Here is a 50819-nt window from a genome sequence, read left to right as displayed (position 1 = left end):
CGTCCTTTTTGGACGGGCGGGACGCCCATCCCACAATAACAATTAAAATTGTAAGTTATTTAATTCGCGATCCTTACGACAAACCAACGGGTAACTCAAACGAGCGACACTCACATGAGTGACACTCTAAAAAGTGACTGTGCATCCACAAATCCCACCAGTTATACCTGAAATATCAAACACCAAAACTTAAATGTTGAGAGGAACCACATTATGTACACCGAAGAAAGAAGCTTGAACAATGAAACTATGGCTCTCGTCGCCGATACTACTGCTCAATCAACTCTGGCATTTGCTGAAACCACGGGAGTAAACAAACCGACTTTGCAAAGGGGTTCAACAGGTCAAGCTGTCAAGGAACTACAACAGCTTCTATTTCATTGGGGTTATTATTTCGGGTCGATTGACGGTATTTTCGGCGTCCAAGTTTACAACGGGGTCATAGGCTATCAACACCGCGTCTTTTTAAAAGAAGATGGGATTGTCGGCCCTCTCACTTGGGAAGCACTATACTCTGGTGCACCTGTGAATATGCCGATCGTCATGAAGGGCAGTTCTGGTAATGCTGTTAAAATTGTTCAGAATGTCTTGAAAATCAATGGATACTATTTCGGATTCATTGACGGATTATTCGGGCCGATGACAGATGTAGCAGTGCGACAATTGCAACTGAGCATGGCTTTACCGCAAGATGGAATTGTCGGCTACAGAACTTGGCACGCCCTCAGCAAGTTACCGCACTAATGACTGGTTGGATTAATATCAATTCCGGTTGTACGAGCGAAATGACTGTTGACTGTTGACTCGATTTTATTATTCTGATGCAACCGGAAACGATATCACTTTCAGTAATCGCAAAAAATCTGTAGATCAATTAGGGATTTAGGCTTTGCCTAAGTCCCTAATTCTCGTTAAGGGTAAGGCAGCGCGCGGGAAGGGCGATTGATTCCCTGCGGGATAGCTTCGCTTCACGCAAATTCTGTTACCGTTCCAGGCGATGAAAAATATTCTCGACTTTTCCGTGTTTATTTGTTACTATATCTTAGGAAATTGGGAGTCACAATCCGGTTTATTTCCCTTCAGCTTTAATTGTAAATAGTTGCACTCAGAAAATTATTATTCCGATACTTAGCTAACAAGACTTAGGCATGGAGGGCTTATTCCCGGTTTCTACAAAAAATTCCAGGTTGAGTAACGAGAAATCTAGGAATCAACCGGGTTTTTAAGCCAAGCGCACGCCAGTCCCGAACTAGCCTTTGATGAACTTTTCTAATTTTTGAGCCATCTTCTCGACAATTCCCTCTGAAGTATCTGTCGCCGATGCTTCAGCTTCAATACGCTTGACCACATCCTCTGAAAGATTCAGCAACCGCACTAACTTTTGATAAGCTGCGGCTTCTTCAGCGTTAATTTTTGGTTCGTCGGGAGTGCGAGAACTAGATGAAATCACTTCATAGCCGAGTTGCAAGACTAATTCCTTTTCATCTTGAGTTTCTAGTTGGCCGATCAACTCGTCAAGGGGGATATTTTGCATGATGTAATCGCGCAGTTCTTGTTGCATTTGTTGTCCGTCGGTATCTGGGGCAAACAAACGACAAAAGCGATCGAGCATTAAATTAACTTCTTCTGTGGCGAGTTCGCCGTCAGCCCAGGCCATAGAAGCAACAATCCTGAGCAGATTCATCTGGCGGGGCGTAATTGATGGAGGAGGTGGGGTTTGCATAATCAAAATGGGTAATTGGTAATATTAACTCCGGTGCAACCGGAATTATTGTTGACTGTTTACTGTTGACTGTTTACTGTTAACTGTCAGTCGAAAAACTGAATGATAGTTGAGTATTGACTGGTGATTCAATTTTACCAGGAGGATGCTAGCAGAATTGGGAATTGGGAATTGAGCTTGATTTCTTCTGGTCTTTTCTTTCCCGTTCACCTTCTTTTATGTCACAATTTCGATAGAGGAACTCCCAGCCATCCAGTAAAGTTTTGTTTCTGAATAGCGGTGGGCTGTTCCACCGGCACGATCGAGTAACGCATCGGGCGCGGCGGGGCGAGAGTAACAGGACAAGTCCGCAGTTCGTCTTGGTGAAAAACTGTCACCGAGACGATATCCCCAGGCTTGAAATCTTTTAGTCTCTCGCCCGCTTGTTCTGAATTTACCCGAAAACCTTCGATCGCCAGCAACTCGTCTCCAGCATCAATTCCGGCTAATTGTGCCGGAGATCCTACTTCGACAAATTTAACCATTTCCCGGCCGTTTTCCGTTCCCAACGTCCAACCGATGCGAGGTGTTTCGCTAGTTTCACCTGCGGTGAGTTCAAGCCCGAAAGGTTCCAGATACTTGTTGTAAGGCAACTCTTCTGTGCCGTCTATATAGCGCGCAAAAAAGTCGCTCAAATCGATGCCGGCGACCGACTCGATCGCACTTTGCAACTCTTCGGGAGTAAAGCCTATTTCTGCTGGCAGCGAAGGAGAATTTAACTGTCCGTTTGAGGTCAAATGCGCCGATTTGCCGTCTGTTCCCGACTTCAGGTCAAAATCGCCGTTTTGGGCCGAATTAGCATTGCCAAACTTCTGCCACATCAAACGCATCACATCGTCGAGCGATCGCTCATTGCCGTGTTTGGCGCGAATCAACAAATCGAGCAAAAACGAAACAACTTCCCCTTTCAAATAATAGGAAATCTGCGAGTTGTCGCTGTTAGAATCCCGGCGATAAAGTTTAATCCAAGCATCCCAGCTCGACTCGCTCACAGGCTGTACACTCCGCCCCGGAGTCGTCTGCAAGCGAGTAATTTCCTTAGCCATACCTTGGAAAAAACCTTTCACGCTGTAGAGACCTGAGCGAAAAGGAATCACCAAATCGTAATAACTTGTAGTGCCTTCAGAGAACCATAAAGAAGGAGTATAATTCTCTTTTTCGTAGTCAAATACTTCGAGAGCTTTCGGTCGAATGCGCTTGACATTCCACAGGTGAAAAAACTCGTGAGCTACCAACTGAATAAAGCGTTCATACTTTTCCTTAGCCCGAAAACCAAAACGCGGATAGTTGAGAGTGCAACTCTCCTTGTGTTCCAAACCGCCAAAACCAGAGCCGGACAAATGTAGGAAAAACACATAGCGTTCGTAAGGCAAACCGCCGAACATTTTTGCCTCAACTTCGATCACTTTTTGGATGTCTCGAATCGTGCGATCGGGTTCTAAATTGCCTTTTCCCCAAACAACTAGCTGGTGGGGTTTTCCCATCACTTCAAACTCGTACACTTCGTGACAGCCAATCTCAAAAGGACTATCGACAAGGGTATCAAAATCCGCAGCAGCGAAAGTAAGATTTTGGCCAGAAACAGGCGGCAAAGTAGTAACGGTGCGCCATTCCGGCTGCGGCGGCACAACGGTTACGGTGTAGCAGTTGCTCTCAAAACCGGGCAAGAAAAAGCACAAAGCCGCCGGATTGAAATAACCGTGAGTCGAGTCTAAATGATTGGTTCGCACTGTCAGTTCGTTGGCAAAAATGCGGTAGCGAACCGTGATATCTGACACCGAATCGGTCTCGATTTGCCAGTGATTTTTGCTGAGCTTGCGCCAAGGTAAAGCTCGATCGCCCGATAGCGAGCTAAAATCTTGCAGGTGGCGGGCGTACTCTCGAACCAAGTAAGAACCGGGAGTCCAGACAGGCATTTTTAAATCCAGAACCGACTCCGACCAACCTTGCACGCGCAAAGTTACTTCAAAGAGATGGGATTCAGGATTGGGCATCGCCACCGAATATTGAATTGTCGGTGCTGTTAGTTGCCCCTCACGGTTGCCGGCAGCGGACGAGGTATCCAAAGAAGTAACATCAGTCATTGACTTGCCAAATTAATCAAGTGCTTGAGGTTGAGCAAATGGATAGTTTGGTGGTCTGGATCGATATTGATCCAACCTTTACTATCGAGTTTTTCCATAATTTTGCTGGTTTCATCTAGGGTGATATCTGTGACATCAGCTAAGTCTTCATAAGGAATATTGAAGATATCTTTGCCCTCAGCAGTTTTCTGACCGTAGTTTTCTGCCAGCTCGACTAAAGTATTTGCTAGTTTAACCGCAGGCTGGCGGTTTCGGAGTTGATAGCGGAGATTGGTTTGGCGGAGTCGCCGCACCATCAGTTGCAGCATCCGGTGGTGCAATTGCGGGTCTTTAAACAGGGTTTGGATAAATCGCTGAGCTGTGACGCTCAGAAGTCGCACGGGCGATAGAGCAAGTACGTCATTCGATCGGGGAGATTCGTCCAGAATTGCCATTTCGCCGAAGAAGGCACCCCGTCCTAAAATAGCCATTGATACAGCTCGATCGTTTGACAAGCGGCGGACTTTTACCCAGCCAGACACGACAAAGTAAATCGCGTTGCCCCAAGAATCCTCCATCACCACAGCTCGGCCCGGGGGATACTCATGCTTGACGGCATTTGATAGCAGCCCTCCCAAGGTTTCTGGGTTAGCACCCTTAAATAGAGGGAATAGCTCACTGAAAGCTTCTGTCTTCATCAAAAAAATGGGTAGAAACCCCGTCCTTCTAGGACGGCTTTATATTGTCTTTTTTTGATTACTACCGCCTTGGGACTGGTTGGCGGGAGTGTGCTTTTGTGTTGCACTTTCAGCGGGACAATTACCGCTCAAACTTCCCAGCCCTGTACGCATAGTGTTTTGCTCTTTCGAGCCTCCCTTTCGGGGTGATGTTAGCCTGCGCCTTGGTTTAGTGAGCTTGTTGGGCCCAAAGCACTGCCCCAGTGACATTAGGGCTGTTTAACCTTCAGCGACAGAGCCCAAAACTGGCTTCGCATTCAAGGAGTGTCGTGACTCAAAAAACGTAGTCAGTTAAGACGCAAGGCCCGTCAGAATCGCTTGTCAGATTACTCTTCCAAGCCTCACGCCGTCGGGGCTGAGGTTCCTGACGCAAACTCGCGGAGGTGGAAAATATGATTAGGCGACACCCAACAGCTAGGGAAAGATCGATGTTTGGGAACACAAACAATCCGTTGCTCCTTTAATTGATCATAAGGGTGGACAGGCCCGGTTCACGTAAAATTGGCAGATTCTTTAATCTTAAACGGGTTTACAAGCCTGCCACTGCCTTTTGAACTTTACCCAACAGAGGTTCTATGTATTCCGGCCAGCCGATCGCGATTGACTGCGTGTGGGCCAGAGTTTCCGGCTCGATCGCATCTTTACTCCACCTCAGCGGTTGACCTTGCAAGTCGCAACAAACCAATCCGGCTGCTTTTGCTAAAGCCAAAGGGCCGGCGGTATCCCACACTTTAACTCTGCCGTTGAGATACAGGTACAAACCAGCTCGACCGAAGATAACTTCCATAACTTTTAAGCCAAAGCTGCCCAGCGAGTAAAATTCTGCGCCGGGGATGCTTTGGGCGATCGCCAGGGCGTAGTTTTTCTGGTCTTTGTCTCCGAGAATAATTTTACAATTTTCCGCTGTCGGAGCCGGGGGTTTGCATAGGGCGATCGGCTGTGGCGCTTCGGTTCCGACACTTTGGAACAATCCCCAATCTTTGCCGCCAAAATACATTTGGTCAAAAGCCGGGGCGTAGAGCCAGCCGGCCACCGGGTTCCCTTCCAGCAGCAGCCCCACCATGGAAGCGTAGTGCAGTTTTCCCCGAATAAATTCTTCAGTCCCGTCGAGGGGATCGATGCACCAGAGGCGCTGGTAATTGGCGCAGTAAGCTGTTCTGGAGGCGACGTTTTCCTCGGTGATCCTGCCGTCTTCAGGAAACAAAGCGCTAAATGCTGCCGATAGTTGTCGGTCTAGGTATTGATCGATACTCGTCACGTAGTCGTTGGGCCCTTTCTCGGAAACTTCAAAAGGTTCGGCTGCTAGCTTGTAAGCTTCTTGACCGCACTCGCGCAGGGTGTAGCGAATTTTTTGGTCTTGCTCTGGAGAAATATACATGAGGTTAAACATAAATTCTTTAGCTAACTTCAGCATAAAAGCTTAAGTCCTTGGAATCGATCGGCGCGTGTCATTCGATTTTAGATTTTAGATTTTAGATTTTGGATTGACTTGCGCGAGATCAATTCGGGGGCTTGAGGATTTGAGATTTTCGATTTTGGATTGATTTGCGCGAGATAAATCACGTGGCGGTACCATCTAGAAATTCTTGGTCACTGTTTTTGATTCGTACAGGATTTGGGCGCGGGTGTCGATAAACCCGGTTTCCTAACCGTCAGCGCGGTTGCGATACAAGCCCCAGACAGGATCGATCTGATGTGCTGCACCATTGTCAATAATCCTTTTACGAACAGGCTTTCCGGCCTGTTCCACAAGAAATTTATCTTTTGTAGAACGGGCCCCAGAGCCCGTTCTTGAGAATGGTGCAAGATGTGAGATTGATGGAACTCAAAAAAATTTACACATGAGGGAGAACCCCCCAGATTTATCTAAAATCTAAAATCTAAAATCGACTGATCGATCGCACTAGCACTTTCAACAGCAGAGGATAGAATCTTCTGAGGTTAGATAATTTGTCCCAGCCCCAGGATAATTATAAGGAGAATACTTTGAAATACCATTTGGCATTAGGTCGCAAAATAGACCTAGATGGAATTGACCGCGATGCACAACTAGGCAAATGTCCTCGCCACGTCCTGCGAGCCCTCAGAGACAGCTTAAATGCCACCGTCCACGCCCCGGATGGCGAAGCGATATCGTTGAGCGACAAGCTGCGATCGAAAATTTCTTCTAAACCCGAACATTGGGCCGCCGCGCGCAAATTGTCCGAGCAAGTCAGCAGCGACGACGTGATATTTTGTAACGGCGAGGACATTGGGATTCCAGTGGCGGCGGTGTGTGGCCAATTGCCAAATCGCCCGAAAATTGTTGTACATTTCCACAATATCGATCGGCTGCGCGGCCGCGTCGCCCTGAAACTATTTGGTTTGGCTGACAAAATTGACGTGTTCATGGCTTGCGCCAGCCCTCAAACTGACTTCCTCCGCAGTTATTTAGCTTTACCTGAATCCCGGATTTTAGTGCATCTAGACCAGACAGACACTAAGTTTTTCACACCCGGCCCCGTTTCTGGCGATAAAAAGCGGCAAACGATTGTTAGCGTCGGGTTAGAAAAGCGCGACTACCGACTCCTAGCAGCAGCAACTGCTGACTTAGATGTTGACGTAAAAATTAGCGGTTTTTCTAAAGATGCCAAAGCTTTATCGCAAGCTTTCCCCGATACTATGCCAGAAAATATGTCCCGCAAGTTCTACGAATGGCCGGATTTAGTGCAGCTTTATCGCGATGCAGACGTAATTGCAGTTTGTTTGGCGGAAAATAAATATGCTGCTGGAGTGCAGGGTTTACTAGAAGCAATGGCCTGCAAGCGGCCGGTCGTCATTACTCGGACTCAAGGTATGGTCGATTATTTAGCCACCCCGGATATTGCCAAAGTGGTAGATGTGGGAGATGCAGCAGGTTTGCGCGAGGCGATCGTCCATTTGCTAAAAAATCCTCAAGAAGCTGAATCTCAAGCGCAGCGGGGGTACGAAATGGTTGTGAACCAGCACAGCAGCGAACCTTATGTCGATGTTTTAGCCCAGAAGCTGCGATCGCTTTAAACTCGTAATATCAGCAACGGGATCTCCGGCCCGTTCCACAAAACAGAAACTTTGTTGTGGAACAGACCGGAGATCCCGTTGATTAAAAACTGGTAAAACAAGACGGAAAGCCTGTTGATTAAAAATCACGACTCGCGTCCACTCGCCCACTTATCCCGCCATTTCACAGTCCCTTCCGAAACTAAAACCCAGCGGCGACAAACCAGATTTTCTCGCAGCGGCGACAGTCCTTCCCGTAGCAGCGCATACTTATAAGAAATCAACTTCCCCGCACTTTCATTAAAAGGAATTTCCCCAAACCAAGTATTAGTATTGATATACTCCAAGGGGTAGCCCTTACTAATATCCCAATTCCCCAACTCAGGACAATCTCCAATCACCACAATTCTTTCCCCAGGCTGAGTTCTAACGCTGTTAAGCTGCGCCCGCACAATAGTTTTCGCCTTAACTCGTTCTCCGACGCGACTAAAAATCATTACTTCCCGCGAACCCAACTCTAAATTATACAGCATCCCGTCTTTAACTTCAAACTTGCGGCGCGATAAAACCTCCGTATGCTCTCCATCAGGCAACTCAGTATCCACCTCTTTAAGTGTCACAGAATTGCCACGATTCATCGCTACAAACACCACAGAATCGCGATAGCGGCGCACGTAACAATAAACATCAGGAGTTAGATACTTTTGCCACTGACTCCCCATCGAAATAGCTGGATTCAGCCGTCGCAATCCCGACAGCAAACGCACATCTCGGTAAATCGGCGCATCATTATCCCACTTTTCCATCATCGGGCGGTTGTAAGGGTCATTCCCCCCATCTGTATCATCGTGCAGATACTGTTCAGTGCCGTAATAAATGCAGGGAATACCGCGAGTCGTCATAATTAAACATATCGCCAAATGCAGCATTTCTGGATCTGGATTCAACGACTGAAACCTCGGCATATCGTGGTTGTCAATAAAAGTAATTAACTCCGTCGCCCCGTAGTAGCGGTGATCCAAATTCAGGACATCTTGGACTAACTTAAATCCCGCGCCCGCACCCTTCCCCAATACTTCTCGAATTGCCACGCACAGACCAAAATCTAAAATAGTCATCCCCGACTCGTTGACAAATTCCACAGAACGATCGTTTCTAGGGTCGCTGTAAATCCATTCGCCAAAAATGAAAACATCAGGTCTGTGTGTTAAAATGTCAGCATTAAATTCCTGCCAAAACCAAATAGGCATATGCTTGACTGTATCAACCCGCAAAGCATCAACACCTCTGTCCAGCCATTGTTTAATTGCTGACTTAATGTAATTGCGGTAGGCAATATTGTTTTCGTTAAAAGTTGCTAAACCAGAAAGTTCGCAGTTTTGGACTTGCCATTCATCTTCCCAGTTTGTGACTTCGCCGTAGTGGTGATACCAGTCATCTTCATCGTCGTTAAAGTCAGCTATTTTTACGCCATCATCGTAGAGTTCCCCTTTTTTACCGCTAAAATCTGGGTTGCTGTGATTGCAGACAATATCAAGTACGAGTTTCATGTTTCGCTGGTGCAACTCGTGTACTAATTTGTCAAATACGGTATCTTTAGTTTCTTGTGTTTGGTTGATAGAAGGATTGTCGCCTGTGGCAATAAAGCGGGGATTTAATCGCTTGAAATCTTTAGTCCAGTATCCGTGAATTGCAGCTTGTTCGACAAATAATGCTTCCACTTGCTCGAACAGTGGAGTCAGCCAAACTGCAGTAACTCCCATATCTTTTAAGTAATCGAGTTTGTCGATAACTCCCTGCAAGTCGCCGCCCCAATATTTGCCCCAATCTTTCCCTTCTGGATCGTAAAGTTCTGGGTTGGGGCCTTCGTTATTTTCGGGGTCGCCGTCGTAAAAGCGATCGACTACAATGAAATAAATTGTTTCTTGTCGGAATTCAATGTCTCTGGTGTAGAGAAACTCTAAATCGATTTCGCTTTCTGGCTTAACTTCTTCTACCAGAGACTCAATTTTTTCTTCGGGTTCGCTAACTTCATATTGAGAGGAAGTTTGATTGGGAGTGACTGATGTCATGAGATGTATTTTTTTTTATTGTAAGATTGGTCAGTTATTCGGAGCTAGAGTCGGAGATAGCTTTCCCATCTGACTGACTTTTACAGCATCATACGGAATTTACTGGTTTAATGAAATCTTCCTTTAGAGAGAGGGCAGACTCATCCTTGAGGATTATGTGGATGAGAGTTAATATTTGGTTTCATTCTCAATCAAAGAGGCAGAGCGTCAAAAACCTGCGCTACCAGGCTGATCCTAGTAGGGAGAAAAGGTGTACTAATTGTGCGATCGCACTTTGTCCCTTCCTTTCATTCCTCCCGCAAGTTTTCGATATCTTCAACACTCAAACCAGTTGTTTGACTGATGGTTTGATTGTCAAGGACATTCAGAAGTTGCCTAGCAATTTCCAGAGCCTTTTCTCTCATTCCTAGCGCGAGTCCTTCTTCTCTGCCTTCTGCGATGCCTTCTTCTCTGGCTTGTGCAATTCGTTTTTCAATTCCCTTGAGCAAGACACCCTGCTGATCGAGAATAAACATTTCGCGTTCTTCTAAATCTGCCAACTCCTCTGGATTCAAGTTAGTTTCATTAGCAATCGCAAAGGCTTGCTGTATTTCCGAGACTGTTTCCATTGTTTGCGGTACCACTTCCAAACTGGGAGCATTTTTCATAAAATAAACCCACTTGTCAGTCAAAGTTTCTAATTCATCCAATTGTTTATTGAACTTTGGCAACTCGATAAATATCAGTTCTATCTCTGGATCGACATAATCAAATAAACGCTTTTTCTCCTTGAACACAAAATGAGAAATTACTTCTGGGTCATTGTTAAACATTTCAAAATCAGTAATTGTCAAAGCAATTACAGGTTTTAACTTAAAGTAACCTTAGCCCAAAGCATCCAGGATACCCGCCACGGGATTCATCCGTGGGGTCAATTCTAAAATCTAAAATCTAAAATCTAAAATCTAAAATCTAAAATCTAAAATCTAAAATCGCGCAATCGATTGACAGCAAATCAGTTGAAAAGAACGATCGCCCGACATCCACCCAAACAAACCCTACCTAACTACAGCCACCGCCGACTTTGGAACCTGAGAATGCTCCACCCGGAACACATTCGCGCTCAGATTAGCAACAACTTGTTTCCCCTGCTGCGTCAGTTCCAAATAGCCGATCGCATCCTTCACATACCGATAAACCACATTCCAATAAAACTTCGGATAACCATCCCGCAACTCCCCCGGATTCTGATAGCCCAAAACCCGATTTTGCCCAATTTCCTCAAACTCGTAAAATAGCGCCGCAATCTTTTGCAAATATCGCGGATCACTCAACTGACCAATTAAATCAGCAGCCCGAACTAAACCGGGATAATTTACAGTATCTTGATAATCTTCATCTGCAGGAACTGGGAAACGAGTCAGCTCAATATTATGCTTAACCAGCTCAGCATCAATCAGTTTATGACCGCCAAAACGCTCGTCAATAAACATTTTTCCGCGATCGACATGATAAGGCATCAAACTAGCATCCGTCGCCCCCGGAGGCAGCGTTAATTTCTGGTCGCCTATGCCCGTAGCATACAGTCCCAAATCTGTTCTATCTTGCCGGCAAACACCTTTAACATACCCGATATCGTGACATAGCAAAGCAATGTGGAAGTGCAGCCAATCTTCGCAGGAAACACCCCCTTCGCGGATGTGCTTCCCACCCAGAATTGCTTGTCCCACCAAAGTCACTAAAATAGTGTGTTCGACATTATGGTAAAGAGCATCGCTATTAGCAATATTTTCTAAAGCCATACTCGCCACCCAAGCAATAATCTCACCATAGTCAGATTTAAACCCGCCATAAGTGTGGCGGTAGCCTTCAATCAGGCGATTGACAAAAGCCTTAATCAGCAGTTCAGTTGCGTTAAACATATTCACTTCCCTGAGCCCACATAGATTATTAAATTATTTTTATAGTTATTGTTTTTGCTGCTACCGTTTGATATTATTTTTGGCTTAAGCGCCACGATGGATACCCACTCCTATCGAGAGGCATCCATTGATATTATCAACAATTATGGCTTAAATTATGGCTCTCGCAACTACCAGAGCGACAGACCCCATAAATAATTGAGCTCAATGGGCGATCGAGGTATGACACCCCTCAATCAGTAGTACAGGGTTACATCTTCGGCGCATACCTCAGTAGATTTTAGATTTTAGATTTACTCCACAGATACATCTGGGGGCGGGAACTAATATCTAAAATTTTGGGTTGCTCACTACTGTTGTCGGAAACTTGTATCTGTTATGGCTGACCCCGCCCAACAACCAGAGCGAGCGAAAGCGTAACCCCATTAATTCCTCATGGACAGGATTAAGCTTGCACATAGGCAGTATGTGGAAAAAATAGTGTCCCAATAACTAGATATATCTCTGACAAGAACACCGTGCGAGTATAAGTTAGCACACCACTGAGTTACTGGTGGCTTTCCCACTGCAATGCTATCGAGCCACTGTCGCATTTGTTGCACGAGGATCTCGCAAAAAGTTAAGTCTTGGCACTGATTTTCCGGGAAAATACTTGTAGTCAACTTCACGATCGATCTCAGTAATCATTACTAACAAAAACTTATGAATCACCCGACTTAATCCTCAACGAAACCCACTGTTGCTCCAGTGACGTGAATAAGTTTTATGGGTGACACTCACAGTCGCAAAATGTGATGCGAAAAGCTAGCATTTGTGATTTAAAAGTCGCTAAAGTGTGAGACAGATCACGCCCTCTGTTCCCTCCAGAATGTATATTTAGATAGATGGCAATAAAATAAGACAGAATAACTGACCGCCTCCCTCGCATATCTCCTCTCCCATCATCTGCGATCGACGACTCTGTATACTTACTAATATAAGGTTTCAGGCAATGATTAAACAAAAACATAAATATGCCGACCTTGCTCAACTCCCCCACACAGATACCGTGCTCCAAAAACTCCCTGTAGAAGTTAAAGAATGGGCCCAAAGCTTGCCTTGGAACCAACGGCGCTATGTCTTGTCTCTCTGCTACATATTGTGTGCATCTACTCCCGACTTGCAAGCAGAATTTTTAGATAATTATACAGCCGACGGTTTAGTTTCAAAAATGTTTGAAGATGTAGATACTCTACACCGAGTCAAAGAGTATTTAATCAGATTTCGGGTCAAAAAACAATTAAACGAATCAGATTTAAGAAGCTACATCAAACAATTTTATATCCACTCAGCTCAACAATCGCGCCGAGAAACTGACCAATATTTAGAATCTGCACTCCGCTTCGTCTTGAGTACAGAAGAACGCAATAATGTTTTTAACTACATTTTGGGCTTTGAATTTATTAAAATTGTGTTTCAAATGAGCTGGTTGCAACACGAAAGATTAGCGAGACTCCAAAAAAATCAGTCGCAGTTTATTGAGGCCTATATCAAGCCGATTCAACACGCACACAGAATTAATGGCATAATTCTCCCGAAAGATGAGAGAATATTTTTTGCCAGACGCACCTATTACGTTCAACTACCTAACATTTCCTATAGAAGACTTATTGAGTTAGTCATGGCAACTTTTACTACAGAAATGGTGAGTAATTGCGGATTTTCTATCAGTCGCCACTCTCAAGCTCTGCGTTTTGACTGCGATTACATTTATGATCCAGAACCAGAAGAAGAAAGATTTCCTACTGACTTGCAATTTATTCATTAACTGTACGCAGTAAGGTGTATCCTAAGTTGCTGTTTTCTATTTACTTTTATTGGCGCTTTGGGCACAGGAGAGTTTTTGAAGCATGGGACTTCTAGTCGGCCGGTTAAAATCGGATGTTGCAGCCTGATTTTATAAAATAGGATGGCTGTATCCATTAACCTTCCGCTTGCATTTCTTCAATGTCAAACCAGCTAACTATCACTCCCGCTAGCGGAATTGCTAGAAATATGCCTAAAAGTCCTGCTGATCTTGCCCCCACTAACAGTGCAAAAAATACCACTACCGGATTGAGGTTAAGGGAATTTTGCATCAGTCTGGGATGAATAAAGTTGTCTTGAATTTGCTGCAAAACAATGCAAGCTGCCAATACTTTTAAAGCTAGCCACACATTTTGAGACAATACAATAAAACAAACTAAGCTAATCCCCAGCGTGGCTCCAATCCCTGGAACTAAATCAAACAATCCGATAATAAATGCTAAAATTAAAGGAAATCTCACATCTAACAGTAGGAAAATTCCAAAACTAGCTGTTGTCAAAAATAACATTAACAGAATTTGTGCCTGAAAAAATCCTAAAAAGTTTTTCTCTATTGTTATACTTAAACGCCTGTGCAGGTGTCGAGGTATAAACTTGAGAACTAACAGCCACAGCCTCTCTCCATCAAGTAACATGAAAGAAGCCACCACCATAATTAATATTAAATTTAATAAATTGGTTAAAAATACTTGTAAGAAAGCAATACTCCAAACAACTCCAGATAAAGCTTGATTTCGCAGTTGTTCCTCAATAACTCGCAGGTTAACTTGCAGGTTTCTCGCCCGCAGGAATGCTTCGAGGCGCTCGGACAGAGGCGCCAGAGCATTCACAAATTCAGTCAGGCTGTCAATTAATTGCTGTCCTTGAGATAAAAGAGTGACGCCTACAGTGACGGTGAGACCGCCAAAAACTAAAATGGTGAGCAAGACAACGAAGGCGACAGCTAAACTTCGCGGTAAAAATCTCTGGAGAGTTCGCACCGGATAGTTGAGCAAAAAAGCCACGAGTGCAGCAATGGTGAAAACCGCGACTGCTGTTTCAAAGTAAGCTAAAAGTTGCAGTCCAGCCCAACCAGAAGCAAATAAAAGCAAAAACCGGACTAAGGCTAAATTGCTTAGCATATTCCAAAAATTGGGAGGAGTTCTGTCTTGCTCTTTCACAGGGATTTTTAGGGGTTAATATTATAGCTCAAAAATATTGCAGAGCTCTCTTTTAGAATCGCACCCAATATATATCTGCGGCTATCCCCCTCAAGGCAGAAAACAGATGTCGAACTGAGGCAGGAGTGGGTTCTATTCACCATAAGTTCGATCGCCCCCAATACCGAATCAAACACAAGCGCGATCGAACAAACAGCCTTTCTGAGTCTAAAACCGCCTCGGAAACTCTTTGTCATGGCAGTATTTGTCGTGGCAGGCCCCCAACTAGGAAACAAATGCTCAAACAAGCTGGCGCAGAAAAACCCCGTTTCAGTGCCAGTCGCGAAAAAAGTCAACTCTGCCTCGTGGGAGATAGTATGAACAGGTCAATTTTTGGGATACTAGAAACTAGCACTCAACTTAGCTGAGGAATAAACGTGCTGCTATCAAAAGGCTTTGAAGTAGAAATGTATACCGGCACTCCCGAAGGTGAGGTTGTCGGTCTCTCCGATCGCATAGTCGCCGATCTAGAGGGATTTGTCCGGGAGCCTGATAGCCGCAATGTGGAGTACACGACCGCCCCGCTGTGCAGCTACGATCGCCTGCTGTGCGCCTTAGTCAAGCCACGAGTTCGGCTGCGCGAGTATCTCAAACAATTGGGTGACTATACCTTGCTGCCGGGAAGTACCTTGTCTCTCGGAGGGAGCGATCGATTTTACCGATCCGATCCCAACAACCCCTACCACACCTACATCGAGCAAACCTACGGCACCAAAGTCGTCACCGCTAGCATTCACATCAACATCGGCATCTCCCAACCAGAAATGCTGATGCGCGCCATCCGCCTCGCCCGCGTCGAAGCACCACTGTACCTTGCCTTGAGCGCCTCTTCCCCCTTCCTCGACGGCGAAGTCACGGGCTATCATTCCACTCGGTGGGGTTTGTTTCCCAAAACTCCCGCCATCGTCCCCCTGTTTGAAAGTCACAGACATTACATCCAGTGGACTGAAGAACAGCTAGAACTCGGTACTATGCAAAACGTCCGCCATTTGTGGTCTGCAGTGCGACCAAATGGCGATCGTCGCCCCTACTGTCTCAACCGCCTCGAACTGAGAATTTGCGACCTCGAAGTCAATCCTCTGGCTTTGTTAGCCATCACTGCCTTACTAGAAGCTCGCATTTGGCAGATGATGGAAGACCCCAGCTTAGACCCCTTAGAACTCAGCACCTTACCGGAGGCCACGCGCAACCAAGACTTAGTTGCCCTCACAGACGCCAACGAAATTGCTGCATCCGAGCAAAGTTTGGATGCCGAACTTACCCACTGGCAAGACGGCAGAACTATTCTGGCACGAGATTGGATTGAGGAAATTTACCGAGAAGTCTGGCCTTTCGCCAAAAAACGCGGCTTTAGCTGCTTTCTCTCGCCACTCAAAAAGATTCTCCGGGAAGGCAACACGGCCCAGCAGTGGTTGAAGCTGCACGAGGGAGGTTCGGACACCCGCAGTATTATTCTGCAAGGGATTCAGGGGATGGCTCACCAAGAATGGGAGCTTGAAGACAACTTGTGCGCCCAGTTAGTTGCCTGAAGTACCCGCCGTTATGATAAGGGGGGCTTTCACTAGCCCCCTGGCTATGCGTACTCAGCGAATACAAATAGCCCGAACCTCCTGGTCAATCGATTTTAGATTTTAGATTTTAGATTTTAGATTGACTTGCGCGAGATAAATACGTTCGGCAAGTTTCATCGGATACAGGTTTTTTATTTCACCGGTCCTGAGTCTGCTTTCGGAATGAATCACGTGGCGGGTATCCTGGATGCTTGATTGTCAAAAGTTGCAGAGCACCTCCCAAAAACCAATCAGAATATTTAATCAATGGATCTCGACAAAGGTTATAAATAAAAGCTATAAGGTATATCTACCTGTGGGTAGTTTTATAAATTTCCCAATAGCTGTATTTTTCGCTTTTAATTAGCTTCATGCCCCAACTTGTCTTGATTCACCCGCAAATCCCCCCGAATACTGGCAATATCGCCCGCACTTGCGCTGCCACAGGCACACAACTGCATTTAGTGGGTCCGCTGGGGTTTGAAATTAGCGATCGCTACCTGAAACGGGCCGGCTTAGATTACTGGCCCTACGTCAACCTCCACTGCCACGAAGACTTAGCGGCTTTTTTGGCCTATCGGGAGCAGCGCGGGGGACGCTCGATCGGATTCAGCACTGGCGGGCGATGCAATTACGCGCAATTCCAATTTCAGCCCAGCGACTGGCTGATGTTTGGCTCGGAAACTGTAGGCATTCCCCAATACGTCTTGGATGCCTGCGACGCCACAGTTTTCATTCCGATGAGCCAGCCTGGAGTCAGGAGTTTGAACCTCTCCGTCAGCGCCGCTGTAGGTTTATTTGAGGCTAAACGACAGTTGGGGGAGCTGGGATAAATCATTATCAACACATAAATATATAGATATTTAATAGCTGGTGGAGGCTGCCAAGTCTCCATTTTAATATAAGAAATTTGTATCAAAGGGGTGAAAATCTCGATAGCCGACATTAATATATTTTATTCATTCAAAAACAGATTGTTATCAGCAACACCAAATTACTCCCAAGATGATTCAGCAACAAAAACAGAGGATTTTAGCGATTTAGGGCGCGAGCGAGTACCAGCTTGGGTCTGAACACTATATCTAGTAAATATACGGTTGTAGGCTGTCCGGAAATTAGCCTAAAGTCAGATAATAGGTAAGAGTTCAGAGCCTGTGCGGGAACGAAGATTTTATCTATTCGTTCCAGCTATTGCGGTGTAAGGCTTGTGGGGTTAATTGCAGCAGGTTTGACCGAGAATTTTAAAATTTCTGACGGTTTGAGCTTGTCTAAATTAAAAAAGCAAGGTAATCTGGCCTAAGCATGATAGCTGTCAACAATCAGAATATTTTTGCTTGTTGATTTAAACTCAGCGTCATGCGATCCCCTTGAGTGTTTCCAAGGACAGTTAGCGCTTCTCAGTAGGAGGTCGTTTTTTTGAAACGAACATATCCCCAAATTAAGCCTGTTCAGGCTAGTGAAATCGACAGAGACGGTTCTGCGGAACCATCCAAACAGACAACGCTCAGCACAGGCAGAGTTCGCTCTCTCGCCACGATCGGGCTGGCAATATCGGTAGGTGCTTCTGGCATCCTGCTACCGAGAAATGGAGACAGCGCTCGCGCGTCTGAACTCGCACCGACATCAGAATCCACCGCTGTACAGCCAGTATCGGCCAACGGGCCGGCTACGTCCGCACAAGTTGACGGTTCCAGGGCCGAACAGCCCGGAGCACCTTCTGAGTCGGTGACGGTTAAGGTGCAGGAAGGGCAAAGCCTTTGGGAGCTTTCTCGGGATTATCAAGTTGAACCGTTGGTACTAGCAACTGCCAACGAGATCCAACCCGATACCATACTCCAAGTTGGCCAACAGCTCAGAATTCCGACTGCGACGGAAGCCACACCACAACAGAACGCCGGCTATAGCACATCGGCTTCGCTAGAGCGCGCAGCGACGGTCAATCCCGAACAAGAGTTTAATCTGACTGGCTCCGAGCCATTGGATAGTGCAGCCATGACAGGGCTGCCATCAACCGCAGGGACCCCGCTGGTCACGACGGTACCGGAACAAAGTTCGATCGAGATCCCGAATGCAGACGGGGCGATCGACAGTTTGAAGAAACAGGAAAACCGCACCACAGAATCGGGTCGAACGATGTTCGGGTCGGAGGGGGGAGCAAATTTATCTACATCTGCGGCATTTTTGCCCGAGTCAGCACCGACGCTGACCTCCCCCGAATATGCAACTGGGACAACTATTCCTGACCTCGATGCCACACCTGTAATTCCCAATTCCGGGGGAGGTCAAGCAGCATCGCCCGATCGAGCATTCGAGTCAATTGAACAGTCTTTAGCAACACCCAGTTTGCCCACGGCTGTGCTAGTCCCCCCTGCAGGAAGTACCGCCGCGCCGGCTGAGGTTCTCTACAGCGTGCGTCCGGGAGATACAGTAGATGCGATCGCCAAAGGTCACGGCGTATCGCCCAAAGATCTGATCTCCGTCAACAAGCTCGGCAACCCCAACTTGCTGAATGTCAATCAACGGCTCAAAATACCCCAAGTTGGGTTTAAAAATCCAGGGGTGCAGGCGGCAGCCTCTTATTCTGCCTCCAACTCTACATCTGTCTGGGCGGCGAATTCGGTTCCCGCATCTTTGAACCCCAGTTCGTCTACTTCGGAAATAGTCGGTGCTGGCGTTGCAGCACCCGCGCCCACAGTGCCTGTTGTCTCTCCCCTGGAGAACCTGGAAGGTCTGAACAATATTTCAGCGCCGATGGTTCCCCAAATTAACAGCATTTCGCTGACTCAAGTTTCCCAAACCATTAGCGATCCACGGAAGCTGGATCTTCAAGGGGAACCAACATTTACAGGTGCTGTTGACACCAGTGCCCTGCCTGGACCAGCCAGTGCAACTGCTACCGCCATCGCTACGGGAGAATACCCGCAGCCGATCAGGTTCGTGCCAAATACTAGCGGCCAGGGTTCAAATGCCGATCCAACTAGCGCTTTACCAGAATCGAATTCGGAGGCTCGGACTACCGCAGAAGCTCTCAACCCTTATTCCGAACGCTTGAGGGCAGAAGTTGTCAGACTGCGAGAGGAATATCGTGCCTCGCGCAATTCGATCGGCGCCAATGCGGTGTCCCTGGCTCCAAATGACGGGCCCTCGGTCAACCAGTCTGAGGATATGCCAAGTGTCAATCCATATCTCTACACCCCCGACTATACTGAGGCGGTGCAGAATGAAATCAGCAGACCGCCATCAAGAGCTTGGTCTGAGCAGGTTCAGAAGCAGCAGCAAGAGCGTTTAGACCCCGCTCGCGCAGCGGAACTGCAACCGATCAACCTGACGCCAAAAAGCACTCAGGATCAGCCGGTCGTGGCAACTGCTCCTTTGGGATCTGAGGCTTACGACCCCCTAAGCAACTCGTCTTTGGGACGCATGGTTTCTCCAGAACTGCCTCCGCTGTCGAGCCCTGACACTTATCTGCCTAACGGCAAACAACAGTCTGCTAGCCGGTTTATTTGGCCGTCTAAGGGCGTTCTGACTTCTGGCTACGGCTGGCGGTGGGGACGGATGCACAGGGGAATTGATATTGCAGGGCCGATCGGCACGCCAATTGTGGCAGCATCAGACGGGGTGGTTACCTATGCTCAGTGGAACGACGGCGGCTACGGGTATCTGGTGGAAATTACCCATCCTGACGGCACTGAGACTGTCTATGCCCACAACAGCCGGATTTTGGTGCAAAAGGGTCAGAGAGTCGCTCAAGGGGAACAGATTTCAGAAATGGGCAGCACCGGCTTTAGTACCGGGCCGCACTTGCACTTTGAAATTCATCCCGCCGGACAGGGTGCTATCAACCCAATGGCTTTACTGCCCGACGATGCGTCCAGCGCTTCTCGGTAACGACTGGTCGAAAGTTATGGGTTTTGAATGATTACCAAAACTCATAACTTTTACTAGAAGTCATTAGAAATAGTGTTGTTTCAAAAGCAGACATAGCTAGCCCTACCGTGCTACGATAGTAAATCGTGAAGTAGATTTGGCTCAGTGGCGCAGTGGTTAGCGCAGGGGACTCATAAGCCCAAGGTCGCAGGTTCAAATCCCGCCTGAGCCATTATTTAATCAAAAAAACTGCGCTCTCAAATTTGAGAGCGTATTTTTTTGATTGATCGAGAAGATACTTGTAGTCGTTATGAGTATGATATATTTGTAACAGTTCGTAAAAAAGGAAACAAAATCTATGACCAGTGAATGCCTCCGGGTTGGTCAAGCTGCACCCGACTTCGCAGCAACAGCCGTAGTGGATCAGGAATTCAAGACAGTTAAACTGTCCGACTATAAAGGCAAAAAGTATGTAGTCCTGTTCTTCTACCCCTTGGACTTCACCTTTGTGTGCCCGACTGAGATTACAGCATTTAGCGATCGCTTCGAGGACTTCAAGAAAATCGATACCGAAATCCTCGGCGTATCCGTGGACAGTGAATTCTCTCACCTCGCTTGGATACAAACAGACCGTAAATCTGGCGGTGTTGGCGACCTCAACTATCCCTTAGTTGCTGACCTCAAAAAAACAATTAGTTCGGCCTACAACGTCCTCGACCCAGAAGCAGGCATTGCCCTCAGAGGTCTGTTCATCATCGACAAAGAAGGCATCATCCAACACTCTACTATCAACAATCTTGCCTTCGGCCGCAACGTGGACGAAACTCTCCGTACTCTGCAAGCTATCCAACACGTCCAGTCTCATCCCGATGAAGTTTGTCCCGCCGGCTGGCAGCCCGGTGACAAGACCATGACTCCCGATCCTGTCAAGTCTAAGGTATTCTTTGCTGCGGTTTAAGCCGATTATATTTGTACGGACACGGCGCTGCCGTGTCCGTACCCGCAGAGGCATTTATTTAAGCGGATTTTTAATTACCAATTAGCAATTAGCAATTAGCAATTACCCAATTAGGAAATATGCTGACTTCTACTAATTTTAGCGGCTTGTTAAATGAGCGGTTTTTCCAAAATTTATTGCCTGTTCCGGCGAGTAATGTTCTGAAGCTGGGACAGATGACGCCAGATTTTGAATTGCCGGATATTAATAATGGCAAATTGGTGCGGCTGTCGAATTATCGGGGCGATAGACCGGTGGTTCTGGCTTTTACGCGGATTTTTACAGAAAAGCAATATTGCCCTTTCTGTTTTCCTCACATTAAAGCTTTGAATGAAAACTGGGAAAAATTTGCCGATCGCAATATAGAATTATTGATGGTTGCCAGTACCGACGATCGCCAAAGCCAAATTGTGGTTAAAGATTTAGGCTTGAAAATGCCTCTGCTTTCTGATCCAGGCTGTCAAGTTTTTCGGGATTATCAAGTCGGTCAGGCTTTAGGTGCTCCTTTGCCCGCTCAGTTTGTTTTGGATGCAGATGGAAAACTCCTCTTCAAACATTTGTTTTCTTTCATAGACCATAATGCTAGTGTGGAGACTTTGTTGAAATATGTCGGTAAGGAAACCGCTGCTGTGTCCTAATTAGGAGTTTTTCACCGATTGACACTAGCTGGTGTAGGCCCGTCAGCGGGATTTTTTCACAGATTGACACTAGCTGCGACAGGTCTTTAGTAATAAATACTTATTGTGCCAATTTCGATGGCGGAATGTTGCCATGTTCGCTCGACATTAATCTAGGCTATAGCTTGAAGGTACTTAGTACAAGTTTAAGCCAATGTCGTCTCCCAAAGATCGATCGAGCAAAATTGAATTGAGCATCTTAGCGTCGCATCCTGAGTTGTTGACAGGTTTAGATGCGTGGCTGCGGCTAGGTTTACTTTCGCCCGCTGAGGTTGAGGAATTGTGCCGACAGTATTTAGTCTGCCCACTCAGAGATCCCGCTGTAGATTTTTCTGAAATTGAGAACCCGCGAGATCCTATTGCCGATCCAAAAGTACCTGCCTTATCAACACAAAAAGCAGTACCTAGCAGCCGTGAAAGCGTTGCTAGACCCACAGAAACTACTCAAACCCCTAATTTTATCGCTCAAATTTTGCACTCGCTAATGGCAGAAATTAGCGTGATGTGGCTGTTGTTTTTAGGAGTGTTCATGGTAGTTGTCTCCTCTGGAGTCTTAGCTGCCAGTCAGTGGGAAAGATTTCCTGCCGCCGGACAATATGGAGTTTTATTAGCTTATACTTTAACCTTTTGGGCGATTAGCAGTTGGGCAAACAGACAGCAGAATTTGCACTTGACTGCTCAAACTTTGCAAGAAGTGACGCTGTTGCTAGTGCCGATCAATTTTTGGGCAATGGATACTTTTGGATTGTGGCGGTATCCTTGGGATTGGCCGGTAGCAATCGCAGCGGCACTTATTTTGACTTGGATAACTGCCCGGATTATCAAATATCAATATCAAAGCGGTTCAGGAAAAAACATCACTCGATCGATCGCCCTAAATCACTTGGGATTGAGTTATTTGCACTCTTGGTGGGCATTTGCCGGCTTTGCCCTTACTGCGGTTTATGTGGGTACAGTGGGAACTGCTGCTACTACAGTTTATCAAATTCAGCAACAACGATTGCAATCTATCCAAGGTGGGGGAAATACTGAAACATTCCCCGCTGGTTTCAGTTTGAGCAGAGATTTTCTGACTTACAAAAAAGCAGCTTTAGTAGCTTATTCGTTAGGGATTCTACTGGGTCGAGCGATATTTGTCAAGGATGTAAATATCGCTGAAATGGGTTTAGCTTTGGCGATTTGTGGCGTGCTTTTAGCATGGCTGGATTGGCAGCACCCCCTCACATCTGGGACTATTGAAAACAATATATCTGACCCGCCAAATCCCAGCAACTTTTTTAAATGGCAATTAGTGGGAGGGGGTTTGTTGGGTTTGGGGTGGCTGGTTTGTTTTCGCGACATTCCGCTACAGGCGATCGCTGTTAGCGGATTGGCTGTTTGGTTTTTTTATAACCGTTTAGTGCGGTTTTGGCAAAAGTTTGATTTGCTAATGCTGGAGGCGGTGGGACTTCAGAGTATTTGGCTGTTTTGGCGAGTGCTTCCTTTAGGGATTAAAACACAACTTGTGGCATTTTTAACTCAGCTTACCAACTCTCAGGAAACTCCTTGGGCTTTTTGGGGTGTTCTGCTGTTGCCTTATTTAATGTTAATGGTAACTGCGGCGCAGTGGCTCTACCGCAAGCGAAAGTTTCAACTAGCCAGTTTTGGGGAAAAGGTTGCTCTCGGTTTGGGGAGCGTTTTAACTGTTATTAGTTTTGTCAATCCGTTTTGGCGATCGCTCAATTTATTCGTCTCTACTTTAATTTTAGGTTGGATCGCTTGGAAATACGTAATTCCCGATAATTCCCGGCGAGTTGCGAGGCCGGATTCTGCGGCTGAACAACCGGGAAATCCGGCAATTTTGGTTCCCATAACTCACATTATGGGTTTAGGCGCGATCGCATCTGCAATTGACTTATTTTTCCCAAACCTGACACCCAATATTTGGTCGGCAATATTATTAATATTCATGGCGAGTGAATGGGTATTTTTTGTCGGGATGAAAGCGGCAAATTTCCGAGAAAACTCTGCATTTTTTCGCTGGCATCCTGCATGGTTTCAAAGTTCGTGGTATTTGGGCTTAGTATTAGCAGGAGTCAGCTTTGTCTTGTTGCAAAATTATTTGATTGTGGGTACTGCCACTCATCGCCCTCAGTGGAGTTTACTCTGGCTGGCGACTCCTTTGGCTTTGACTGCTGTTGCTAAATATACTGAGGTTCCTCACAAACGAGTTGCCAGTACCTTTAGTACGATCGCCCTAATATTTGCACAATTTCTAATTTTTAGTTTTCCGGGATATCGGTTAATTGGTTTGGGGGTTGCCGCCGGATTAATGTTGGTCAATACTTACTATTTAGTCGAGATACCAGCGGCGGCGATTGGAGTTGGATTTGGCTTGAGTTTCGTAGCTGCGGTGATTTATGAATTAGGTTTTGTTTCGGGTTGGGATTGGGGAATTGCCGGGGCGATCGCACTTTTGTGCCTGTGGTTGGTTCGCAGCATGATTGTTCGTTTTTCCAGCCGTTTGCCTGAGTCTTCTCCATTAGCTGAAATTTACGATCGAGCTTTAGATGGGTGGGCAATCTTACTCGCCGGCTTACTGTTAACAACTATTACTTTTTATTCCTTTGAACTCTACGCAGCCAGTAGCTTGACTTTCCCGCCCTCTACTGAAGTTTTGGCTGCTATTTTGGTGATAATGGCTGCGATTATTTTCCGAAGTTTACGCCAACTTTCCCCTCTGGCAATTTATGCCTTGGCTTGGAGTTTGGAGTTGTTGACAGCAGTCGGTTTGAGTTTTGTCGATCGCACTACGATTAATTTGGCAGTGGCTAATATTGCTCTCGGATTGTTTACGCAATTGTTGGGGGATTGGTGGCGGCGCCGCCACCCCGATCCAACAATTTTACCTAGCATTCATGTTATACCTTTAGTTTACGGGGTATTGGGTTTAACTTTCCGATCGCACACTTTGACGAATTGGACTGGTTTAACTGTGTTGGGGGCGTCTTTAATTGCGATCGGCATTGGTAGGCGGGAACCAGAATTCAAACCTTTGGTTTATTTAGGATTAATTGGCGTTTCCGTTGCTGCTTACGAATCGCTACTATATCAAATTTTTCAAACACCAGGAGGAGCTTTTGGAGACGGCTTAATTGTCCTGGCCACTCTCGGCACAAGTTTAACATATATCTATCGCATTTTATCTCCTTGGCTCAGCAATTATTTACATTTAACTAACGCAGAGTTAAAAATATTTGCTCACCTGCACTGGGTTTTGAGCAGTTGGCTGCTGATTTCAGCTTCTGCGAATGATATTAAGTCCGGTATAAGTTTAGGATTAGTCACTGGTGCTTTATTAGTTCAATATGCTTTCTTGCAAGGGCGAAATAATCTCGATCGCCAATGGGCAGAAATTTGGATTTACTTGGGCTGGCTAGAAGCCTTTGGCATCCGGCTTTATTGGATCAATACGCCTTTAGTTAAGTATATTTCCGGGCCGCTGGGGCCTTGGAAAGTTGCCCTCGCTTCTCTATTTGCCTATTTCATTTACATTTTGCCTTGGGAAAACTGGGGTTGGTCAAAAAAACCTTGGCAGGTAATTGCTTCGCTGATTCCAATAGTTACTATTTTGGAAAGTCCGGCTAAGTTTTATCCGATTAGCTTGCTGATAGCTACTACCTTCTATTTTTTCCTGGCTTGGGAAAGGGAGGAAGTCCGTTTTACCTATGTAAGTGTGGCGATAATTGACTGGATAATGCTGCGGTGGTTCTGGCAAATAGGATTGACTCAGCCAGAGTTTTATGTTACTCCTTTAGGACTTTCTTTACTTTACATTGCTCAGTTCGATCGTACTCTCAAATTACCCGCACAAAAACCGCTGCGCCACAATCTGCGAATGCTTGCAACTGCGCTGATTTGCGGGATGCCTCTTTTGACTCAGCAAAGCCACGGTTTAGTTGCTGCAGCTTTTAGTTTAGTGGCGATTGCAGCGGGTTTGGCGCTGCGAGTTCGGGCGTTTTTGTTTGTGGGAACGGCTGTATTTTTAATCAATGTTTTCTATCAGTTGGTGGTTCTGATTTTCGATTATCCGCTGATTAAATGGGCGATTGGTTTGGCTTTTGGCATTGCGTTTATCTGGATTGCTGCTACTTTTGAAACGCGGCGCGATCGCATTTCTGCTGTTGTGCAGCATTGGGTTGTGCAATTACAATCGTGGGATTAGATTCGTCGATAAGTTGCTTTTTTTGACGGCTATTTTTTAATTAAAAACCCGGTTTCTCGCAGAAACCGGGTTTTTAATTAACAGTATTTATCTGTGTGTAGAGCGCATTAATGGCTTAATGCGAATTCGGGCAATTTCGGCTCAGATGAACCATCGGGCACTACCTTAACCTGACCGTTTTCATCCACATCAACGATCGCCTTTTGGCCGTCTTTCAGCTTCCCAGACAGCATTTCCTCAGCCAGTACATCTTCCAACAACCGCATGATTGCGCGGCGCAAAGGTCGAGCACCGTAGCTGGGATTGTAGCCTTCTGTAACTAACAAGTCCTTGAACCGGTCTGTCACCGACAAAGTAATACCCTGTTCGGTTAAGCGGCTGAAGACTTGCTGCAACATAATGTCCGCAATCTGCTTCACTTCTTCCCTGTTCAACTGGCGGAAGACGATAATCTCATCCAAGCGGTTGATAAATTCTGGACGGAAAAACTGTTTCAGTTCTTCGTTTACCAAGCTGCGAACGCGGTTGTACTGAACGTCTGCTGCACTGTCAGCAAACTCGAAACCGAGGCCGCCGCCGCCTTTTTCAATTACTCGCGAACCGATGTTTGATGTCATGATCAGTAGTGTATTCTTAAAGTCTACTGTCCGACCTTTAGCATCAGTTAAGCGGCCGTCTTCCAAGATTTGCAGCATCATGTTGAAGACATCAGGGTGAGCTTTTTCGATTTCGTCGAACAAGATGACTGTGTAAGGACGGCGCCGGACTGCTTCTGTTAGTTGGCCGCCTTCATCGTACCCAACGTAACCCGGAGGCGAACCGATGAGTTTGGAAACCGTGTGGCGTTCCATGAATTCGGACATATCTAACCGAATCATGGCTTCTTCTGAACCGAAGAAATAAGTTGCTAGGGCTTTTGTAAGTTCGGTTTTGCCGACGCCTGTGGGCCCGGAAAAGATGAAACTGGCGATCGGGCGATTCGGATTTTTCAAGCCTACCCGCGCGCGACGGATAGCCCTAGAAACTGCGCTGACAGCTTCTTCTTGACCGATCAAGCGCTGGTGCAAAGTATCTTCCATGTGCAGCAGCAATTCCGATTCGGATTCTGTCAGCTTGCTGACTGGTACTCCCGTCCAATTTGCCACGATGTGGGCGATGTCTTCTTCGGTGACGATGGGAGAAGTTTTGAGTTGGCTTTTGTTGATCGTAGCTTCGGCGATTTCGGCTTCAATCTCTAATTCGCGATCGCGCAATTTTCCAGCTTTGTCGAAGTCTTGCTCGCGCACTGCTGCATCTTTTTCTTTTGTTACTGCGGGCAGTTGCTTTTTGAGTTCTTTAACTTCGGGCGGGGTTTGCGAATTCATCACGCGGACGCGGGAACCTGCTTCGTCAATTAAGTCGATCGCCTTGTCTGGCAAAAACCGATCGTTAATGTACCTGTCTGACAGTGTGGCCGCTGCTTCTAAAGCTGCGTCGGAAATTGTCAGTCTGTGATGCTGTTCGTAAGCCGATCGCAACCCGTACAATATTTCTATTGTTTCAGCCACGCTCGGTTCACCGACTTTGATCGGTTGGAAGCGGCGTTCTAAGGCAGCGTCGCGCTCGATGTGTTTGCGATATTCGTCTAAGGTAGTTGCGCCGACACACTGCAATTCGCCTCTAGCAAGGGCTGGTTTCAGCATATTGGAGGCGTCCATGCTGCCTTGAATTGCGCCTGCACCGACTAAGGTGTGAATTTCATCGATTACCAGAATGATGTTGCCTGCAGCGCGAATTTCGGCCATGATTTTCGTCAGCCGTTCTTCAAATTCGCCTCGGAACTTTGTACCAGCAATCAGCGAACCCATATCGAGGCTGATTACTTGTTTGTCTTCTAAAATTTCCGGGACGTTTCTGTTAACAATTCGCTGGGCTAGGCCTTCGGCGAGGGCTGTTTTGCCGACTCCCGGTTCGCCTACTAACACTGGATTGTTTTTCGTGCGGCGGCCGAGCACTTGGATCACGCGCTCGATTTCATTTTCGCGGCCCACCACGGGATCGAGTTTGCCGGCTGCGGCTAACTTGGTCAAGTTTGTGCCGAATTCTTCTAAAGTTGGGATTTTGCGATCGCCGCTATCTCCCCTACCTCCGGGTACCGCCGCGACTTCTCCGACGGCACGAATTACCTGCGTGCGGACTCTCTGGCGATCGATTCCCAAGTTTTGCAGCACCTTCGCCGCCACCCCTTCATCGTCCTGAATCAGCCCCAGCAGGATGTGCTCGGTGCCGATGTAATTGTGGCCTAACTGCCGCGCTTCGTTCAGGGCAGTCTCAAAAATGCGCTTAACGCGGGGTGTAAAAGGAATTTCTGGCGGGAGGAACCCGGAACCTCTACCGATGATATTTTCGATTTCATTGCGCGCCTCTTTCAAGTTGAGGCCCATATCCAGTAATACTTTTGCAGCGATGCCAGTGCCTTCGCCGACGAGTCCCAGGAGGATTTGCTCGGTGCCTACAAAATTGTGACCGAGGCGTCGCGCTTCCTCTTGGGCTAGCATGATTGCTTTAATGGCTTGTTCTGTAAAGCGTTCAAACATATTTTTTCTATCCTACTGTCTTGGCGAGGGCTGTATCGCTGCTGGTGAGGAGCGATTTGGAACACTACACAAATTATAGATGTAAATTTTTGTGTATTTCGTTCTCTAACAATGTATCTTGCTAAGGGGGTAGGGACAGTGGGGAGACCCGAATACTATAGGTGTGGTTGCCGTCTCGCAGTACGATCGACAAATGGCAGTGTAAATTAACTACCAGCCGGGAAGTCCCTCGGTATATTCAAAGGGGACGCATCTGAGCGCTGCGCCCCGTACCCCGAATAAATTACTCCTTGGGATGAAAGGCTCGTCGGGTGTAGGTACCGAAACCGACAATTATTCTTTTATACCCCAAGATGATCGGGAAATACTCTGATACTAAATTAGCAAGTGGGGGTGGAACTACCTCACTATAAAAAGCATGAGAAAAAAAAGGAAAAAGAAGCCTGCGGTCTAACTGTACTCAGTTGACCGTCAGGTTTGTTCACATTTGGCTACTATGAATCAATCTTCGGGAGCATCTTGATTTTTTGATGTACCTTCCAAGTATTGAAATAGTAATTTTTGGTATGGCATTTTGGACACACATAAACTATACTATCCAAAGGTCGAAAAAAGGAAGCTTAAAAATGCAGCTAACTTATAAATACCGCCTCAAACCCACAAAAGCCCAACTAACAACAATTGTGGCTCATCTAGAGCTTTGTCGTCGGCAGTACAACTACCGACTCAGCGAAAGATTTAGATGGTGGGAAGCCACGAGAACGCCCGTCAACGCCTGCCCTTTGATTGTTTCGATAGTCCCTGTGGAGGAGATTTATCGAAATATTCCTTTGACGAGAGTGCAGACTAGGGATGGTAGGAAGAAGGATGAATTAGGCAATCCTTTAACCAGGAAAGGCGACGTTTTCTCGAACCTTGAAGGCGGATATGTACAGTGGCAGACGATACAGCTTGCCGACCTGAAAAACACTAAGAAGCTGTTTCCTGATTATAAAGTGTTAGATTCTCAGGTCTTACAAGATGTCGTTAACAGAGTTGAAACTTCCTTTTCAAACTTTACCACGCCCGACAAGAATGGTAATCGTAGAGGTAAGCCCAAATTCAAGGGGCTTCATTACTACAAATCCTTCACATACCCTCAACTAGATAATTTACATATCGTTAAGGACGAGCAAAACAGGATTTGTATTGACCTAGCAAAGATAGGTCAAGTGCCGATGGTATTCCATCGTCCAATACCAACAGGGTTCAAAGTTAAGACGGGCCGTGTTATCAGAGAAGCAGATGGGTGGTATATTTCCTTGACGCTAGAAGATAAGACGGTTCCCGTAACGGTTACAGAAATTCAACCGACGGTCGAAAATACTGTTGGTATAGATATGGGGATAACCCATTACGTCTATCTTTCCAATGGCAGAAGAGTTGAGAATCCTAGATTCTTGAGGAAGTCGGCCCAGAAGTTAGCAAGGCTTCAAGCGAAGTTAGCTGGTAGAGTAAAGGGTTCTAAACCTTGGAAGATTATCAAGGGCAAGATTTCCAGACTCCATCAGTTTGTAGCTAGAACTAGATTAGATTTTCAGTTCAAAACAGCACATGAGCTATTCAGTAAATGCGATGTTTTAGTTGTTGAAGACTTGAGCGTCAAAAATCTAACTAGACGTGCCAAGCCCAAGACCGATATTGAGGATGGTAATTTGGTTTACTTGCCGAACGGTCAGTCAGCTAAGAGCGGTTTGAATAAATCAATGCTTGATGCTGCTCACGGGCAATTTGCTAGCGTCCTAAAATATGTCGCCTGGAAGCTAGGTAAAAGCGTTTTGTTTGTTGACCCGAAAGGAACTTCTCAACATTGCTGGAAATGTATCAATAAAGTCCCGAAAGAATTATCGGAACGCTGGCATTCCTGTCAGTGCGGAGAATCTTTGGATCGAGATGAAAATTCAGCTAAACTTATTAGAAAGATTGGTCTGAGTTACAAAAGTGGCGGGGGAACTCCGTCACTCAAAAAAGCCTTTGCAAAAAAGGAAAAAGAAGCCTGCGGTCTAACTGTACCCAGTTGACCGTCAGGTTAGTTCACAGCCATCGTGAAAGCAACTGTTCAAATACTTCCACAAAGCCGATCGCAATTTGGATCAATGGCCAACCCACCAAACAAATTAACACCGCCCAGCGAGTTTTAATATCCAAACCTTGGCGAACCGCTACAATTACAGCTAGCAAACTCCACACAGCTAATATCCGCTCTATTCCTTGTCCCAGCAAAGGAATTAACGTTAAGAAATTCAGCACTTGGGGGGCGTAGGCAAAGCCGATCGGAACCAGCAACTCCCCATAAGTTACGTGTCCCGGCTTCAGCCACTCCCCGATTTTAAAGATAGTGAAAGTCCAAAAATAATAACCCCCCGCGACTGCCAAACCCTCTATCAAAAGTCCTAGAAATAATACTGATGGCTCAGTTCGGTTGATTAACAAGATCGCAGCACTGCCCAACACGCGGGACAGCGCAGCTAAAATTACAATTGTTAAAGCTATTCGCTTAGTTCTGCCAGTGTAGGGAGTTTTTTCGTAAAAATTGCCGTTCAAAGAAAGTGCGTTCCAAAGCGTTGCGCCCAAACCTGCAATTGAATCTTCTCCTTTCACGTTGAACTCCTGCTCCTCAAGATAGTTGACAACTTTTACAAAATAAGCTCTAATACAGCAGAATCACCGAAGTATTTCTAGGTAATTAAGTAATTAATTGGCATTCTACCAGATTTTATTAAATGCTAAGATTGATTTTACGGATACTTGCATGGCTGCGCGGGGGAAGTTTAAATTTGTTGCTTATCGCCGGTGTGATCCTGATAATTTGGGGCATTCTTTCGCCGGTGGGGACTGTTATATGGTGGCTGAATCAAAGTGCCGAAACTTTTGGTCTCAAGAAAAATCCGCCGGAGATATTGCCACAGAACAACGGCAATCTAGAAGCGCGTAAGTCTTCGCCACTCAATTGTTATATCATCTTTTTAACGGGAGTTGGCGATTTTTCGGGGGACGAATTAACCCCTGGTGAAGAGTTGTTTCTCAAGCGTTTAGTTAAAAGTCATCCGCAGTGCGTAGCAGTGGGCGATGTTTTTCCTTATTCAGCTTCTAACAAAAGTTTAGGAGGAGAGCGCTGGCTAGCTCCTTTTTGGCGGTTTGCAGAACAGGCAAAAAAAGGGCCGATTGCGGGGAATATATTCATTAAAATTCGCAATCTATGGAGGTTTGCAATTTCTCTAGATTATCGCTACGGCTTTGCATACAATCAGGGAATAGCTAATGCAATTATCGAGCGGATGAATGCTCAATCTCCCATTTCAGTTAATTCTCAAAAACCTGTGAAAGTTATTTTAATTGGCACTAGCGGCGGAGCACAAGTTGCTTTGGGTGCTACTCGCTATCTTAAAGAATGGCTGAAGGCAGAAATTACGGTTGTTTCGGTTGGGGGCGTGTTTTCGGGAGAAAATGGTTTTGCAGAAGCCGATCGCATTTTCCACTTTCGCGGCACTCGCGATTCAGTTGAGGATATTGGCGGCATAGTTTTTCCCAGTCGCTGGTACTGGTACGCGACTTCTCCTTTCAATCAAGCTCGTTTGCAAGGCCGCTATGCAGCAGCTTTGAGCGGCCCTCACAAGCACGACGGCGATGAGGGATATTTTGGGGAAAATCTGGCGGCGGATGGTAAAAAGTATGTAGATATAACCCTGGACAAGATTAATCAATTGCCTGTTTGGTCTGAGGGCGCGTCTGATTGATAAATTCTTGCGTATTCGATAGTCATTAGTTATTAATTGTGTCATTGTTGGTTGTGCGTTGCTTGAAGCTTGGCCTTGTTGCCTTCCAGTCTCTACATCCAATGCCCAATGCCCAATTCCCAATTCCTAATTCCTAATTCCCCATTCCCTATTATCAATGTCTAGACCAACATTATATATTGCCATCACGAATCACGGATTCGGTCACGCTGTCCGAGTTGCGTCCGTAGCTGCAAAAATTCAAGAATTAAATCCAGATATTTTACTAATTATCACAACAACAGCACCTCGCTGGCTGCTAGAATCTTACATTGGTGGCGACTTTATCCACCGTCCCCGCGCTTTTGATGTGGGTGTGGTGCAAGCTGACAGTTTGAATATGGATAAAGACGCGACGCTGGAAAAATTGCGGGAAATTCGGAAAAAGCAAAATTCCCTAATTGCCAGCGAAGTTACTTTTATCAAGCAAAATCGGGTGGGCTTGGTGCTGGCAGATATTCCTCCTTTGGCAACGCGAATGGCGGCAGCGGCTGGGGTTCCTTGCTGGATGATGAGCAATTTTGGGTGGGATTTTATCTATCGAGATTGGGGCGGGGAATTTGTAGAAATGGCAGATTGGATTGGTGAGTGTTTCGGAATGTGCGATCGGCTTTTTCGTCTTCCTTTGCACGAACCGATGCCAGCTTTCCCAAATATTCAAGATGTGGGCTTGACTGGCGGCAATCCTCGCTACAGTAACGATAAAGTTCGGGAAGCATTCGGCATCGAAACACCGCTGGAAAAAACTGTATTGCTGACGTTCGGCGGATTGGGTTTAGAGGAAATTCCTTATCAAAATTTACAGCAATTTAGCGACTGGCAATTTATTACTTTTGATGCGGGAGCACCCGATTTGCCAAATTTGATTTATGTCAAAAATCAGGCGTTTGCACAATTTTTCCCGATTTTACCGCGTCCGGTTGATATTATGCCTGTCTGCGGGCGCTTAGTTTCTAAACCGGGATACAGCACTTTTGCGGAAGCTTTGCGCTTGGAAATACCTGTTGTTTCTATCATGAGAGAAGGTTTTGCAGAAGCTGCGGTGTTGCTGGAATGGCTTCAAAATTATGCGGAACATCAAATTGTGACGGCGGCGGAGTTTTTTGAGGGGGATTGGGAGTTTTTGCGACAACCGCTGCATCCGCCGCGTTTGTCGGATAAATTGGATAAAAATGGTACGGAGGATGTCGCCCAAGCTGTTGTAGACTATTTTTATTAGACCTCGACCGAATAGTAAGTTTTGAACAGGCATCCTGCTTGTTCCACAATAATTATTGGAGAGGTCTAATATACCAGTAGTAGTGGTAGTAGTGGTAGTGGTAGGTTGGGCCCGTGGAACGAAACCCAACATCCAATTAATGAGTGTTGGGTTTCGTGCCTCAACCCCAACCTACATAATAAAAAAGGAAGAAGTAAGATGTAACAATAGGAGAATATTTTTGCAATAGTTTCTTTGAAAATCCCAAATCTCAAATCCCACATCCCAAATCCTATGACTCATTACCAACAAATATTCAAAATTAAAACTACAGGGAAGTCTTTGTGTAAAATTACCGATCAGATAGAAGATGCGGTGGCGACTTCAGGTATTAAAACGGGACTTTGTAGCTTATTTTTGCGCCATACTTCTGCTAGTTTGGTGATTCAAGAAAATGCTGACCCGGATGTACTTAAGGATTTGGCTAACTTTTTGGCTAAACTGGTACCGGAGGACGATCGCTACATTCACGATGCGGAAGGCCCAGACGATATGCCGGCGCACATTCGCACGGCGCTGACTCATACTTCCGAACAAATCCCGATCGATCGCGGCAGGTTGCTGTTAGGAACTTGGCAGGGAATTTACCTGTGGGAACACCGCCAGCGGGGTCACATTCGCGAATTAGTTGTTCACGTCAGCGGCACTTGATCGGAATTTGTACCTCGCTGATTTTAGTTGCTTCCGGCGTCATCGGGGAATTGTAAAAAAAACGGCGCGGCGGCCCGACTATTTCGTATTCAGGATGTTCTTGAAGCCAATCTTTGAGTTTCTGGAGGTTATTTTCGTAGCTTTCCCAAGTGTAGGCCCCGCCCACGCCAATGCTGACAACCGTCATCGGCGAAGTATTCGTGATTTCTACAGCGGAGTTAACGCTGCTGGGGGCGATATTTGGTGTGGGATAGAGGAACGAAACTTCAGCTTGGGGAACAGCATCGATTGCCTCGGAAGTTTCCGTATAGCGCGCTTCTACTGGCGTTGTCATCGCAATTTGGTTGTTGCTGATGTGTTGAAATAAAGGATTGAAGGCGATGCCAGTTGCTTGTCGCAAATCGCCCGCGTGGGTGTAGGTGACAGCGCGGTACTGAGGATATTGCTTCACTTCTATCACCCCAATCTGTGCGGGTTCAGGGAATCCAGTAGGTAATACCATTTGAGATTTAAAAGTTGAGATTTTACATTGAAGAATGGGGAAAGACTGACTCCGCAAGGGTTTGGAACTTGCTTGCAGTTGCATGGTTTTTGGCAACTGATATAAATAGGCTGAGATTGTTTGCAGACAATCGTTCAGGTGGCACAATTAGTTTAGCAGTTATTTAAGGCGCTGCTAACTATCGATCGCCTAGAATTAGTTGAGAGATTATTAATTAACCTCGTAATAATACGGACGGCACTGACTAAGCAGAGAAACATTAATCTAGTTGTGCTTGAAAAATTAGCGTTTTTCAGGTGTTTGCTATTTGTGTCGGAAAATATTCGGCTGTTGGGCCCATCGATCTGTGCGTTCTCAGTTATTGGGACGCTTATCGCGTTCAGTAACGCCTATCAATTATACCGCTTTCAGGGAATGACGTATGAAAAAGATTCTAGTGATTGAGGACGAGCAAGTAATTCGGGAGAATATTCTCAAACTCCTCAAAGCTGAAGGTTTCGACGTGACGGGTGCAGAAAATGGATCGCAAGGTTTATATGCGGCGGTGTCAAATCTTCCCGACGTGATTATTTGCGACGTGATGATGCCAGAACTTGACGGGTATGGGGTGCTGATGGCCTTGCGATCTAATCCTGTTACTGCTACAGTACCTTTTGTTTTTCTCACCGGTAAAGCCGATCGCTCTGAAATGCGGCAAGGTATGGAATTGGGGGCAGATGATTACCTGACTAAACCTTTTAGTAAAGCTGAACTTGTGGGCGCGATATCGAGCCGCTTGAAAAAACAAGAAGCTGTTGCTGAACAGTACAATACTTTGCGATCGCAAAGCAGCGAATTTATCCAAAAGACTGCCGACAAACTAGAGCAGATCAAAACTCGTTTGTGCAACGCACTGGAACGAGAAGAATTCCAAGTTTACTATCAGCCGCAGGTCAATGTCCAGACTGGTAAAATTATGAGCGCAGAAGCTTTAGTGCGCTGGGTACATCCAGAAAAAGGGCTGATTTCGCCCGCAGAATTTATTCCCCATGCCGAAGAAACTGGCTTCATTGTAGAGTTAGGTGAGTGGGTTTTGCAGACAGCTTGCAAGCAAATGCAAGTTTGGCAAAATGCTGGTTTTTCGGGGCTGCGGGTAGCGGTGAATCTGTCGCCACGCCAATTTCACCAACCGGATCTCAGCAGCAGAGTTGCCCAAATTTTAGCAGAAACTGGTTTGGAAGCGAGCAGTTTGGAATTAGAGCTGACAGAAAGTTTGATGGTAGAGGATGCCGAAAGTGCGATCGCGACTTTGCAACATTTGAAAAATTTGGGAGTTTGTATATCTCTTGACGATTTCGGCACTGGGTATTCTTCTTTAAGCTATCTGACGCAATACCCCTTCGATACTTTAAAAATAGACCGATGTTTTATCAGCAATATTACCGATGGTTGCACAAATGCAGCGATTGTGAAAGCTATTATTGAAATGGCGCACAGTCTCTGTCTTGAGGTAATTGCCGAAGGAGTTGAAACAGAAGCCGAAAAAGATTTTCTCTGGCGCTATAAGTGCGATATAATGCAAGGATATTTGTTCAGTCCTCCTTTGGCAGCAGCGGATTTTGAATACTTGTTAATGACCGGCAAATAAAATATCTATAAAGTCAATATAGAGCAGATAATTAAGTGCCATAGTTGGGGTAAAATATGTTTTTATAATCTACCAGTAAGGTTGAGTAAATCAAGTCAAGCAATACAATAAGGATGTTTACATAGCTGTTAAACTAGCTCGATAGTATTTTTAGCTATTTTGTCCAAATTGCTTGTCATTGTCAACCTCGGAGAACTGGGCGTGCTGATGCAGTTTGGTAAAGTGCAATAACAGTTATAGCAATCCTAAATGATTATACTCGTTACTCGTTACCAGGCTCTGCCTGGTAACGCATATCCGGAGGCTCTGCCTCCATTGTTGCAGCCGAGGCAGAGCCTCTGGACATCGGTTCCCAGGCAGAGCTTGGGAACCAGTTAACCAGTTATTGAAACTGATGCGAGGATTGCTATAGTCGGAGAAGAAAATCACGTAATAACCCCCACAGTTTATACTGTAAAAAAGTTGAGCGTCAGGGTGCAAAAACAGGAAAGTTCCGCTGAAGCTTCCTCAAAATATTTGCAAGATTTTTTCACATATGTAGCGCTCAACAGGCACATTCTATTAGAAGAAGTCCAAGCTATTTTTAAAAAAATAGATGACGAAGAATAAGTCATTGCTCGCATTATATATTCGGCGGTTGAAGAAGTATTAAAAGGAGTCATGGCCAAATACACGGCTGAAGAAATTATTACTAAGTGGGAGAACTTAAAGCCGGAGTTGATAATTTTTTTGACCTACGGAAGGAAGAACCGCTCCTCCGATTTAGATCCACAAGACAGCATTACCAGGCACAAGCCTGGTAACGATGTGGCAACAGTGTTTTGTAGGAGATCCTCGATAGTATTTTGAGTAAGATGCAGCCACGGATTTAAGCTGAATAAGCAGGGAAAGTCATCGCGTGTTTGGCCTTGACGTAAACTTGCTGATCTTGCTTGAGCTGTAGATAATCGAAGCGATCGCGACTTACGTAAGCTGTTACTACCTGACCCGATTCTAACAATAACTGGGTTTGAATTTCGCGTCCTACATGAATGATGCGGCTGACTTTTGCTAATGCAAAACCAGACTCCGGCTTAGTTTGAATTTCCACGTCATGGGGGCGCCAAAATACTAATTCACAATGAGCCGCTCCACTATTTTGAGGCGTTGTACCGTTGCTCGCGAACAAACCCGCAGCATTCGGCAACACATTGACAGGCCCAATAAAAGTCATCACAAAAGCTGTTGCCGGTTTGTCGTAAATTTCAGCAGGAGTGCCAACTTGTTCGACTCTACCTTGGTTCATCACCACAATTTCATCGGCTACTTCCATAGCTTCTTCTTGGTCATGAGTCACAAAAACTGTGGTGATGTTAACTTCTTTGTGAAGGTTGTGCAGCCACGATCGCAATTCTTTGCGAACTTTAGCATCTAATGCTCCAAAAGGTTCGTCTAGCAGCAGCACTTTCGGTTGAACTGCTAGAGATCTAGCTAAAGCCACCCGCTGCCGCTGGCCGCCGGAAAGTTGCGAAGGATAGCGATCGCCCAAACCTTTCAACTGAACTAAATCCAAAAGTTCATCAACCCGCCTGCGAATTGAGTCTTTAGGAACTTTGCGAATTTCCATCGCAAAAGCAATATTTTTCCGAATAGTCATGTGTTTGAACAAAGCATAGTGCTGAAACACAAAACCAATATTCCGTTCCTGCACCGACTGGTGGGTAGCATCCTCGCCGATCAGGTAAATATGACCCGTGTCCGGCGGTTCTAGTCCAGCAATCATCCTCAGCAGAGTCGATTTCCCCGAACCGGAAGGCCCTAAAAGCGCGACTAGAGAGCCGTTTTTTATTTTCAAACTCACGTTGTCAATCGCGTGGAAGGAGCCGAAGTGTTTCGATACGTTCTCAATTGTAATGCTCATGACTTTGTGTACCTATTTTAGGAGTTGATGGTATTAACTCCATATATCTGACCGATTTACAGTAGTATATCCTGAAATTAATATTTTGCAAGGTCTGTAACTTTTTGTATTGTATTTCGAGCCATCCTGATGGGGACGGCGCTTGGAAGTTGACGCTGGCGGGCCGTCTGAGTTAACCCGCGAGGGTTTTCAGATGTGGCTGTAGCCGTAAATGCGATCGTCCCAGAATAAGCCATGCTGAAATTACGTAGAAACCGGGTTTGATGGACGAAAATACTGCATCAAAACCTTTAAAACCTTTAATTCCCGTAAAAAACCCGGTTTCTTTGCTGTCGATATATCTATATTTTACCGCTGCCGACAATTCCCCGACTCCCGGCGATATTAAAGATTTCATGTACAAATTGCTCAATCTGAGGTGCGATCGCACACAATTTAGATCACAATAGTTAATTCAGAAGCCCGCCAGCTTCACCTTTGACAAACTACCAGAATAGTAAATTCTAACCAGAACACCACTATGGGAAAACCAACAGGCTTTATCGAATTCTTGCGCGAACTGCCCTCCGAACTCTCACCAGTCGAGAGAGTCCACAACTGGGACGAATTTCACCTACCGATGGATGAGGACAAACTCCGCAGCCAAGGAGCGCGCTGCATGGATTGCGGCATTCCGTTTTGCCACACGGGGACAATTATCAGCGGCATGGCAAGCGGCTGCCCGATTAACAACCTCATCCCCGAATGGAACGACCTAGTATATCGCGGACTGTGGAAAGAAGCCCTTGACAGACTCCACAAAACCAACAACTTCCCTGAATTCACCGGCCGCGTCTGTCCCGCCCCCTGCGAAGGCGCTTGCGTGCTCGGCATCAACAATCCGCCGGTGACGATTAAAAACATCGAAGCCTCGATTATCGATAAAGGCTGGGATGAAGGCTGGATTGCCGCCGAACCACCCGCCAAACGCACCGGCAAAAAAATCGCCGTCATCGGTTCCGGGCCCGCCGGTTTGTCCGCCGCCGCGCAACTCAACAAAGCCGGTCATTGGGTAACAGTATACGAAAGAGCCGATCGACCAGGCGGCCTGCTAATGTATGGCATCCCCAACATGAAGCTAGACAAAGAACAAGTCGTGATGCGCCGCCTCAAAGTCCTCGAAGACGAAGGCGTGACATTCGTCTGCAACACCGAAGTCGGCAAAGACTTGCCAGCAGAACAACTGCTAAAAGAATACGACTCCGTTGTGCTCTGTACCGGCGCCACCAAACCCCGCGACTTGGGCATCCCCGGCCGGGAATTAAAAGGCATCCACTTCGCAATGGACTTCCTGACTGCGAACACCAAAGCAGTTTTAGACAAGAGCACCAACGGCAACTTCATCTCCGCCGAAGGCAAAGATATCGTGATCATCGGCGGTGGCGACACCGGCACCGACTGCGTGGGCACATCCATCCGCCACGGCTGCAAAAGCCTCGTACAGCTAGAAATCCTGCCCAAACCGCCCTCGGAACGCGCGGCCAACAATCCCTGGCCTGAATGGCCAAAAGTCTACCGTCTCGACTACGGCCAAGAAGAAGCCGCAGCCAAATTCGGCGATGACCCCCGCGGCTATCTCACCACGGCGACAAAGTTCGAGGGCGACGAAAACGGCAATGTCAAAGCTGTGCACACCGTTGAGGTGGAGTGGGCGAAAAACGAGAAAGGGCAGTTTATTCCGAACCACATCCCCGGCACCGAAAAAGTGTTGCCGGCACAGCTTGTTTTGCTAGCGATGGGCTTCCTCGGCCCGGAACAGCCCTTGCTGGATGACTTGGGATTGGAACGTGACGCCCGCAGCAACGTGAAAGCCGAGCACGAAAAATATACAACCAGCATTCCGGGAGTTTTCGCGGCTGGTGATTGTCGCCGGGGACAAAGTTTGGTGGTTTGGGCGATTAACGAAGGGCGGGGCGTGGCCCGGGAGTGCGACCTTTATCTGATGGGGAGCACTGATTTGCCTTAGTTGGTAGGTGTGGGTCGATCGAGATTGTTTAATTTCCCATAATTTACAGCTTATTCCATGTAGATGTAGATCGCGATCGACCGGGTTTCGAGCAAAAGAATCAGTAATGATGCGAGAACTGTAAAGAAACCCCTTGACACTCCCCGAGCTGAAGCTACGGGGATTCTTAAGACAACAATTGGAGTCTTAAAGGCGATGCCAAAGCACCTCTACCGATTCCACTTAGATCGAGTCCAAGCATTATCGCTACTTTTCTAGCAATGTTCGCACAACCGTTACAATCTGCATTGATTAACCAACCTTGAGCCGTTCGGTACAAACCGCGTTTAACTCGTTTACCACTAGGAAGCCACCCTTCGGGTTTTTCGCCAAATTTAGGTAGCAAATCCTTGTCAACAAACGAAGCTTTAGAAGAATACGATTCTTCTGTTTCAACGAACCTTAAACCGTATTGCTCGCACAGTTGAGCTATTCTGTCTTTCAGTCTGCCCGTAGGGATTTGTACAAACTTTTGATTAGTTTTGCTTCCCATATTGGTAGACTCTTTTTGTCCTTTATTCCAACCAAAAACAACTGTTCCAATTTGGTTGTCTAAACAGTGCTGAATTACTTTCCTTGCTGCTTTGTTAACAGCGTCTCGCATTTGGCGATTCCGTTTTTCAGTTAATCCTGCCAACCGTTTAGACCAGTAGCCGTTAGATTTCCCCTCCCTAAGAAAAGCAACCCGTTTATTGTATCCTTGGTTGAGGGACTTGAGATGCTTGCCGTCAACAATAAAACTTGTGCCTACATTGCTCACGCAGGTTAGCCAGTTGTCTATTCCGTGGTCAATTGCCAAGCATTTAGCCTGGTCTACATTTGCTTGAACATCCTCTGTTTTGTAAATTAACTCCAAGTAGAAACAGCCATTTCGAGGAAGTATGCGATATTCTCGAATAATCTTAAAATCCAGATTAGATGGCATTGGTAGGAAAAACGCATCTAACCCAAACCACGCCTTAACCTTGCTTCCCAGAGGAAATCGCAGCATCCCATTCTTAAGTTTTACGGATCTTCCTGTAAATGTCACAAGTGCCATTCCGCCTTTACGGTATCCCGGCAATTTAGGACACTGCGTAACCGTTCCATCCTTAACTCCTCTGAGTAAGCCCATAAAAGACTTAAAAGATTCTGCTACCCCTGTTAGAATTTGCTGAGCTGTATCTGAATAGAACGCTTGATAGTGCAAGTTTCTATTTTCATTTCCCAAGACTTTATGTAGCTTGGCACGGTTCGGGATTTTCCCAGTTTTAAAGTATACCTGGCGAGAATAATAGATACCGCAATTAGTAAGCTTTGCTGATTCAGAACACAGATATTCTAAGATTGATTGAGTACCTGAACTAGCTCGAATTAGATGTTGCTGACAGCCGAACATTGCTAAACCCTCCTGTTATTTAGAGTACAGCAAACAACAGAACAATCTATTAATAAATGTTTCGATTCTGAACGCAAAAAGACGAAACAAAGCCGTCAAGCGAAGGACGGGGCTTCAGACCCAATTATTTGGTGAGAGCGCGGTGTACTTCATAAACCTGGAATACGCTGTATTATGCCCGTAGGGGCGGATTCGCCAAGATTTTGATTTAAAAACCCAAAATGTTGTAAACCCGCCCTTTGTACCTTGAAATAGGTAGATTGCGATTTACCGTTGGGTGGGGGCGGGTTTACGAAATTATGGATTTTAGGCAAATATTGTTGGTGAAACCCGCCCCTTGTATCTTAGGAATCAAAAATAAATAAGTTGATGAGTTATCGGTTATAACTGACATCTTGCAGCAATATCAATAAGAGGATTTTTCGTGGGGTCGGGCGGGTTTATAGAACCTATTTGCAAGCTTTAAGGCTGTTGGCGAACCCGCCCCTACGGCTAATTGAGAATGGTGCAAGATATCAGTTATAAGGAAAAAATTTTAAGATTACAATCTTCACTCCTACAGAGATCAACTTACAACTGATTTTTCTCTTTAACTATTCTAATTTACTTTTAAATCGATGTCTGATTCTAATTCACTTGAGTCAGAAATGAAAAACGGTTCTTCCTTACTTGGTATGCTAAATCAATAGCTAAATCAGTCAAATAAATTGAGGTTAAAAATATGTGTCCCAATCTTGCAGAAAGGCATAAATCACAAGAAAATTTCCGACAAATATTTGAGTAAAAAAAACAAATTGGTTGAGGGCATTGTTGAGAATTGGTATCTGCCAGGAAAGAACTCAACAATATTTTCCAGATACTGTTAAGACTCTTACTAATTGGTTTGACGAGATAATTGCTTACTTTGATAATAGGACAACAAGTGGTATTGTTGAAGGTATTAACAAAAAGCTTAAGTTAATAAAACGTTCTGCCTATCGCTTTATAAATTTTGCAAGCTACAAAAATAGATGTTTGCTTACTTGGCATTTTAATTATTAGTTTGGCATACCAAGTAAAGAAGAACCGGAATTATTTATAATGAAATAGCCGTGCTTCTTGTTGGGTAGACAAAGCGTTTTATCAGGTTTAATAGCAGGTGTTTTCTTATTGTGGATTCAAAAAATTACCTAATTAATTTTATAAATTTTTGATAAATTTAATTTTAATATATTAAAATATCAAAAAAATTTGGGCTATTAAACTACTAAAATAAGATAATTTACTTGCTAATCGCTAATCGCCCCAAAGCAATTAGCAATTAGCAATTTTACTCAAATTATCACATTTTGCTGATAATTCTTTGCAGGATTTCTACGCCTGATACCGCTTGCCAGCCAAACAGCCCCAAGAGCACAATATTCAGAAAGATGTGAGTGTTTCTGGCCAAATCATTGCCTTTTTGCATCAAAGGAGTCAGCGATGCTGCGATCGCAATTATTGCCGTCATTCCCAACCCTGCTAGCAAGTGCGGGCCGACAAATAGTTTGCCGTTGTTGATGTAGGTGACGGCCATTCCGCCGACTGCACCCGTTACCATCAAGGCTAGCAGCAAAGAACCCATCTGGTGATGCTTGATGTTGAATTTACCCTTAATTAACTCTTTTTTGACTTCGCCTTCCGCACTTCTGGTACGGCGGATTTGCAAGCCGAGATACAAAGCATAAAATGAGATGGCCAGCAGTCCCCACATTAAAACTGGGTGGAAGAATTGGCTCCAAACTTTCACTGACTGAGGAATTTCGAGATTCATAGTGTTCTGAGGATTAGCAAACATACTTCATAAAACTTAGCATACCAGTCAGGCCGTCTCATGTGATGGTAAAAATATACGGTATGAGAGACTATTATGGCTGCCACTAAACAAGACGCTGTATTGATTCAAGCCGCCAAGACTGGCAACATTATTCACGTCCAAGCTTTACTCGCTAAGGGTGTTAACGCTAACGCCAAAGACTCTGAGGGGACGACGGCTTTGATGTTTGCTGCCCAAAAGGGCTATACAGAAATCGTGCGTACTCTACTAAACAATGACGCTAATGTCAACCAGGTGAGCAGGCGTTTTGGGCTAACGGCTTTGATGCTGGCGGCGGCTCACAAACAGGCTGACTCTGTGCGACTGTTGCTGGCGGCGGGTGCTGATGTTAATGCTAAAAATGATGATGGAAGTACGGCTTTGATGGCGGCTTCTCTCAAAGGAGATATCAATGTTGTGCGGATGTTACTTGATGCTAATGCTGATGTAAATGTCCGAGATAAAGATGGAGATTCTGCTCTGAAAATAGCTGCTTTATCGGGTCACGAAGCTGTTGTCAAAGCTTTGGTGGATGCGGGTGCGGTTGCTGAGAATTCTATGCTGTTTTTAGCTGTCCGTCAAGGTAGCGCTGAAATTGTGCGAATTTTGCTCAAGTGTGGGGCGGATGCTAATGTTAAAAATCTAGAGAGCAAAACTGCTTTGATGCTGGCTGCGACGGCGGGAAATTTGGCTGTTGTCGAGGCGCTGTTGGCTGCTGGTGCTGATGTCGAAATTCCCGACAAAAACGGAGAAACTGCTTTAACTTTGGCTGCGGATTCTGGCAATACTGATGTGGTGCAAACTTTGCTTGGTGCGGGTGCTAATGCGAATGTAAAAAATGGAGATGGGGGCACGGCTTTGATGGCGGCGGCTGCTGGGGGAAATGCGCCGATCGCCCATATCTTACTCGATGCTGGCGCGGATATCAACGCTAAGGATAAAGATGATGAAACTGCTTTGAATTTTGCGGTGGTTGAAGGCTGCGAAGATGTGGTGGAATTGCTCTTAAACCGAGGTGCTAGTGTCGGTGCTAGAAATAGGTTGGGCGATACGCCTTTACTGGTGGCGGCTGTTCACGGCCACAGTGCGATCGTATCGGCTTTGCTGCAAAAAGTAAACTCAAATCGGGATGAGTTTCTGAATGCGAAAAACTTTGGGGAGACGGCTTTGACGCTGGCTGCTTTTCACGGACATACCGAGACTGTGAAGGCTTTGCTTGAGGGCGGTGCTGATCCGAATGTCCCGGCGGATTTGGGGAAAACGGCTTTAATGAAGGCGTGCGATCGCGGTTATATGGCGATCGTCCAATTATTAGTCGAAAAAGGTGCCGATGTCAACGTGCTGGATGATTCGGGCGCAACTGCTTTAATGTGGGCCGCACATCGGGGTTATCCTGATGCAGTAAAGATTTTAATTGATGCTGGTTCAGAACTAAACCACAAAAATCCGGGAAATTATACAGCTTTAATGCTGGCTGAGTTTAAGGGTTATTCTAATGTGGTGAAATTGCTCAAAAGTGCTGGAGCACTGGAGTAAGAATGAAATAGTTTTGAGTAAGGTAATTCTGTAATTCTGAGGGTAGGCTTTGGGAAGTGAAGAATCTCCTACCAAATTCATAAAATAGCGCTACATATCTACCCCCCCCAACCCCCCCTTATTAAGGGGGGGAGTAAAACTTTCTATGTAGCATAACTTTATGAAATTGGTATCAGATATCGGGACTTACCCATTGTAATGGTGTGGCAATAATTTGAGATTCTTCGCTTCACTCAGAATGACATAATTAGGTGATTAGTGCGTCCCGGACAATGAATTATATCATGTCCGATCGATTAACCATAATATCCCGGTCGGGGCGGGTTTTTGAGATTGTCAATTATTGGCGATTATGGTTGGTGGAACCCGCCCCTACAAAAATCGCGGTAGCTCGACCCGACATGATATTAACCTCAATTTGCTTTACGTACCCAGCCGTTAATAGTAAAGCGGCTATCAGCAAAAGCTTTTGAGGGACAGCTAACTCGCAAAACTTCGTGCATATAGCGACTCAGAAAAAATACTATGCTGTTATTGCGAGGTTCAACAGTTCTGAATGTCTTGTCTGCAACATAAAAATTGTTCTCAATTTTGCTGTCATAAATCTGCAACTCGCCACCTGAAAAAGCCTTGGGTTCTCGATAGAAATAGTAAACGTAAGTAAAAAATCTGCTGGCGGTATCTGGCGAGCCACTGTCGTTGTGAAGTTTATAAAAGTTGTTGTCATTGTGCATGGTTAGCTGAGCTTCTATCTCACCAAGCGGAAATGAGGGAATATTTAATTTTTGCAGCACGTCGGGGAGAATTGCTTTGATGCGATTCACCATCAGAGCGGAAAATTCTGGGAACGAGTGGAGTACCATCGAACGGCGGTAGTCTTCGGCATTAGTTGAGGTGCTGGTTGTCACAAATTCTGATTCTTTTGCTAAGACATATTTAAGGAGTTTGTTCTTTTCGGCAGGGGTCAAAAAGTTGTCTATTTGGGCGTAGCGAGATATTAAGTCGTCATTTACAGGCGGCGCAGGGGCAGGAATTTCTGCGGGAATTTCTGCGGGAATTTCTACAGGAGTTGCAGGCTGCTGCGGTTGCAGTTGCTGCAAGTAAATTGGGGGTTCTGTGACTAATCCGACTAGGTGTTCGCCGGGAAAAGAAAGGGCGGAACGCCCGTCGTCTATGGGGATTTGAAATAAGGGCGAAAAACCCAGTGTTTGTTGGGTGCGATCGACTAATGTTTTGATCAGGCTGTGCAATAATGGTGTATCAGATTTGAGGGTGACGGTGCATTGATGTCCCCCGGTGAGCAGGATTTTGACTTTTATGTCTTGGGGTTTAATTTGTGGTTGAATTGTGCTAGTCATAATTTTTGAAGGACGCAACTGGGAATTTGGTACGACATAACAGTGTTGATTGGTGTCATAGCCTTCCCGATCCCCCCTAACCCCCCTTAAAAAGGGGGGGACAAGAGTGTAAAAGTTCCCCTTGTTAAGGGGGAGACAAGAGTGTCAAAGTCTCCCGTCTTAAGACGGGAAAGGATTCTTCTCAAAGTCCCCCTTCTTAAGGGGGATTTAGGGGGATCGAGACTTAGAGTAAAACCAGAGATACAAATAATTTCCGACTTAAGTTAAGACCAATAAACACTATTGTATCCCTACAATATGGCACACAATTGAAAATTGCTTTAGGTCTTATTCCTAATGCAAGAAGTGGCGGATATCAGTGAAAACCATTGTGATTCCGAGTTGGTTGGCGGCTTCAATGGAATCTCGATCGCGCATACTTCCTCCCGGTTGGACGATCGCAATTATGCCCGCCTCAGCCGCAGTTTTTACGGAATCATCGAAGGGGAAGAAACCGTCACTGGCCAAAATCGCTCCTTTGCTTTTGTCTCCTGCTTGTTCCAATGCTAGTTTAACCGAACCGACGCGATTCATTTGTCCGGCGCCGACACCGATTGTAGTGCGATCGCGCGTCACAACGATCGCATTTGATTTGACGTGTTTCGCTACTTTCCAAGCAAACAGCAATTCTTCCAACTCTGCAGCCGTCGGCTGTTTCTCAGTAACAACCCGCCATTTGCTAGTTTCTTCTACTACATTATCTGAGTCTTGCACCAGCAAACCGCCTGCAATGATTTTAACAGTTTGTGGCGGCCCTTGAGTCAAATCTGGCAAAATCAATACTCGAACTTTTGCCTTTTTCTTGATAATTTCTTCTGCCTCTGGTTCGCACCCCGGCGCGACAATACATTCTAAAAATGTTTGAGTTAACGCCGTTGCGGTAGCAGCATCAATCGGGCGATTGAGGGCGACAATTCCACCGAAAGCTGAGACTGAATCGGTGTCGAAGGCTTTTTGATACGCTTCAGAAATAGTTGTTCCCAAGGCTGTGCCGCAAGGATTTGTATGCTTCAGAATAGCGGCGGCAGGGCTGTCGGGGAATTCTACGATTAGCCGCCTTGCTGCTTCTAAATCTACTAAATTATTGTAGCTTAATTCTTTGCCTTGCAGGATGGTGCTAGTCGTCCAGCCTGTCGGTGTACTTCCGCTTTGATACCAGGTGGCGGCTTGATGGGGATTTTCACCGTAGCGGAGAGTTTGCAACTCTTTTCCTGATAAATTAAACTCGTCTGGTAGCGAAGATTTTTCAGCGGATTGGCTGCTGCTGAGATAAGTTGCGATCGCGCGATCGTAGTTGGCTGTATGTTTGAAGGTTTCTAGGGCGCATTTTTGCCGAAACTCTAAGGATGCTTCGCCGCCATTTTCCCGCAGTTCTTTTAAATAAGTATTGTACTGTTCTGGGTCGCACAAAACGGTCAAATGAGCGTGGTTTTTGGCGGAAGCTCTCAACATTGCCGGCCCGCCGATATCTATCTGCTCAATGGCGTCGGCTAGAGTAACTCCTGGTTTAGAAATTGTCTCTTCAAATGGATACAGATTGACTACAACTAGATCGATCGCCCGAATTTGATTTGCGGTTAAATCTGCGAGGTCTTCCGGTACGTCGCGGCGTGCTAAAATGCCACCGTGGATTCGTGGGTGAAGTGTTTTGACTCGCCCTCCCAAAATTTCGGGGGAACCAGTATATTCTGCAACTTTGGTGACTGGGATGCCTGCTTCTTTGAGAGCAGTTGCTGTCCCGCCACTACTAATTATGTCAAATTCAAATTCTTCTACTAGACTGCGCGCTAAGTCGATTAGTCCGGTTTTATTGGATGTGCTCAGAAGTGCTAGACGTGCCATTGGTTTGAAGTTGCGATCGCAAAAATAGATAGGTTATATTCTATACCAAATCGGCCCGCAGGGAGATGATTTGGTCATGGCTAATTATGATTATTTTTAATAATCAAAGATGAGGTCGCTTATTTGTGACCATATTTTTTGTCAAATTTATATAATATTTTATACTGACCAGTGGTTTCTAGATATCTAGAACTTGCGCGTGGAACTGATTATTTTGTGAGTGCGAGGGGGATTGAAGCCATATCCAGCTTGCACAGTTCGTGTCGCTACGTAAGTGTCAATGTTGTTGAAATTACTTAATAAAACTTAATAGATAATTATAGGGCGATCGCTCTTGAATTTTAACGATGTTTTATGATGAATTCTAAAAGTAATGTGCTAGCATCGGGTGTAAATTGCTCTCTCCCTAAATTTCCCGAAAAATAGGGCGATCGCCACACATTAATCTAAACAATAATTTGGTAGGGTTAACATATGTTTTTTCAAGAAGCAGATCCAGAAAATAAGCTCAGTAATATTAGCAGGAATCATAAACAAACTGCTCCCAATCTGACTAATAGAACAGGCTACCAACAGATTTCAAAAAAAAGAATCCAGAATTCACCAGAGACCAATATTTCCGAAGCTTATAGTGTTAGTTTGTGCGAATTGCAGCAGATGGAGCGAGCAATGGAACAGCTAAAGCAGGATTTGAAAGCTAGCGAATCTCGGTTTAGGAATGTGATCGAAAAAAATGCCGACGGCATCGCAATCGTTAACAAGCTAGGACTTGTCTGTTTTGCCAACCAGTCAGCAGAAGCGCTGTTTAACTGCACCGCAGATGAACTTTTAGGGCAAGCATTTTTTGGCAATTTAGTAGTAGAAGTTTCCGCTTGTGACCTTGAGATGGCGACGGATATTATTCCCCAAGTTGGAAAAACAGAAGCACCAGGAACTCGCGTCGTGCAAACAGAAGTTGAAGCTATTCGCAAGCAAAAAGCAAATGCTGTAGTAGAAATGCGGGTGGTGGAAACGGAATGGGACGGAGAAATGGCTTATTTAGCTACGCTACGGGACATTACCGATCGCAAGCGCGCAGAAGAAATGCTTTGGTTGTACGATCGAGCTATCGCAGCTACTAGCACCGGAGTTACGATTTCTGACGCCACTGACCCCGAAAATCCAATTATTTATTGCAATCCAGCATTTGAAAGCATGACAGGTTATCGGCGGCAGGAAATTATCGGAAAAAACGGCCGATTTTTGCACGGAAGCGATACGGATCCGGCGGCAGTAGAAATAATTCGCCAAGCCTTGCAAGCAGAAAGCGAATGCAAGGTAATATTAAAGAATTACCGCAAAGACGGAACCGCTTTCTGGAATTGTTTCTCCATATCTCCCGTGCGCGATCGAATGGGCCAATTAACTCATTTTATTGGCGTACAGAGAGACATCACTGAGCGCAAACAAGCCGAAGAAGCCTTGCATAATTCCGAAGCACAAAGCAGAGAACAAGCAGCTCAACTAGCAGCCACACTGGAGCAACTCAAAGCCACTAATTCCCAATTAGTTCAAAGCGAAAAAATGTCTAGTTTGGGATTGCTACTTGCCGGCGTCGCTCACGAAATTAACAACCCAGTCAGCTTCATTTACGGCAATCTCGCTCATCTGACCAATTATACTCAAGACTTGTTCGATCACCTCGAACTCTATCAACAACACTATCCTAATCCAGTCGCAGAAATTCAAGAGCAAAGAGAAAAAAATGATCTAGATTTTTTAGCTGAAGATTTACCTAAAATACTATCTTCAATGAGCGTTGGTGTCGATCGCATTTGCCAGATTGTGCAGTCGCTGCGGAACTTTTCGCGGCATGACGATTCACAGATGAAACCCGTTAACCTCCACGAAGGTATCGACAGCACGCTGTTAATTCTCAATCACCGTTTGAAAGGGAACGGAGAAAAGCAGCCAATTCAAATTGTAAAACACTACGGAAAATTGCCGACCGTTGAGTGTTTTGCTGGGCCGATCAATCAAGTTTTTATGAATATCCTCAGCAATGCGATCGATGCTTTAGAAGATGCGAACAGTAGGCAAAATTGTCGAGAAATGCTAGAAAATCCCAGCCAGATTATGATTGGTACGGAAGTTGTCGGCAATTTTGTAGAAATTAAAATTGCCGACAACGGCCCTGGAATAACTGAGGAAGTCAAACAGCAGATATTCGATACATTTTTTACTACCAAGCCCATTGGCAAAGGCACGGGAATGGGTTTGTCAATTAGCTATCAAATTATTGTAGAAAAACACAAAGGCGAATTATCTTGTAATTCGGAATTGGGCAAGGGCACGGAATTTATTATCAGAATTCCGATCGCACCTTAGCGCGGAATGTGCAATCTACACGTTACCAACTTGATATATAGGCAAACAAGCGAGGGGGACTCGCACTCCTACAAAACGAGAAAAATCGTTTTTTCTCGTTCCCAGACTCTGGCTGGGAACGCATACTTAGGATCGCGAATTAAATAACTTACAATTTTAATTGTTATTGTGGGATGGGCGTCCCGCCCGTCCAAAAAGGA

Annotated in this window: 36 protein-coding genes, 1 tRNA gene and 1 pseudogene; 20 read left to right on the top strand and 18 right to left on the bottom strand. The window is 45.7% G+C overall.

Annotated elements, in window-relative coordinates:
* Positions 1 to 213 precede the first annotated feature (213 nt).
* Positions 214 to 744 (top strand): peptidoglycan-binding protein, encoded by a 531-nt coding sequence (locus QUB20_RS14555; RefSeq protein ID WP_333054016.1) that lies wholly within the window; start codon positions 214 to 216, stop codon positions 742 to 744.
* Between the two features lie 505 nt (positions 745 to 1249).
* Here QUB20_RS14555 and QUB20_RS14550 read toward each other — a convergent pair.
* The 4 genes from QUB20_RS14550 to QUB20_RS14535 all read right to left on the bottom strand — a co-directional run bounded on the left by QUB20_RS14550 (position 1250) and on the right by QUB20_RS14535 (position 5976).
* Positions 1250 to 1723, bottom strand: a complete 474-nt coding sequence (locus tag QUB20_RS14550) for a TerB family tellurite resistance protein (RefSeq protein ID WP_333247067.1) — start codon at positions 1721 to 1723, stop codon at positions 1250 to 1252.
* A gap of 221 nt (positions 1724 to 1944) precedes the next feature.
* Positions 1945 to 3846 carry a M61 family metallopeptidase gene (locus QUB20_RS14545; protein WP_333247069.1) on the bottom strand — a complete coding sequence of 634 codons (1902 nt, stop codon included), beginning with the start codon at positions 3844 to 3846 and terminating at the stop codon, positions 1945 to 1947.
* Positions 3843 to 4523 carry a Crp/Fnr family transcriptional regulator gene (locus QUB20_RS14540; protein ID WP_333242243.1) on the bottom strand — a complete coding sequence of 227 codons (681 nt, stop codon included), beginning with the start codon at positions 4521 to 4523 and terminating at the stop codon, positions 3843 to 3845. The genes QUB20_RS14545 and QUB20_RS14540 overlap by 4 nt, the downstream gene beginning before the upstream one ends.
* 568 nt (positions 4524 to 5091) lie before the next feature.
* Positions 5092 to 5976, bottom strand: a complete 885-nt coding sequence (locus tag QUB20_RS14535) for an inositol monophosphatase family protein (RefSeq protein ID WP_333242246.1) — start codon at positions 5974 to 5976, stop codon at positions 5092 to 5094.
* Between the two features lie 572 nt (positions 5977 to 6548).
* On the opposite strand from QUB20_RS14535, the gene QUB20_RS14530 reads away from it, so the two are divergent.
* Complete coding sequence (locus QUB20_RS14530; protein ID WP_333291430.1) at positions 6549 to 7601, top strand: glycosyltransferase family 4 protein; 1053 nt, start codon at positions 6549 to 6551, stop codon at positions 7599 to 7601.
* A 125-nt stretch (positions 7602 to 7726) separates the two neighbouring features.
* Here QUB20_RS14530 and QUB20_RS14525 read toward each other — a convergent pair whose 3' ends face one another.
* From QUB20_RS14525 to QUB20_RS14510, 4 genes and pseudogenes are all read right to left on the bottom strand, one after another.
* Positions 7727 to 9652 carry an alpha-amylase family glycosyl hydrolase gene (locus tag QUB20_RS14525; RefSeq protein ID WP_333242251.1) on the bottom strand — a complete coding sequence of 642 codons (1926 nt, stop codon included), beginning with the start codon at positions 9650 to 9652 and terminating at the stop codon, positions 7727 to 7729.
* Positions 9653 to 9939: 287 nt separating this feature from the next.
* Positions 9940 to 10500 (bottom strand): annotated as a pseudogene (locus QUB20_RS14520) (Rpn family recombination-promoting nuclease/putative transposase); the annotation flags it as partial.
* A gap of 189 nt (positions 10501 to 10689) precedes the next feature.
* Positions 10690 to 11553: an Npun_R2479 family HD domain-containing metalloprotein gene (locus tag QUB20_RS14515; RefSeq protein WP_333247074.1), complete on the bottom strand. Its 864-nt coding sequence runs from the start codon at positions 11551 to 11553 to the stop codon at positions 10690 to 10692.
* A gap of 330 nt (positions 11554 to 11883) precedes the next feature.
* Positions 11884 to 12042, bottom strand: a complete 159-nt coding sequence (locus QUB20_RS14510) for a Mo-dependent nitrogenase C-terminal domain-containing protein (RefSeq protein WP_445299403.1) — start codon at positions 12040 to 12042, stop codon at positions 11884 to 11886.
* A 502-nt stretch (positions 12043 to 12544) separates the two neighbouring features.
* Here QUB20_RS14510 and QUB20_RS14505 point away from each other — a divergent pair.
* Positions 12545 to 13360: a cobyrinic acid a,c-diamide synthase gene (locus QUB20_RS14505; protein ID WP_333247078.1), complete on the top strand. Its 816-nt coding sequence runs from the start codon at positions 12545 to 12547 to the stop codon at positions 13358 to 13360.
* Between the two features lie 154 nt (positions 13361 to 13514).
* Here QUB20_RS14505 and QUB20_RS14500 read toward each other — a convergent pair whose 3' ends face one another.
* Positions 13515 to 14558, bottom strand: a complete 1044-nt coding sequence (locus QUB20_RS14500; protein WP_333054028.1) for an AI-2E family transporter — start codon at positions 14556 to 14558, stop codon at positions 13515 to 13517.
* A gap of 416 nt (positions 14559 to 14974) precedes the next feature.
* On the opposite strand from QUB20_RS14500, the gene gshA reads away from it, so the two are divergent.
* The 7 genes from gshA to QUB20_RS14465 all read left to right on the top strand — a co-directional run bounded on the left by gshA (position 14975) and on the right by QUB20_RS14465 (position 25892).
* Complete coding sequence (gshA, locus tag QUB20_RS14495; protein ID WP_333247080.1) at positions 14975 to 16126, top strand: glutamate--cysteine ligase; 1152 nt, start codon at positions 14975 to 14977, stop codon at positions 16124 to 16126.
* Positions 16127 to 16518: 392 nt separating this feature from the next.
* Complete coding sequence (locus QUB20_RS14490; protein WP_333247082.1) at positions 16519 to 16980, top strand: tRNA (cytidine(34)-2'-O)-methyltransferase; 462 nt, start codon at positions 16519 to 16521, stop codon at positions 16978 to 16980.
* Positions 16981 to 17563: 583 nt separating this feature from the next.
* Positions 17564 to 20035, top strand: coding sequence for a peptidoglycan DD-metalloendopeptidase family protein (locus QUB20_RS14485; protein WP_333247084.1), 2472 nt, complete (start codon positions 17564 to 17566; stop codon positions 20033 to 20035).
* Between the two features lie 138 nt (positions 20036 to 20173).
* Positions 20174 to 20246, top strand: a tRNA-Met gene (locus QUB20_RS14480).
* Positions 20247 to 20372: 126 nt separating this feature from the next.
* Positions 20373 to 20972, top strand: coding sequence for a peroxiredoxin (locus tag QUB20_RS14475; RefSeq protein WP_015178160.1), 600 nt, complete (start codon positions 20373 to 20375; stop codon positions 20970 to 20972).
* Positions 20973 to 21091: 119 nt separating this feature from the next.
* Entirely contained in the window at positions 21092 to 21649 is a 558-nt protein-coding gene (locus QUB20_RS14470; RefSeq protein ID WP_333247086.1) for a redoxin domain-containing protein, read from the top strand.
* A gap of 193 nt (positions 21650 to 21842) precedes the next feature.
* Positions 21843 to 25892: a hypothetical protein gene (locus QUB20_RS14465; protein WP_333247088.1), complete on the top strand. Its 4050-nt coding sequence runs from the start codon at positions 21843 to 21845 to the stop codon at positions 25890 to 25892.
* A gap of 107 nt (positions 25893 to 25999) precedes the next feature.
* Here the strand turns inward: QUB20_RS14465 and QUB20_RS14460 are convergent, their stop codons facing one another.
* Positions 26000 to 28468, bottom strand: coding sequence for an ATP-dependent Clp protease ATP-binding subunit (locus QUB20_RS14460; protein ID WP_333242883.1), 2469 nt, complete (start codon positions 28466 to 28468; stop codon positions 26000 to 26002).
* 626 nt (positions 28469 to 29094) lie between these two features.
* On the opposite strand from QUB20_RS14460, the gene QUB20_RS14455 reads away from it, so the two are divergent.
* A complete protein-coding gene (locus tag QUB20_RS14455) occupies positions 29095 to 30528 on the top strand; it encodes a transposase (protein WP_333247090.1) in 1434 nt (477 codons plus the stop codon).
* Between the two features lie 13 nt (positions 30529 to 30541).
* Here the strand turns inward: QUB20_RS14455 and QUB20_RS14450 are convergent, their stop codons facing one another.
* The gene (locus QUB20_RS14450) at positions 30542 to 31108 is read right to left on the bottom strand and encodes a hypothetical protein (protein WP_333247092.1); all 567 of its coding nucleotides are present in this window, start codon (positions 31106 to 31108) and stop codon (positions 30542 to 30544) included.
* A gap of 122 nt (positions 31109 to 31230) precedes the next feature.
* Between QUB20_RS14450 and QUB20_RS14445 the strand changes: the two genes are divergently transcribed.
* The 3 genes from QUB20_RS14445 to QUB20_RS14435 all read left to right on the top strand — a co-directional run bounded on the left by QUB20_RS14445 (position 31231) and on the right by QUB20_RS14435 (position 34192).
* Positions 31231 to 32244, top strand: a complete 1014-nt coding sequence (locus QUB20_RS14445) for a hypothetical protein (protein WP_333247094.1) — start codon at positions 31231 to 31233, stop codon at positions 32242 to 32244.
* A gap of 157 nt (positions 32245 to 32401) precedes the next feature.
* Entirely contained in the window at positions 32402 to 33502 is a 1101-nt protein-coding gene (locus QUB20_RS14440; protein ID WP_333247096.1) for a glycosyl transferase, read from the top strand.
* A 273-nt stretch (positions 33503 to 33775) separates the two neighbouring features.
* The gene (locus tag QUB20_RS14435; RefSeq protein ID WP_333247098.1) at positions 33776 to 34192 is read left to right on the top strand and encodes a secondary thiamine-phosphate synthase enzyme YjbQ; all 417 of its coding nucleotides are present in this window, start codon (positions 33776 to 33778) and stop codon (positions 34190 to 34192) included.
* Here QUB20_RS14435 and QUB20_RS14430 read toward each other — a convergent pair.
* The gene (locus QUB20_RS14430) at positions 34179 to 34694 is read right to left on the bottom strand and encodes a heme-binding protein (RefSeq protein WP_333247100.1); all 516 of its coding nucleotides are present in this window, start codon (positions 34692 to 34694) and stop codon (positions 34179 to 34181) included. The two genes, QUB20_RS14435 and QUB20_RS14430, sit on opposite strands and share 14 nt — an antisense overlap.
* 421 nt (positions 34695 to 35115) lie before the next feature.
* On the opposite strand from QUB20_RS14430, the gene QUB20_RS14425 reads away from it, so the two are divergent.
* Both QUB20_RS14425 and QUB20_RS14420 read left to right on the top strand, forming a co-directional pair.
* Positions 35116 to 36321: an EAL domain-containing response regulator gene (locus QUB20_RS14425; RefSeq protein ID WP_333209458.1), complete on the top strand. Its 1206-nt coding sequence runs from the start codon at positions 35116 to 35118 to the stop codon at positions 36319 to 36321.
* A gap of 462 nt (positions 36322 to 36783) precedes the next feature.
* Positions 36784 to 36930: a hypothetical protein gene (locus QUB20_RS14420; protein WP_333291427.1), complete on the top strand. Its 147-nt coding sequence runs from the start codon at positions 36784 to 36786 to the stop codon at positions 36928 to 36930.
* A 259-nt stretch (positions 36931 to 37189) separates the two neighbouring features.
* Here the strand turns inward: QUB20_RS14420 and QUB20_RS14415 are convergent, their stop codons facing one another.
* Positions 37190 to 38221, bottom strand: coding sequence for a sulfate ABC transporter ATP-binding protein (locus QUB20_RS14415; RefSeq protein ID WP_333054043.1), 1032 nt, complete (start codon positions 38219 to 38221; stop codon positions 37190 to 37192).
* Between the two features lie 172 nt (positions 38222 to 38393).
* Positions 38394 to 38618, bottom strand: coding sequence for a hypothetical protein (locus tag QUB20_RS14410; RefSeq protein WP_333054044.1), 225 nt, complete (start codon positions 38616 to 38618; stop codon positions 38394 to 38396).
* Positions 38619 to 38741: 123 nt separating this feature from the next.
* Between QUB20_RS14410 and gltD the strand changes: the two genes are divergently transcribed.
* Positions 38742 to 40226, top strand: a complete 1485-nt coding sequence (gene gltD / locus QUB20_RS14405) for a glutamate synthase small subunit (RefSeq protein ID WP_333054045.1) — start codon at positions 38742 to 38744, stop codon at positions 40224 to 40226.
* Between the two features lie 166 nt (positions 40227 to 40392).
* Here gltD and QUB20_RS14400 read toward each other — a convergent pair whose 3' ends face one another.
* Positions 40393 to 41643, bottom strand: a complete 1251-nt coding sequence (locus tag QUB20_RS14400) for a transposase (protein ID WP_333247103.1) — start codon at positions 41641 to 41643, stop codon at positions 40393 to 40395.
* Between the two features lie 798 nt (positions 41644 to 42441).
* Here QUB20_RS14400 and QUB20_RS14395 point away from each other — a divergent pair.
* Positions 42442 to 42684, top strand: a complete 243-nt coding sequence (locus QUB20_RS14395) for a transposase (protein WP_333240593.1) — start codon at positions 42442 to 42444, stop codon at positions 42682 to 42684.
* 280 nt (positions 42685 to 42964) lie between these two features.
* Here QUB20_RS14395 and QUB20_RS14390 read toward each other — a convergent pair whose 3' ends face one another.
* Entirely contained in the window at positions 42965 to 43435 is a 471-nt protein-coding gene (locus tag QUB20_RS14390; RefSeq protein WP_333247104.1) for a DUF4079 domain-containing protein, read from the bottom strand.
* Positions 43436 to 43531: 96 nt separating this feature from the next.
* Here QUB20_RS14390 and QUB20_RS14385 point away from each other — a divergent pair, with 96 nt between their 5' ends.
* Complete coding sequence (locus QUB20_RS14385; RefSeq protein WP_333247105.1) at positions 43532 to 45013, top strand: ankyrin repeat domain-containing protein; 1482 nt, start codon at positions 43532 to 43534, stop codon at positions 45011 to 45013.
* A 413-nt stretch (positions 45014 to 45426) separates the two neighbouring features.
* Here the strand turns inward: QUB20_RS14385 and QUB20_RS14380 are convergent, their stop codons facing one another.
* Together QUB20_RS14380 and purH are read right to left on the bottom strand one after the other, a co-directional pair.
* Entirely contained in the window at positions 45427 to 46371 is a 945-nt protein-coding gene (locus tag QUB20_RS14380; protein ID WP_333247106.1) for a 2OG-Fe(II) oxygenase, read from the bottom strand.
* 333 nt (positions 46372 to 46704) lie between these two features.
* On the bottom strand, positions 46705 to 48252 hold the full coding sequence (gene purH, locus QUB20_RS14375; RefSeq protein ID WP_333247107.1) for a bifunctional phosphoribosylaminoimidazolecarboxamide formyltransferase/IMP cyclohydrolase: 1548 nt from the start codon (positions 48250 to 48252) through the stop codon (positions 46705 to 46707).
* Positions 48253 to 48726: 474 nt separating this feature from the next.
* Between purH and QUB20_RS14370 the strand changes: the two genes are divergently transcribed.
* On the top strand, positions 48727 to 50619 hold the full coding sequence (locus QUB20_RS14370) for a PAS domain S-box protein (protein ID WP_333247108.1): 1893 nt from the start codon (positions 48727 to 48729) through the stop codon (positions 50617 to 50619).
* Positions 50620 to 50819: the final 200 nt, after the last annotated feature.

Source organism: Microcoleus sp. B4-C2 (genome assembly GCF_036705265.1).
GTDB lineage: Bacteria > Cyanobacteriota > Cyanobacteriia > Cyanobacteriales > Microcoleaceae > Microcoleus.
This window is presented reverse-complemented; position numbering and strand designations above follow the sequence as displayed.

Bases quoted from the DNA above. Each gene is read 5' to 3' on its own strand.
- QUB20_RS14555 (WP_333054016.1), top strand. From the start codon at position 214: ATGTACACCGAAGAAAGAAGCTTGAACAATGAAACTATGGCTCTCGTC.
- QUB20_RS14550 (WP_333247067.1), bottom strand. From the start codon at position 1,723: ATGCAAACCCCACCTCCTCCATCAATTACGCCCCGCCAGATGAATCTG.
- QUB20_RS14545 (WP_333247069.1), bottom strand. From the start codon at position 3,846: ATGACTGATGTTACTTCTTTGGATACCTCGTCCGCTGCCGGCAACCGT.
- QUB20_RS14540 (WP_333242243.1), bottom strand. From the start codon at position 4,523: ATGAAGACAGAAGCTTTCAGTGAGCTATTCCCTCTATTTAAGGGTGCT.
- QUB20_RS14535 (WP_333242246.1), bottom strand. From the start codon at position 5,976: ATGCTGAAGTTAGCTAAAGAATTTATGTTTAACCTCATGTATATTTCT.
- QUB20_RS14525 (WP_333242251.1), bottom strand. From the start codon at position 9,652: ATGACATCAGTCACTCCCAATCAAACTTCCTCTCAATATGAAGTTAGC.
- QUB20_RS14515 (WP_333247074.1), bottom strand. From the start codon at position 11,553: ATGTTTAACGCAACTGAACTGCTGATTAAGGCTTTTGTCAATCGCCTG.
- QUB20_RS14505 (WP_333247078.1), top strand. From the start codon at position 12,545: ATGATTAAACAAAAACATAAATATGCCGACCTTGCTCAACTCCCCCAC.
- QUB20_RS14490 (WP_333247082.1), top strand. From the start codon at position 16,519: ATGCCCCAACTTGTCTTGATTCACCCGCAAATCCCCCCGAATACTGGC.
- QUB20_RS14475 (WP_015178160.1), top strand. From the start codon at position 20,373: ATGACCAGTGAATGCCTCCGGGTTGGTCAAGCTGCACCCGACTTCGCA.
- QUB20_RS14470 (WP_333247086.1), top strand. From the start codon at position 21,092: ATGCTGACTTCTACTAATTTTAGCGGCTTGTTAAATGAGCGGTTTTTC.
- QUB20_RS14465 (WP_333247088.1), top strand. From the start codon at position 21,843: ATGTCGTCTCCCAAAGATCGATCGAGCAAAATTGAATTGAGCATCTTA.
- QUB20_RS14460 (WP_333242883.1), bottom strand. From the start codon at position 28,468: ATGTTTGAACGCTTTACAGAACAAGCCATTAAAGCAATCATGCTAGCC.
- QUB20_RS14455 (WP_333247090.1), top strand. From the start codon at position 29,095: ATGCAGCTAACTTATAAATACCGCCTCAAACCCACAAAAGCCCAACTA.
- QUB20_RS14445 (WP_333247094.1), top strand. From the start codon at position 31,231: ATGCTAAGATTGATTTTACGGATACTTGCATGGCTGCGCGGGGGAAGT.
- QUB20_RS14440 (WP_333247096.1), top strand. From the start codon at position 32,402: ATGTCTAGACCAACATTATATATTGCCATCACGAATCACGGATTCGGT.
- QUB20_RS14435 (WP_333247098.1), top strand. From the start codon at position 33,776: ATGACTCATTACCAACAAATATTCAAAATTAAAACTACAGGGAAGTCT.
- QUB20_RS14430 (WP_333247100.1), bottom strand. From the start codon at position 34,694: ATGGTATTACCTACTGGATTCCCTGAACCCGCACAGATTGGGGTGATA.
- QUB20_RS14425 (WP_333209458.1), top strand. From the start codon at position 35,116: ATGAAAAAGATTCTAGTGATTGAGGACGAGCAAGTAATTCGGGAGAAT.
- QUB20_RS14415 (WP_333054043.1), bottom strand. From the start codon at position 38,221: ATGAGCATTACAATTGAGAACGTATCGAAACACTTCGGCTCCTTCCAC.
- QUB20_RS14410 (WP_333054044.1), bottom strand. From the start codon at position 38,618: ATGAAATCTTTAATATCGCCGGGAGTCGGGGAATTGTCGGCAGCGGTA.
- gltD (WP_333054045.1), top strand. From the start codon at position 38,742: ATGGGAAAACCAACAGGCTTTATCGAATTCTTGCGCGAACTGCCCTCC.
- QUB20_RS14400 (WP_333247103.1), bottom strand. From the start codon at position 41,643: ATGTTCGGCTGTCAGCAACATCTAATTCGAGCTAGTTCAGGTACTCAA.
- QUB20_RS14390 (WP_333247104.1), bottom strand. From the start codon at position 43,435: ATGAATCTCGAAATTCCTCAGTCAGTGAAAGTTTGGAGCCAATTCTTC.
- QUB20_RS14385 (WP_333247105.1), top strand. From the start codon at position 43,532: ATGGCTGCCACTAAACAAGACGCTGTATTGATTCAAGCCGCCAAGACT.
- QUB20_RS14380 (WP_333247106.1), bottom strand. From the start codon at position 46,371: ATGACTAGCACAATTCAACCACAAATTAAACCCCAAGACATAAAAGTC.
- purH (WP_333247107.1), bottom strand. From the start codon at position 48,252: ATGGCACGTCTAGCACTTCTGAGCACATCCAATAAAACCGGACTAATC.
- QUB20_RS14370 (WP_333247108.1), top strand. From the start codon at position 48,727: ATGTTTTTTCAAGAAGCAGATCCAGAAAATAAGCTCAGTAATATTAGC.